Origin of the sequence: Paradesulfitobacterium ferrireducens, from assembly GCF_017310645.1 — a bacterium.
GTDB lineage: Bacteria > Bacillota > Desulfitobacteriia > Desulfitobacteriales > Desulfitobacteriaceae > Paradesulfitobacterium > Paradesulfitobacterium ferrireducens.
This window is the reverse complement of sequence record NZ_JAFLRH010000022.1, coordinates 1-57,671: the sequence shown is the minus strand read 5'-3', so window position 1 is coordinate 57,671 and position 57,671 is coordinate 1. Positions and strand designations below refer to the sequence as shown.

Sequence of the window (57,671 nt, the reverse complement as noted above, 5' to 3'; positions counted from 1 at the left end):
TAAAATCGGCGCCCGCTTTTTCACAATCTAGGACCAATGCTTCCGCTTCAGGCAAAGTATGACCGACACTGGCAATCACGACCGCACCAGCAGCCTTGGTCAGTGGAATTTCCCGGTTAAACCAAACTTCCGCCTCCGAATCAGCCCATTTTTCACAGTTGATCAGGGAATCGTTGTTAACCCTACTGATATGATAGACAGGATTAATGGCTGCACTGAGCCGGATAGTTTTGGTTACCACTGCTCCCGCACCGGCCTGGTGAGCCCTGATCATCCCTTCCGCCGCATAAGAAAGGGGACCGGAGGAAAGAATAAACGGACTCTGTAATTTTACACCGCACAATTCGGTGGCAAGATCCGCACCTTTGAGTTGTCTGAGATCAAACATTCTTTTACACCTCCGAAAATCGATTATGATGTATGTCTTCCGGATTATAGACGAAAAATCGCCACATGGCTTCTATTTCTATTTCACCCCCAGTAGCGTACCAGCCGGGATGATACGTAAAGTGCTTATTTAAACCGGTATAAGACCGGAACGTCAAATCATTTTCGTCAGTGTTTCCTGTACCCGCTGGTTTGGCACAGCTCTTACTTGTTGATAAACCGCTTGATTTGATGGCAAAAACCGGTTCCGTATACGCCTGAGAATCCTTTTCGGTCAGCCCGGCCCGGACGGGCTGACCGAAATTATTATCGATATGCTGTATACCTTCCCGCACGCCATCCTGTTAACGCACCACGTTTTACTCCCACTTGGCCGCATTTCCCCAAAACTCTGCACTTTTGGCCTGAAGCACCTGCCGGCACTCGTTTTCTTCACCATGGAGAATTTGACGATCCAACATCACCGGTTTGCCGCCGACATAAACGTCGCGCACATAGGCGGAACGACCAAATACTACCAACTGATCAAAGAAATTCTGAGCCGTGAGCTGAGTGGGAAAAAGGTTGTCCATCACGATAAAATCCGCACAGTAACCAGGTTGCAATTTTCCCAGATCGTTTCTGCCCAACACCTCCGCTCCAATAGCGGTCGCCATGGCAAACACCAGATGAGCCGGCATGATACTGGAATTCTTGGCCACTGACTTATGCATCAGAAACGCGCCCCGCATGACCTCGAAGAAATCGTTGATATAACCATCTGTTCCCAGACCCACTTTGACACCGGCGTCCAGCAACTTGGGCACCGGGGCAAATCCACCACCCACTTCACAGTTGCTCAACGGTATATGCACCAGACGGCAGTTATGGCGACGCAGGATTTCAATTTCCTGCTCCTGAAGTGAAACACCCTGCGAAGCCACAATGTGAGGTCCTAAAGCCCCCAGCTTGTCATACAGTTCGGTAGGACGCATACCGTGTTCTTCCTCGCAAAGTTCTGGTTCGTAATCGCTTTCCGATAAGTGCATGTGAAAGTCAATTTGATGGTCCTTGGCTAAAGCAACGGCTTTTTGAATATAAGATGGTCCACAGGTAAAGGTCGTATGAATACTAAGCATTCCCCAGATTTGAGGATCATGGCGGTGAGCCTGGGCAAACTCCACGTTTTCTGCCAATAATTCCATGGCTTTCACTTGCCCTAACCGTTCGGAAGCCTCGGTGGAAAACCCCCCCCTCAACCCCAAAGCCTTAACCAGAGAAGCTTCCCGTTCCAAAATACCCAGTCCGGCATTGGGCGCTTCCAGTACATCACAGATTGTGGTCACTCCACTCCTGATATGCTCGATACAGGACATTTTCGCCGCAGCTTCGATGGCCTCCGGATCGAGCCGGTTCTCTATATCCGGCCACCAGTAATCCCGCAGAAATTGATTGAAATCAGCCAGAGGTTTTTGAGGCAGCAAGCCATGGGCCAGCATTCCGTATAAATGGACATGACCGTCGATAAAGCCGGGAAGCAATATCCTGTCCCGGTGGTCAAGCACTTCATCCACACCGGGTCTTGCCAACAGTTCTTCATTGCCCGCCACCATTTCGATCGTATCATCGCTTAGATATAATCCTGACCCGGGCAATACGGTTTGGGAATCAACCACGGTATACCCGCCTAAGACCACCTTCTTCATCACTTACACCTCTTTACTTTTATGTTGTTATCTGGTAATTATAAAGTCGCTATAATTCTGACTAACTTGCCGGTATCAAGTCAGCCTGGGATATTATTTTGAAAAATATTTGGCTATTTCAATGACCCGACGGACAACACCATAAGCTGTCTCCAATCCGATCGTATCCTTCACTGCTCTGTCCGGAGAATCCTGAGACCAGATTTTACCGCCGTGATAATTTCCGATTTCCGACCCGACCACGATCAAACCCCGGGTCAGCAAATAATTGTTCAGGATGCTTACCGTCAGCTCCTGACCACCGTTTCTGGTCCCGCCGACGGCAATACTGCCGGAAATCTTATTGCGCAGCATACCCGGATAAACGTGATGTACCGGGCGCAAGCGGCTGAAAAAAGCACTGAGTTGTGGCGTCGGCCCCATCACATACACCGGAGAGGCCACAACGAAGGCATCAGCACTGACAAATTGAGGAAATAATTCTTCCATATCATCATGGACACAACAATTCGTCTTTTGGCGTTTACAATAATCACATGCATTGCAGGGCGCAACCTTTTTACCGGCCAGGGACATCAATTCGATCTCTACGCCGGGAGCAGTCAGCTTGGCCTGAATATCTGAAAGAATTTTATGGGTTGAACCTTGACGCGGACTACCATTTAAAAGGATTAATCTCACTTTCCTCCACTCCACGAAATTTATTTACGTCAATTACCTTAAAGGGAAGTTCAAGTTCGCGTGATAGAAAACACTTAATTAGCGCAAAGCATCAAGATTGACAGTGGCATAGCGTACCCGTTCAAAACCAAGATTCTCATCCATCTGGGTGGCATCAATCCCTACTTTACATAAAACGCCGCGATCATCCGAAGCCGGATCCAATTCATGCCCCTGCGCTCCGGGAACCAGAAAGACATCAAGATCCGGACGGACCCGGGTCGATAATGCCCATAAGACATCATTGGCATTGAAGATGTCAATATCCGGATCCACCACAATCGCTGCTTTAATATTGACATGGGACGTGAGCGCCGCCATGGCAACATTCTTGGGTTCACCGGGATTTTTCTTAGCAATGGCAACCAAGGCCAGAAATCCCGAACCATAAGGGGGAATGTGCACTGCCTTGACATTGCCGGAAGCAAACGTAACAAATTGTTTGAGGACCGGTTCCCGGGGCAGGACATTTCCCAAATTTATGTGTTCGAAGGACCCTCCCGCAATCGTCTGATAGATAGGGTCTCTCCGTGTTGTTATCGCTGTGACATGAAACACCGGACTCGGCCAGGGTTTGGAATAATGACCGGTAAATTCACCCAACGGTCCTTCTTCCTCCCTGGTGTAGGGTTCAATCCTGCCTTCAATAATTATTTCGGCGTCGGCAGGCACATAGATGTCATTGGTCAATGATTTGGCCACCGGTAACGATTCCTGAGCCAAGGCACCGGCAATTTCCATTTCATCGCCATCATAGCGGAATCCGGCAGCAATCATAATGCAGGGATTAACACCAATCGCAATACTGACAGGCAAAGTTTGTCCCAACGCTTCTGCTTTTTGGTAAGCAACCTGCAGATGACGCCATTCATTGATCATAATACCTAATTTGCTTTTGCCTTTCACTTGCATCCGTTGAAAGGAGAGATTCTGGCAGCCTGTTTCCGGATCTTTGGCTACGATCACCCCGCCTGTAATAAACGGGCCATTGTCCTTGCGGGCATGAGTGGGAATCGGCAGCATGGCCAAATCCGCTTCGTCACCTGTATAGGTTATTTCCTGACAAACCGGATTAGCAACGATAGCCGGTGGGCATGGATGCCCGAGAGCAGCCATGCACCGGTCAACTATCTTTTCCGGATCACAATTCAGCGCGAGGGCAATTCGGCGTGGTGAAGCCAATACCCCACCGGTCACCGGAATGGATTTACCAACATCCTGGAAAAGAGCAGCTCCCATACCTTTCTGTTCAAGTGTAAATAAGACATCGCCCAATTGATGAACAAGCGACACGGGCTTAGTGAACTTTTCGAGTTCACCATGAGTTTCCAGGCTACGTAAAAAGTTGCGCAAATCCATCCTTTTACCCCCAAAAATTGTTTAGCTTAAACCTTGATCATAAGATGAAAATTGTAAAATGTTTCCTATGGCCTATCTCATCATGGTTAATGCCATTAAAGCTTTCTGTATGTGCAGGCGGTTTTCAGCCTCGTCATAAATAACAGAGTGGGGTCCGTCCATGACTTCAGAAGTAACCTCCACATCACGGTCGGCAGGCATGCAATGCATATATATGGATTCTTCATTAGTCAGGGCCATCTTCTTGCTGTTCACAACCCACTCCGGATATTTCTCAATTATCGCCAGACCTTCTTTTTCGTCCTCAGTATGCATGATTGGGCCCCAGCTCTTCGGATAAACGATATGAGCGCCTTCGAAAGCAGCTTCCATGTCATCCATTACTTCAAATTTAACACCGGCACTCTTGGCATATTTTTCTGCTTGAGCCATCATTTCCGGATGAAGATTAAATTCTTTCGGATGTGCCAAGACTACGTCCATGCCAAAACGAGGCATCAGGGTAATCAGGGAGTTGGCCATTGATAAGGGACGGATATAACCGGGACCATAGGTCCAGGAGACAACGAATTTCAGGCCACGGGTATTTTGACCAAACTTACTGCGGATGGTATACAAATCAGCCAAAGCCTGGGTTGGATGATAAATATCGCATTGCATATTATAGACAGGGATTTTGGCATGTTCAGCAAGTCTTCTCATATAAGCATTGCCGCCAACCAGCGTGTTTCTGACACCGATACCATGACCATAACGGGCCAGAACCTCAATCGTATCTTTCGGACCTTCACCATGATCGATTTGCGTCGCTTTCGGGGTTAAGTAGTGAGCATGCCCTCCCAGTTGGGTAATACCTGCCTCAAAAGCGTTGCGTGTCCGGGTTGATTCTTCAAAAAAGAGCATAAAAAGTGTCTTGTTCTTCAGTATTTGCTCCACATCAATATGGAGTGCAGTATGAAGCTTGAGGTAATCGGCGACCTGCATCACGGTTTCCAATTCTTCCCGTGTCCACTCGTCCGTAGTAATGAAGTGTTTGCCCATCAGTCTTGTGTTCATCGCGAGTCCTTCCTTTCTGACGTCTTAATTTTGAAAATGATATTTACAGGCGCCTTCCATGCGGCAAAATTATTTTCCTAACACTTCCTGCGCCAGTAAAGCATAAATTTGAATTGCCAAGAGATATTCCTGGAGATCTATCTGATCTTGTACAGAGTGAGGATAACGTTCATCCCCAGGTCCAATGCCAATCGTCGGAATACCGAAAGTTCCCCGGGTCGCCGTCCCATCGGTACTAAATTGCCAAGTTCCCACGGTTGCCTGACCTGATGCAGCCTTCAAGGCTCGCACTCCAGCCTGCACTAATTCTTCTTCTTCTTCCATAAACCAGGGAGCAAAATACTCGAAACCTTTTTGACTGGCGCCGGTATAGGTGGGCTCATCGACAGCCATGAGTTCAACTTTGGCCTCAAAGGGCCGGCAGATTCCTGCCAGTTGCTCCAAAACCTGCTCCGCACTCTCACCATATGTTAATCTCCGGTCCACAAAAATCTTGCATGATTCAGCAATTGAATTCACGGAATTGGATTTTGTCGTCAACTGGGTGGCGGCTATCGTACCACTACCCAAGATTGGATGTTCGAACAGATTTTCATTCAGTTTCTGAATTTCCAAAACTATCTCGGCCGCTTTATACAGGGGATTATCGGCCAAATCGGGCCGGCTGGCATGTCCCCCCCGGCCAGGCACACTAATCTCGTACTGGGCCCGGCCTTTATGCCCGCGACATAAACGCAGGGAACTGGCTTCCCCGATTACAGCAAAGTCAAATTCCAAACCACTATCTTTAAGATATTCAGCAATGGACATCCCTTCGCCAATTTCCTCGCCAACAACACCCACAACATAGAGGGAGCCTTGTCCATGTTTGAGAAACTCTTTGGCTTTAGCCCCGGCAACCACCATCGCCGCCAAGGGGCCTTTGTCGTCACACGCTCCCCGGCCATAAAGCACACCATTCTCCAGTTTACCGGCATAAGGGTCAAACCCCCAATCCGACGGATCACCGGCCGGCACAATATCCATATGGGCATCCCATAGCATCGCAGGCCTGCCGTTGCCTACCCTCCCAATCACATTACCCATCCGGTCAATGGTTACCTCATCGTAACCAAGACGTACCATTTCCTTCTGAATCCGTTCTGCCACACCTTTTTCCTGACCCGACTCACTGGGTATCCGAACTATGTCGACCAAAAAGGAGATGAATTCCTCTTGGTTTTGCTCCACCCATTGCTTTAATTCAGTCAAAATTAACATCCCCTAACTTGCAGCTTCTGATTTTTGGGCACCGGCCATGAGTAACCCGATCTGAGTTACATTAATGTCTTCTCCTTCCAGCACTCCCACTATCTCACCCTCAAACATGACTGCAACGCGGTCACTGAGAGCAATAATTTCTTCTAATTCAGTCGATACCAGCAAAACTCCTGTTCCCTTTTCCCGCTGTTCCAGTAATTTATGATGGACATATTCTGTTGCCCCAATATCAAGCCCCCGCACAGGGTGGGCGGCTATCAAAAATTTAGGATTACGGGACACTTCCCTGGCTAAAACGACTTTTTGTTGATTTCCGCCAGAAAGACGGCCTACTGTCAATTCACAGGAAGTAGTACGGACATCGTATTCCTTGGTTAATTGTTCTGCCGTTTGCTTCGCTTTTTTCCACATTATCCCGCCCTTTTTACAGTAGGGCTCCTGGAAGTAGGTCTGTAAAATCATATTCTCGGTAACGGTCATATCCATGATCACACCGTGCTTATGACGGTCAGCCGGGATATGCCCCAAGCCCAGCATCAGGCGCCGGCGCGGGCTATAATGCGTAACATCCTCGGACAAAAGACGGACTTCCCCGCTGGCGACCGGCCGTAACCCTGTAATTGCCTCAACTAACTCTGTCTGTCCGTTACCATCCACACCGGCGATACCGAGAATTTCCCCCCCACAGACGTGAAGGTTGACTTTTTTCAGTGCTGGGAGTCCTTTGTCGTTCAGACATTCCAGATTTTTGATCGTCAGCACAGGCTCCGTTGTACAACCGTTAACCTTACAAAGATTCATATCCAGATCCCGGCCAACCATCAACTTGGCCAGTTGTACCTTATCGGTATCTTTGGTTTCAAGTGTAGCCACAGTCTTTCCCTGTCTGAGTACGGTAACTCGGTTGCAGATGGAAAACACTTCATGCAGTTTGTGACTAATGAATATTACCGTCATTCCTTCCTGAGTCAAACGCCGCAGAACCACAAACAAATCTTCAACTTCCTGCGGAGTCAAGACCGCTGTCGGTTCATCCAGGATCAACACTTTGGCCTTACGAAACAAAGCCTTGACAATTTCCACCCGCTGCTGCTGTCCGACCGTCAATTGCCAGACCTTAACCCGCGGTTCCACATCCAAACCGTAGTCCCGTGACAATTCTGCAATCTCTGTACAGGCCTGCTCCAGATTAAGGGCAAATCCCCGGTCCATACCGAGAATGATATTTTCGGCTACAGTCAGAGCCGGAATCAGCATAAAATGCTGGTGCACCATGCCAATCCCCAAACGGATGGCATCACTCGGGTTGTTGATACGGACCCGCTCTCCCCGCAGGAAAATTTCCCCTTCATCCGGCTGGTACAAACCATAAAGGATATTCATCAAAGTGGATTTCCCGGCGCCGTTTTCCCCCAGCAGAGCATGAATTTCCCCTTCGGCAACCTCGAAGCTGACCTGATCGTTGGCTGCAAAAGTACCGAACCGTTTGACAACCCCTAGCATCTTAATTGCACTGGCCATTGACGCCACCTCTTCTCAGCAAACTAGTGGTCCCTGACAGGCTCCAAACGGCTGGTATACTTTTCCTGAAAAGCAGCCCGGCCAATGCTGGTGATGATTGTCGCCTCAGCTACCGCCAGCCCCAGGGCACGCACTGTATTCATTCCTACTGTATCTTCCTGAGCTCCCTGTACTTTGGCATCTTTGCTCCAAATCTTACCACCGTTATAACAACCGCCTGGCCCACCCACTACATGCATTTCATTCATGATAAAAAAATTATTGATAGCTGCCAAAGTGAATTCCTGTCCGCCATGGCGAGTGCCACCGACAGCAATCGCCCCGCCAATCTTATGGCGTAACCCGGATGGTTGAACGATAAACATAGGGCGGAGCCGATTAAAGCAGGCTGCCAATTGAGCAGTAATGTTCATGTCATAAACCGGGGAACCAACGATAATCCCATCCGCTTTGACAATAAGGTTTTCTAATTCCCTGACACCGTCATCTTGATAACAAAAGGATTTTTCCCGGATACAACGGTCACAGTGAATACAAAAGCCAATTTTCTTTTGGTGCACACTCCAGTATTCCGTTTCGATTCCTTCTACCGTTTTAGCTGCTTCCAATGCAGTTTTCACGGCGTATTCCGTCGCCCCTTTCCTGGGACTGCCGGAGATTCCTAAGATTAACGGCACACCAATCCCTCCTCTGTGATATCCTATCGCTAGCCACAGTTTTGAGAGGAGGTGTATGTGACCGTCGGTGGGCACATTTTCTGTACCGTCCTTTCAGCACATACACCTGACAAATATTTATTGAGGCAGAGTATTCAAATCAATTTTACCGGCTTTGTAATCACTGACCACTTGATCAACAAGTTTCAAATCCTGCTCGGAAAGCTTGTTCTTTAACTGGTCATTCCACTCCAGGCGACAAGCGTTTTCATTGATTCCGACCGGATAGTACTTCGGTTCCCATTTTCCGTCCATGATTGTTTTAATCAAGAACTCGATAGCGACCGGCATGGAACGGATTGTGCTGACGACGACAGTATCGGGCGCCAAGTTGGTCTGGTTGCCGCCGACACCGATAGCCAACACTTTAGCTTGTTGAGCAGCCTGAATAATACCGGCAGAAGCTTGGTCGGCATCACCCAGGATGACATCAGCGCCTTGATTAATAAATGTTTTGGCCATCTCTTTATTCTTGGCTACATCATCAAAGCTGCCGGTCAGAGCACCCAGGGCCTGCACATTTTTGCCTGTTAATTGATTGGTATACTTAACACCTTGTTTAAAGCCTGTCAAGAAAGTCTGAATCGGAGGAATCTCCATACCGCCAACTTCCGCCACTTTACCTGACTTGCTGAGTAAAGCAGCAACCACGCCGCCCAGAAAACCGGCCTGTTGGCTGACCACGTTTAGAGAACCCAAATTGGGAGGCTGAGTGATATCCGAACTCGTGACAATAAATTTTACTTGAGGAAATTCTTTGGCAACCTGCTTGGCAGCTTCCCCAAATTCAAAACCATGTCCGATCACCACGTTATAGCCCTGTTGGGCATAAGCGCGGAATTTTGCCAGTTGATCCGATTGGGCCACATTTTCAACATAAGACCCTTCGACTCCAAATTGTGCTTCAGCTTCTTTTAAGCCTTGATAAGCAGATGCATTCCAGCCGTTATCGCTAATCGGCCCGGGCAGCAGCAGGGCCACTTTCAACTTGCTTGCCGCCGCTCCAGCTTTATCCGGAGAAGGCGGTTGAGCAGCAGGAGAACCACAACCCGTTAAAGAAACCACGAGTAAGAGGACTAATAGAATACCCATTATCTTTTTAGGTAAACTTTTCATAATATATCCCCTTTCAGAAAGTTGACAAGCTTTGTTGATCCGGGACGTCCTGAAAATTATTGAGGAATACCAACCGTCAATTTACCGCTCTTGAAATCATCAACCACTTGATTAATTTTCTCTTCAATCCCGGCAGGCAGTTTGGAAAGCAGCCCTTTGTTCAGGGCAATCCCGACTGCCCCTTCTTTGATACCCATGGGATAAAACTTAGGCTCAAATTTTCCGTCTTGAATGGTTTTTACCATGACCGTAATCGCTACTGGATAAATCTGCAAACCACTGGCAATGACCGTCTCAGGCGCGACATTGGATTGATCGTCACCGTACCCGATCGCATAAACACCGGCTCCCTTCGCAGCGTCAATAACCCCCAGACCGGCCTGGTTGGCATCCCCGAGTACGACGTCAGCTCCTTTGGCAATAAAAGCCTTGGCTGTTTCCTTGGCTTTAGCCACATCATCAAAACTTCCGGTATTGGCGCTCATCACCTCAACGGAGGGATCAACGGATTTTGCACCTTCGGCAAAACCCTTCGCTCCGTCAAGAATGGGCGGAATCTCCTGACCGCCAATAAAAGCAATTTTCTTGGTTTTCGTCGCCAATGCTGCATACACGCCGCCCAGATAACCCACCTGATGAGAAAGCACGTTCATGGAAGCCAGATTCGGTGCCTGCGAGATGTTACTGCTGGTAATGACAAACTTGGTATTGGGGAAATCCTTGGCCACTGCTTTTGCAGCATCACCAAACTGAAATCCGTGTCCGATGATGACATCATACTTTTGTTGGGCAAATGACCTGAAAGCTGTTTCCATATCTGATGCACTGACATTTTCCCGGTAAGCAGTTTCCACGCCTAACTCAGTTTCAGCCTGTTTCAGGCCTTTGTAGGCCACTGCATCCCATCCGTTGTCATTGATTGGGCCTGGAAGCAATAAAGCCACTTTTAATTTTTTAACCCCTGTGTCTTGTGATGTTCCTCCTGTTGAACTGGAGCCGCAGCCGACGGCAAGCAAAGCTACAATAAGAAGCAAGGCAACCATAGAAAACCATTTCTTTGCTCTTTTCATCCTTCATCTTCCTTTCCCCGGTGTTTTGAGGTTCATGCTAATCATGTGAAAGAGAATTGGTTACCGTGGCACGGATTCGGGCCGCTTTGGCTTGACATCGTTGTATCAGTTCCTGTTCATCCACCAAAGTGGAGTGTCCCCCTTGCACAACCACTTGCCCGTCTACAAGCACGGTATCCACGTCATTGCCATTGGCATTAAACGTCAGCATTGATACGGCATTATGCACCGGACCCAGATGGGGACGATCCATGCGCACAAGCACTACATCCGCCTTATACCCCGGGGCTAATACCCCGGTATTTCCGGCATTGACGGCCTGTGCCCCGCCTCGTGTCGCCATATCCAAGACATCCTGGGGTAAAAGGGAAGCGGGATCCAACGTTGAAACTCTTTGCAAACAGGCTGCAAATTTCAGCGTCTCCATCATGTCTTCACTATTGTTGCTACCCGGTCCGTCTGTCGCCAAGGCCACATTAATCCCTTTGTCCAACCAGCGTCGCACGGGAGCCGCTCCGGAAGCCAAATACATATTGGAAACCGGACAATGTACCAAATGGCTGCCTGTACGAACTACTAATTCCTCCTCTCTCTCGTTGAGCCAGACCCCATGAACCAACTGGGTGTGAGGGCTCAAAATACCATGTTGATGAAGAAAGGTCAGATTATCCAGCCCGTAACGGGATACGCTTGACTCCACGACTTTCGTCGTTTCTGCCACATGAATTTGAATATCCATATTGTTATCAGCAGAATACCTGCCTACCTCATCCAATAACTGCGGAGAACAGCCCCAGGGATTTAAAGGTCCCAGGGAAATTTTAAGTCTTTCCTTTTCACTGCCATGCCAGCGCGAACCCAGTTCATCCATCGCGGCCATGATGTGCGCCGACGTTTCCATAAACTCCGGCCGGTACTCTTGATCAACAAATCCCCGGCATAACGTTCCCCGTATCCCGCTTTCCCGCATAGCCCGCAACACGGCATCAGTGCTGCCCGGTACATAGTGTACATAATGCTGATCGACCACATGGGTCACACCGCTCAACAGGTTCTCCAAAGAACCCAGCAGACCAGCCAGGTAGAAATCTTCTTCCTCCATCAGGAGCGCCGAAGGCCAAATATCTTCTTTGAGCCATTGCCAAAGTGGTTTATTATCACCAAGTCCCCTCATATAAGTCTGAAACATATGAGTATGAGGATTGATTAAGCCCGGTATAACCACACAACCCGCAGCATCGATCAATTCCGCAGCCTGCGCCTTCAAGGCCGCCAGACGTTCAGAGTTATCGCCGATTTCCTCAATCAGATCTCGGTTGATATAGACATAACCGGGGTTATATTCCTTGCGTTCTTCATTCTGGGTAATAACCCAGCCATTATAAATCAGAGTTCCCATGGACACCCCTTCTCTCGATTGCCGCTTTTACCTGCTCCAGCCCGGCGGGCAGCTCGTACAGACGTATTCCCAAAGCCGAACTGATCGCATTGATAATGGCTGGAGCAACAATTTCCGTTGCCGGTTCCCCGATTCCTTTTGCGCCCAAAGGACCCCTGCGATCCCCGGTTTCCACCAACAGGGGGTGTAAGCGCCCCATATCCACGGCGCTAGGAATAATGTACCGGTCAAAATTCATACCTCGCTCAGGCTTGTCCACCTCTTCGCATAGAGCATACCCTACCCCCATACTGACTCCGCCCCCGATTTGCCCGTGCAGTTCGGCCGGATTCAAGGCATTTCCCACATCATGGGCCGCAAAATAGTCAAGGAGTTTTACTTCCCCAGTGATTAAATCCACATCCACTTCTGCCACAGCCGCAGCGTAAGTATAGGAAAAATAGGGTATACCGTGCCCGGTCTCCCGTTCCCAACTCAGATCAGGTGCCTTATACCAGCCAAAAGAACTCAGGTTAATCCCTGATTGATAACAGTAATCAACCAACTCTCTCCAGGACAGACTCTGATTCTGTCCTTCCACCCTACCGGCCTGAAATTTAATTTTCTCCCTTGTTAACCCCAGTTTACGGCCGGCAGCCTCTTGTAATACTTCCTCTAATTGTTTGATCGCATGAAGACAGGCATTGCCCCCAATCGAGGTGCCCCGGGAGGCGACGGTCGGCCCGCTGTCATAAGCGCTGCTTGTATCCACTGCGTTAACCTTGATCCAAGCCTGCGGGATAGCAAACGCATCTTGAACCAAGCGAGCAAAAACAGTATGACTCCCTTGGCCGACTTCACTGATACCGGTAGTTAAGTAAACACTGCCATCCCTGTTGATCATAATATTTACAGCCGCAGCATCAATGCCTTCTCCTCCGGCACCCAAGGCGGAGCCGCGAAAACAGCAGGCCATGCCCCGGCCCCGGACATGTCCGTCCGGAGCAGGATCCGCTTGAGCACTCCAGCGGGAAGCCTCGGCTACGGTATTTAAACACTGATGAATACCTACATCGACCATAACCTGGCCGTAGGGTGCTTTGTCCCCTTCCCGGAAAGCATTGAGCCGGCGGAGTTGCAAAGGATCCATTCCCAGCTTTTCCGCCGCTTCATCGAGCAAAAGTTCAACGGCAAAATTAACTTGTGGAGACCCAAAACCCCGAACCGCATCAGATACCGGATTATTGGTATATACTGCCATCAATTCCGTATCCACTGCGGGTACACGATAAGGTCCGGTGGCTTCCACAGTTGAGCGCCATAGGACCATACTCGTTTTGGACAGATAAGCTCCGGCGTCGGCAACTCCCCTGATCTGCATGCCATTAATCATTCCATCTTGCGTGAGTCCTATTTTGTAAGTAAAATGGTAAGGATGCCTTTTGGTTCCTTCCAGGGAGGATTCTTCCCGTTCCCATACGGAGCGGGCCGGGCGTTTCGTGACCAAGGCAGCAAGAGCAACCCTGGAGGCAAGAATACCGATATCCGAATCTTTTGCTCCAAACGATCCCCCAACCACAGTCTGAACGATCCGTATCTGGTTAAAGTCCCAGCCCAGCGTCTCGGCGACAACCCGACGTACATTAAACGGACTCTTGCACGGACAATAGACCACAATTTGATCAGGAGTTTCCAGATTGGCAACTACTGCTTCCGGTTCAATAGGAGCTGCCTGGACTCTTGAGGTCCTGAAGGTTCTTTCCAGAATCAAGTCAGAGGCCTGCCAGGCTTCTTCCAGACTTCCTTCCTTGACAACATAACGGGAGGCGATATTGGAATCGCCGTGGATCAGTGGCGCATTTTCAGCCAAGGCTTCCTGCACATCAAATACCGCCGGCACCTTTTCCCATTCCACTCGGATTTGACTTAATCCGTCCTGGGCAGCTTTTTCATTTTCGGCTATCACAAGGGCAATCCCGTCACCCATATAGCGTACCAGGTCTTGACACAGAACCGGACGCTCCAGCGGACGGGCAGGAATCCCCGGAATGTCAGCTGCAGTGAGTATCTCCAGTACCCCCTCCACTGCAACAGCCTTACTAAGGTCAAGCCGGCCTATTTTCCCAGCAGGAATACCTGCTCTTAATACCTTGACCGTCACCATTTGCGGCAAACGCAGATCGGCTGCATATAGCGCTTGGCCAGTAAGTTTTTTCAGCGCATCAATCCGAGTCACTGAATTGAGCATTTCGTCACCTACTACTCCTTAATATAGGGTTTACCGCTTGCCGCCGGACCCACCGCTCTCCCGACAAATCCGGCCAGAGCGGCAAGCGTCAGCACATAAGGCACCATCAGCACGAGTTGGCCCGGTATTTGACTGTTGGATGCCTGAATAAGATATGATACAGCATTGCCGGCACCAAAAAGCAGGGCAGCTCCGAGTACTCCCCAGGGAGACCACTTGCCGAAAATAACCGCAGCAAGAGCAATAAATCCCCTGCCTGCTGTCATGTTCTCCGTAAAAAAGTTCAACTGACTCATAGAGAGATATGCACCCCCGACAGCACCAAACATACAGCTCACCATACCGGCGATATAGCGTACTTTGATCACATTAATCCCAACCGTATCGGCAGCCCGGGGGTGTTCACCCACGGCTCTTAAATTCAAACCCGCATTGGTTTTGAAAACGATAAAACCGACAAGCGGGATCAGAACAAAGGCGATATAGGTTAGGCTGGAATGTTGAAAGAATGCCGTACCGATAAAAGGCAGATCGGAAAGTACCGGTATGTGAAGAGGAGTAAAACTCTCGATTTTAGGTGGGGCCGTATTCATCCCGAAGAGAGCCCGGTTCAACATGGTCGTCAACCCCAGTCCCAGAAGGTTAAACGCCATACCGATAACCACCTGATCGGCCCGTGCTGTTTCCACCAAAAATGTAAAAAACAATCCCAAAATCCCGCCAATGATGATTACCACAAGCAAGGAAAGCCAGGCACTGCCAAGCAGAAAGGAAGCAGCTACACCGGTAAAAGCCCCCATTAACATGACACCTTCAATACCGATGTTAACCAAGCCTGCTCTTTCGCTAAAAACCATTCCGGTTGCGGCCAGCATAATCGGCATAGCAGTCTGAATATCGGTATTAATAAAACTTGACAGCGTACTGGCCAGATTAGACAGACTCATGTTTTCCAGCTCCCTTCAGCAATTTTGCCGCCCGCTGTTTGAAGCCCCCAAAACGCCGGAAAAGATACTCAGCAGCAACAAACATGATGACCAGCGCCTGGATGACATAGATAATGGCTAACGGAACATGAGCGACCATTTGCATCATATCTCCGCCACTACGCAAGGCCCCGAACAGGATTGCTGCCAGCACCGTTCCGATGGGTGAATTTAGACCGAGCAAAGCAACTGCAATGCCATCATAACCATAACCAGGGGAAAAGGCCTGAAAGAGGCGATGTTGGATACCGAGAATTTCGCTGCTCCCAGCCAGTCCGCCCAAACCTCCGGCCAAAAACATAATTAAAAACACCAACCGGTTTTTATTCATCCCGGCATATGTAGCGGCTTCCGGGTTCAGACCAACTACACGGGCTTCATATCCTTTACGGGTATGCCAAAGAAAGATGTAGTAAAAAACGGCCATGAGAATAGCGATAGCAAACCCCAAATGTAATTGAGTATTAGGAATTAATGAAGGAAAGATTGCAGACGGCGGAATCGGTTTACTTTGCGGCAAGTTCCCAGGCGGTTCAATAATCGGACCGTTGACCATATACGCAATAAAAAACATCGCTGTGTAATTCAGCATCACCGTGGTGATAATTTCACTGGAGCCAAAACGGACCTTCAACCAGCCAGCCAGTAACCCCCACAGGCCACCTCCGGTAAATCCGGCCAGAATTTCCAGAGAAAGGTGGAGAATCATTGGCATAGGTGGCAAATAGGCTGCGACAAGAACACTACAGAGACCACCCATATAAAGTTGACCTTCTGCGCCAATGTTCAGCAATCCTGTTTTCTTGGCAAGGGCAAAGCTCAAACCGGTAAAGATTAGCGGAGTTGCTTTGGCTAATGTGGTGGTTACGCCATAAACACTGCCAAATGCTCCTTGCACCAAACTCTCATACGCCAACAGCGGATCCAGTCCCATCACGGCAATAATGATCGCCCCAAAGATCAAGGCAACGGCAATTGCGACAACCGGAATCACTATATTCTTGAACTTCATTACGTTCTCCCCTTCGTGATTGCATTTATCACCATGCCGGTTTAATGGTGATGCCGGCGCGCCGGCGCAAATCCTCCGCAACCCGACGTGTTGCTGAAACAGCCGTAGTTTCCGACATAAAAACAGATTGACCGTTCTCCATGACTATCTTCCCGTCCACCATGACCATCTCTATGTTTTGGGGAGATGAAGAATAAACAAGCGTCGAAACGGGATTATGCATTGGGACTGCTTTAAGAGAAAGTTCCGGGTTAAATACAAATAAATCTGCCTTCTTTCCCACTTCCAATGACCCAATTTCATGCTCAAGACCCACTGCCCGGGCCCCCTCAATGGTTGCCATTTCTAAAACTTGTCCAGCTGTAAGCGCAACAGGGTTGAGATGATGCACCTTGTGGAGTAAGGCAGCAAACTTCAAAACCTCCACCATGTCCTGGGAATTATTGCTGGCCGGTCCGTCTGTGGCCAAGCCGACCGGAATACCCCGCTGTCTTGCTTTGGGTATGGGTGCTACCCCTGATGAAAGGTACATATTGCTTACCGGGTTATGAGAGATCGCCGCACCGGCACTAGCAGCCAGTTCAATATCCTGATCGGTCAACCAGACCGAGTGCACCATCAACAATTTATTGTTTAACAGTCCAAAATCAGACAGAACCTTCAATTCGTTCCGTCCGTGCAGCATTTCTACCGACTGACGATCGAACGGAGTCTCAGATATATGAACAGAGAGCCTTGCACCATATCTCCGCTGCAACTCAGCCAAACCATTTAACATTCCTTCACTGTTAGACCACAAAGCCGCCGGCGCCAGCCAGATATTCACCTTCCCTCCTGTTGCACCGTATTTTTGCAAAAGTCTTTCGGCATCCACCAGGGCTTCATCAGTATCTTGCTGAATCCGGGAGTCACAACCAAATTGCTCCCCCGTATCCATCATACCCCTTCCGAAAAGACCTCTTACACCGGTGTCAAGAAAAGCCCGGATAACCGGTTCACTTAGCCCTGCTCTGGGATGGGGATACATATAATCCAAAACAGTGGTCGTCCCACTGTGAATTCCCTCTAAACAAGCCAAAACCGCTGCCCAGTAAACCGTTTCCTCATCCAGATATGACGCAGCCGGAAAGGTCATATCCCTGAGCCAATCGGCCAAAACCCGGTCATCACCCAGACCTTTGGTCAACGTTTGAAACATATGGTTGTGGGTATTGATCAATCCTGGAAATATTACTTTGCCATTTAAATCAACGCGATGTTCATCCGGCGACCCGCTCGCTGCCTTCACGCTGTGACTGGAAGCGACTTCCATAATTCTATCACCCAGAATGCGGATGGCACCGTCAGGAATAATTTCCCGCTGAGAGTTCATAGTCACGATAGTAGCATGGTCAAGTAAAAATCCGGTCACTTTATCCCTCCCTCCTTGAGATGACCACTTGTTATTATATTTACTTTCATATTTTCCCTATTTTACTCCGCCTCCTTTTGATCCGGTTTTAAATATGGATTAATGCCCGTTTACTTACTATCTGCATATCATTCATATACTCTGGACAAAGTTTTCTGAAAACGGTAAAGTTAATCTTACTAGGAAAGGTAAATGACTGGAGATGAAATCATTTGTGATTGGACTCTCAACTTTCGTAAGAAAAGGTTTATTAAATAAAAGGTGTTAAGTAATGTTTAATTATTTAAGTTACGTTTAATTATTCGTGATTCAATTTCTCAATTCCTTCTTTTTGTTGAATCTTTTTTCGGTCATTTTTCGACATTTTCTTCTACCTCCATTCGTGCGCAATACAATACAAAAATGCAATTATTTATGTGAGTCTCTTATTAGCAAAACAGCCGTACAAATATCCGTTCAGATCCGGATCATTGTACGGCTGCATTGCCTTTCTTAGATTGTACCAATTTTCAACCTGTTTGTCATCCTAAGTTAATCCCCACATTCCGCAAGTTAATTTCTGGTAACAGGTATTTTATTCCATTTAAAGGATTTTTCCTATCTCGTGTCGAATGTTATCTCTAACTTTTTTGTGGAGGTAACATGATGACAAACTCATTCGCAGATATCCGCACCATACGGGCAGCAAGTGTTCCGATCGCTGCAGCACTCTGTCGTATAGCCAAGATTGCTCAGACCGTCAATCAGATGGTTCACTGGAGAGAAGCGAATTCAAAAGTTTCTCCCGGCCTGCTCATCGAAACCTTAGTAATCTGTATTCTGTGTGGCCGCAAACCCCTGTGGAAGATTGAGCAATTCTGGGCCCAGCAAGACTTACGCAATTTATTTGCTGAGGTGGATCTCAGCGTGGAGCAGCTGAACGACGATGCTTACGGCCATGCCTTGGATAAGCTGGCCGAGATATCCATGGAACAATTGGTCAGTATGGTTTCCCTATCCCTACTCCAGGCCCATTCCCTTGGCATCAATATTGTTCACTTTGATACGACATCCAAGTCGGTTCAAGGGGCTTACACCGGTAAGGCTCATGCTGAATTTAAGATTAATCACGGGTTTAGCAAGGATCTGCGCCCCGATCTGAAGCAATTTAAGCTGGGGGCTGCAGTTCAGGAAGATGGTCTGGTCATTATGGGAGAGTTATTAGCCGGTAACATGACGGATGTCCAGTGGAATCCGGAAGCCGCGGTAGAGATGCAGAAGCTCTTTACCCGGCAAGGGTTAAAAGACGTTATTTTCGCAGCTGACTGTGCCTTGATTTCAACCAATGGCCTCAAGAGTCTGGCCGAACAAAATGTCCAGTTTATATCAAGATTTCCCGAAACCTTTGGCCTGGCCAAGGAATTAAAGGAGCTAGCCTGGGAACAAGATAAGTGGCAAGATATTGCGATCTTAGCAAGTAACGAGAACCACGCTGCTCGCTATCGGGTATTTCCAGCTCAAAGACAAATCGATGATCAGGAATACCGCTTCCTCGTCGTTCACTCCAGCATGCTCGAAGCCGGCAAGGAAAAAACTTTGACTAAGAGGATAAGCAAACAGAAAGAAGAATGGGCACGCAAGGCGAAAACCTTAACTGCCACTGCTTTTGCCTGTGAACCGGATGCCCGGAATGCGCTGCAAGCGTTTGCCCTGGAGGTAGCGAAGTACGGTTACTCATTTTCAGGAACCGTGGCGTGCGAGACGGTTACAACCTATGCCCATAAGGGGCGCCCGAAAAAGGGCGAGGAGCCGATTGAGACCATCAGTTACCGTATTCACTGCGAAATAGGGGACTTAGCTCCGGATCTCTTTGAACGGCTGCGCCAAATGGAATCAACCTTCGTGCTGATCTACTCCATCCGGGATCAAGAAAAATACACTCCGGCAGCTGTTTTTAACCGAATACAAACGGCAAATCTCGATCGAAACGAAGTTTCGGTTTCTGAAAAGTCCGGTATACCTAGGTCCAGTGTTTCTAAAGAGCCAGAAACGAATCCATGCGCTGGGGTATGTGTTTATTATGGTGCTCATGCTGGCGTCATACCTTGAGTATCGAGTGCGGAAAAGCCTGAAAGAGCGAAATGAATTTGTCCAGTTACCAGGAAACAAGAAGACGGATACTCCGTCGGTGATGACGATTCTGGAAGTGTTAGCGACCATCGAAGTGGTTGTAGTGCAAGGGCAACGTTATTTCCCGAGTAACACCAATCGCCAGGCTTTGGACATGGTACGGTGGGCTGGGTTTGATCCATCCATTTACCTAAAACCCGCAGATAGCATCCAATAGGTGACTGTAAGAGATTACCATGTCAAAAAATAAAGTGAGTGAATCTGTACTCGCGGAACAAGGGTTAATCAGTTTGAAGACCGTTTTTGTGCAATAGTCTGATCAAAACCGAGGTGGTGTAATACAAGATAATAGCACCAGTTCCTTATCTCCCACATTAACCATGCGATGAGGAACTTCACCTTGCAAATAAATACTGTCTCCCTCGTCCAAAAGATATGTGACATTGGCGATAGTTATCTCCAGAGTTCCCTCAAGCACCAGGGAGCATTCCTCTCCTATATGCGTCATAGTAGAACTGCTTCCTCCCGGTTCCAGCCGGCTGATGAGTACTTCCATGCTCCGGTTCAGGTCAGGAGTTAATAATTCGTAACTCATCTGGGATTTTGCGAAGCGCAGACTTTTTCGCTCATTTTTGCGAACTACAGGATTGGGTTCAACTTCGCTTACCAGCAGAGAAAATATTGGCACTTCAAGCGCATCGGCTACTTTTCGCAGAGAATTAATTGAAGGATCGGCGATATCTCTTTCCACTTGGCTGAGAAAACTGGAAGTTAACCCCGTCTTATCTGCCAAGGCCTTTAAACTGAGGTTTTTTTCCAACCGGAACTTACGAATTTTTTCCCCTATCATCTATTTCCGCCCCATTGCATTTAATGTCATTCATTAAGTAAAACTTGGCATACTGTCCAGTACTTATGGTATATAAAAAAGCAATGTATACTACTAAATTATGAACTAAAACTCAAAATTTTGTCAAGGCGGACTATTTGTTTCTTTTCCAAAGTTCCGATGTGTCCCGCCTGTTCGATACAATCAGCTTTCCCCGACGGAAAACCATAGATTTTACCGCCTGGTTAACAATAGCTTCCTCCGGTGAAAATGCATCCAATACAACCAAATCGGCAAAGCACCCTTCATTTAATCCATATCCTTCGAGGTTCATGGCTTGGGCGGGATTATAGGTTCCCATGGCCAGGATGGTATTCAGTTGGGCAGGAGTACCCATTTGCGTTACCTGAGCTGTTAGGAGCGCTTCTTCCAAAAGATCGGCATTACCAAAAGGCCGGAACGGATCGCGGATATTATCTGAAGCATAGGAAACATTAACCCCTGCATCCAATAATTCACGGACTCTGGTCACCCCGCGCCGGACCGGTTGATTATCTCCCCGTCCCATTAAGAACAAGTTGCATGAGGGAAGAGTCACTACAGACAGCCCGGCTTCCTTTACTTTAGCGATCACTCTATTAGACACATCATCCGTCACCGCTGATAGGGAACAACAATGACCGGCGGTAACCCGGCCCTGATAACCTCCCGCTATGATCTTTTCTGCCAAATATTCTAAAGCCTCGACATTGGGTTCATCAGATTCATCCACATGGAAATCAATATCTGTGTTTAGCTCCCTGGCCAAGTCAAACAACTGATCCGTAAATTGACGATAATCACTGTCAAGACTAGGACAACCGCCAACCAGATCCGCTCCTTCAAGCACCGCCTTTCGTAACAGCTCCACCTGTTCCGGTTTAATTCCAGCCGGATCGGGGGTAGGGAAAGCAACCACTTGCAAGCTAACGATATCTGCCAAATCACGCTTCACGGCCAGAATTGCCCGGATGATGTCCAATCCGGTCTGAGTATCCACAGTAATATGTGAGCGGATAGCAGTGGTTCCCTGGGCAACCGCCATTTCGACTGCCTGTCTGGCCCGCGCATAAACTTCCTTAGGGTCCGCTTGGGAAAAAAAATGGCTGAAATTCTCAATTGCTTCGCCTAATGTACCACTCCGATTGTTGATTAAATGAGACGTCATGGTTTTCTCCAGATGGGTATGCAAATCAACAAACCCGGGAATAACTAATCTTCCCTCAAGGTCTATCTCACGGGTGGCATGAATCTCCAGTTTTTTGTTTATAGCAGTGATTTTATCTCCGGTTATGCCTAGATCCATAGTTTCCAGCGACGGTCGAAAAAGTCTGGCCCTTTTGAATAGATAGTCGTACATCCCGCTGCTCCTTTAATTATTGTTAATTACAGTCAAATATATTAAGTATTATTTAATTTCATTCTATCATTTTTCTAAAATAATGCCAATGATAAAATAAGTTTACACATAGGTTCGCAGAGGAGGGAATGGTATGATTACGCTGTCTGAATTAGAGCAATTAGCGGCAAAAAGTGAAGCTATGATCGCAATTAACCTTGTGAACCAGATCGCAGAGGGAAACAAGACCCATAGCTGCCGAGACCTCAAAATCCCTGTGCGAACTTATTATTAAAACTTAAAAAACATGGAGCTGGCCTGAACCACCCCCAGTGATATTCTCAACTTAAAAAGAAGGGGGGCTGTTGCACAACGTTCGTGGTGTAACGGCCCCTTTTTCTTTACCGCGCTTTGGCCGGTTCCACATTGACCTTGCGCCCTTTGATCATATTCTGATGCATGCAGCTTAAGACACGGCTAGCATGCTCTGACGGCACTTCCACGAAAGTGAATTTATCGTAGATGTTAATCATCCCGATGATATTCCCGGGGATTCCGCTTTCTTCCGCAATCCAGCGCACAATGTCCTGGGGGCGGATCTGCTGCAGCCGTCCGATATTCATAAACAGGCGCACCATCCCGGGGGAGGCTCCGGTATTGGTGAATGAGACTTCATCATCCTCATCATTCCGGTCTGCGCTGTCCACTCCTTCGACTGCGTATTTCAGCGCCGCCGCAGCCACATCAGTCGAATCATAATCTTCAAGCAGGCTGGAAACAATCGAACGGTAAGTTGCAAGACGATTACTTTGAATCAACTTCACCAGTTGGTTCTTAAGGTTTTCGGCCTGGCGCTCACTGATATCCTCAAGTGAAGGCAGTTCCTGGCGCCGGATCCTGGCCTTGATCAGCTGCTCGATCTGTCTTAGTTGGCGATACTCACGAGGAGTAATGAGGGTAATGGCTATTCCTTTACGCCCGGCACGGCCGGTGCGTCCGATCCGGTGCACGTAGCTTTCAGGATCCTGGGGAATATCAAAGTTAATGACATGGGTCACATTGTCGATGTCCAGCCCGCGCGCCGCAACATCCGTGGCCACTAAAATCTCGGTTTTGCCGTCGCGGAAGCGTTTCATCACCCGGTCGCGCTGCTGCTGGCTTAAGTCGCCGTGGAGGGCATCGGCCAGATAGCCGCGGGCTTCAAGGGCTGCCACCAGCTCATCTACCCCACGTTTGGTACGGCAAAAGATTATGCCCTGGCCGATTTCTCCCATATCAATAATCCGGGCTAAGGCATCCACTTTAACCTTTTCCCTGGTCTCGTAGAAAACCTGCTCGATTAAAGGAACGGTCAGTTCATCCCGGCTGACCGCGATAGATTTCGGGTCTTTCATATAATTTTTAGCCAGCCGCCTGATTTCCGGGGGCATGGTGGCTGAGAACAGCATAACCTGCCGTTCCTCAGTCGGGACCCTTTTCAGGATATTCTCGATATCCTCAATAAAGCCCATGTCCAGCATCTCGTCCGCTTCATCGAGGACAACCATCTTAACATACTTCAAACTGAGGGTGCCCCGGTTCAGATGGTCCAGCAAGCGGCCGGGCGTGCCGACCACGATTTGGCAGCCGAAGCGGAGGGCCCGGATCTGCCGGTCGATCGACTGGCCGCCATAAATCGCCAAAGCCTTCACATGCCGGTATTTTCCGATCTTGCCGATCTCCTCAGATACTTGTACTGCCAATTCCCGGGTCGGGGTCACAATAATCGCCTGGACAGCCTGAAACTTGGCATTAACCCGCTCCACAATCGGAATTCCGAAAGCCGCGGTCTTTCCGGTTCCGGTCTGAGCCTGCCCGATTAAATCCAATCCTTCTAAGGCTAAGGGAATCGCTTCTTTCTGAATGGGTGAAGGTTCTTCAAACCCCATTTCTGCAATGGCTTGGATGACTTGCTTGCCTAACTTTAAATTACCAAATGCGTGTAAACGTTCTACCATCAATCAGTGAAAACTCCTTTCAAACTTGTCAAACTTGTAAATATAAGCGCAGCCAATTAAGGGCTGCCTGAACAGTGAGAGCGCGCACGGAATCCCGCCCTCCGTAAAACTGAAATTTCTTAGCTTCTGCTCCTTGCGCTGTGGCTAAGCCGATGTAAACCAAGCCCACCGGTTTGGCGTCAGTGCCGCCGTCCGGACCCGCGATTCCCGTCGTCGCCAAGGCCAAATCCGCGCCTAAGCGTGCACGGGCGCCGGCAGCCATCTCCTTAGCCACCTCCGGGCTGACTGCCCCCTGCTGTTCCAAGCTCTGCCGTCCGACCCCAAGCATACTTTCCTTGACCGCATTGGCATAGCTTACCACTCCACCCAGGTAAAATTCAGAACTTCCCGGTTGCTGGGTCAGAGCCGCTGCCACAAGCCCGCCGGTACAGGATTCGGCCGTAGCCACGGTCAGGCCGCGCTCCCGCAAAGCCTTGGCCACAATCCCAATCATGCTGTCCTGATCCCGTCCAAAAACCTTGTCACCCAGCCGGGAACGGATCTCGGCCTCAGCCTGGTCGAGAATCCGCCGGGCTTCCACCGCATCCGCGCTGCGGACCACCAGCCGGATATGCATCTCGGCCCGTTTCGCAAGCAAAGCCATGGTCGGGTTCGGCAGATTCAAAAGGTCCGCAATCACTTCCTCGATCGCAGACTCCCCCATCCCGAAGATTTTCAGCACCCGCACATTCATGCGCTCTGCGTCCGGACCCACGATTTCTTCCAGCTCCCGGTGGACGTAATTTTCATACATCAGCTGCATTTCAAAAGGCGGACCTGGCAGAATGACCACTGTTTTTCCCTCTTTGGTAATGATCGCCCCGGGCGCCGTCCCCACCGGGTTGGGTAAGATTTTCGCTCCTTTGGGGAAATAAGCTTGTTTGCGGTTACTTTCAGGCATCTTAGCTTTGCGCAGAGCAAAGAAATCCTCGATATGCTTGAGACTCGCCGGATCTAATTCCAGTTCCAGCCCCAGAACCTTGGCGACCAGTTCTTTGGTTAGGTCATCAACGGTAGGGCCCAGCCCCCCGGTCGTAACCACCAGTTCAGAACGTTCCAAGGCTTGGCGCAGCGAATCCTCGATCCGTTTAGGGTTATCACCGACCGTTATATGATAATCGACTTCTATGCCCAAACTGGACAATTTACCCGTCAAATAATGCGCACTGGTGTTTAAAGTCTGGCCCAACAAAAGCTCGGTACCCGTCGCTAAAATTTCAGCTTTCATAAGATTTTATCACTCTCCCATCCTCAATGCAAACTAAGAATTCTTACATCCCTATATACTCTGACATTATATCATTGCCCTAAAAGCTTACGGCCAAACTACCTAAATTATTTCTCATCTCTCCCCGGCTTATCCTGCTTAAGAAAAATAAATCAGATGTACTGTACTTCAGGAGTCAGAAGCCAGAAGCCAGGAATCAGACTTCCATGCTTCTACGCAGCACCACTGAATCAGCTTAACGAAGAAAAAAATAAGACTGCTTCGGTTCAATCAGAACCTACGCAGTCCATAATCTGCCCTAATGCAATTCTCCTTATTGGAGGTTACCCAGCTTAGCGAACTCCCAACCCTTAAGCTACCTTATGCAAAAACTCCCTTAACGCATCCCCGCTCACCGTTTCCTCTTCTTGTAGAATCTTGGCCACAGCGAGCAGGGTTTCTTTTTTCTCTTCCAATACAACCCGGGTTTTCTGTTCAAGCTCGGCTAAAATCTCTCTTGTGATTTTTTGCCTTTGTCCGTCATTTAAACGGGAGAGGTCAATAATTCCTAGCGTAGACATGCCGGATGCCAGGATGCGTTCCACCATACTGAGCGCGTGTTCATAATCCCCCGCATTGCCCGTGCTGCGCGTGCCGAGTATCATATGCTCAGCCACTGCGCCCGCGAGAGCCACCATAATCTGCTGTTCCAGCATTTCCTGAGTATAGAGGTAGAGGTCATCGTCCGGATAATGACGCACAAACCCCAGGGCATGGCCGCGCGAGCGAATCGAGATTTGGGCCACGGAATTTGGCTTGACCGTTTCAGCCAGGAGGGCATGCCCCCCTTCATGCACGGCCACCCGCCATAGTTCATCCGCTGTCGGCCGCCGATCGAGTTTTTCCCCAAGCATCACTTTTTCCACCGCTTCACGCAAATGCTTCTGTACAATCACCTTAGATTTTTCTCTCAGGGCAAAAATGGCCGCCTCATTGGTCAGACTTTCTAAATGCGCTCCGGAAAAGCCAAACGTTTCGTGGGCAATTTGCTCTAAGTCGACGTCCTCCGCCAAAGGCTTGTTCTTCGTATGAATCTGAAGGATGGCCAAACGTCCTTCCTTGTCCGGCAGATCCACATTCACCTGGCGGTCAAAGCGCCCCGGTCTGAGCAAGGCCGCATCGAGAGCTTCAGCCCGGTTGGTCGCCCCGATCACTAGAATCTGCGGGTTTTGATCCGAACCCAGCCCGTCCATCTCAACCAAGAGTTGGTTTAACGTCTGATCGTATTCATGATGGGAGATATTACTCCCTCTTTTACCGCCTAGAATATCCATCTCATCAATAAAGATAATCGCACTATGTTTTTTCTCCTTGCGCGCCACTTCCCGGGCCCGCTTAAACAAACTGCGAACTCTCTCCGCTCCAACCCCTGCGTACATTTGCACAAACTCACTTCCGGAAACTGCCAAAAAAGCCGAGTTGGTATAGCGGGCTGCCGCCTTGGCCAACAACGTTTTTCCTGTTCCCGGAGGGCCTAAAAGCAAAATTCCTTTTAAGGGCCGAATCCCAAGCTCTTTCATCCGGTCACTGTGGCGCAGGAAATCCAGCCCTTCCTGAAGCTCTTTCTTAGCCGTCGCCTGGCCGCCAATATCGTCAAAGGTAACTGGAGTCGAGGAAACGACTACTCCTTTCCCGGGAGACCGGACCATTCCGCGCTCGATCACCACTCTCCAGATGAAATATGCGCCTCCCACAATAAAAAGAAGTGGCACAATATTATAGCCCATGGCAAAAAGATAAATCAAAAAGCCTGCGGCCGCTCCCAGAGCGACATCCCTAATCATTTCTCTCTCCCCTCCTTACCTCAGTTTTTGGCACTGGGCAGAAAAAGTCCTTGACCGCGGCGCTCAAGTACCGTGACCAGCTGCCCGTCCTGATCGTTTAATTCCAAATAAATGTAGTCACTGTCCATGGTCAAATCAAACTTGACTCCCGCTTTCTCCGCCTGATCTTTAACGGACTGAGCCATTTCCGTAAAATTCCCGCGCACCACGCCCTCCTGGAGGGCAAACTGCATCTGATTCAAGAGTTGTTCAAGCTTAGGGGTACGTGTATCCAATAAACGGATAGGCCGTCCTCCGGCCAAATTAAGCAAATCTCTGGCTGCCTGATGTAAATCAGGAATCTGCTTAGTTGCTACATTCAAGACTTGCTGCCCGTTTTCCTGCACTACCGTGGCTGAAATAACTCCCGGAATTTGCCGGCTTTGCTCCTGGATTGATTTATCAACCCAGTTTTTCTTATACAAGAATTGCCCGCCAAACAACAACGAGAAAACAAGGAGTCCAACCACACTAATCAGCGTCAAGCGCTGTTTGGTCATGGTCTCTCCCCTCCTCTACTTCAACTTGTCCATATTGACATTATAACAAATCATAGATTAATATCTTAGATATAATTTTAGTAAAAACGTCCAGAATAAGGTATTTGGTTAGAGCTTGGTCAGGATGACAAAAGAAAAAGAGTTTGCCAAAATTAGCGAACTCTTTCCTGATTGTTTTCCAAAAAAAGTTTATAAAATAAGTTTAGAAATGAAACTACTACTTACGCAGTAGTTTCCATGTCTTGGCCAAATAATCAACACCTGACCAAATTGTAAAAAACAAGGCCAAATAAAGCACCGGCTGTCCAATTCGGATTCCAATTAAATAGAAAGGCCAATCCTTGAGTAAAATTGCCGAAATTGCTATAACCTGGGTTACAGTCTTAATCTTACCCAGTTTGCTGGCCGCGATCACTTGCCCGTCAGCCGCAGCAATGGCCCTTAATCCAGTAACGGCGAATTCACGCCCGATAATAACCCAGGCTACCCACGCCGGGACATCCCCCAGTTCCACTAGAGCGATTAAAGCCGCCGAGACCAGCAGTTTATCTGCAAGCGGATCCATAAATTTGCCCAGGACCGTAACTTGCCCCCGTTTACGGGCAATATACCCGTCCAGTCCGTCCGTCGTTGAAGCCAAAATAAATATCAAGGCAGCCACGACGTCCTGATGGGGGAAAATGGTATGCCCTTTAGGGACTTGCAGGAGTAAAAAAGCCATAAACACCGGAACTAAAATAATCCTAGCCAGTGTTAAACGATTCGGCAGATTCACAAAACAACCTCTCCTATTAAATCATAACTGTCTGCTTCCATGATCTTAACAGAAATAAACTCTCCCGGTTTTAATTTACGAGACGGTTTTGTAATATATACCACACCGTCAATCTCCGGCGCATCCCCCTGCGTCCGCCCGCTAAAGCGGCCATCGGGCAGCTCCTCTTCGACTAAAACCTTTAAAGTCTTTCCTATCCAGCGGGCTTGTCTTTCTAAGACAATCTCATACTGTAAGGCCATGACCTGTTCCCGCCGGGTTTCCCGGATCTCTATCGGAATCTGGTCTTCCCGACGAGCCGCAGCCGTTCCTTCCTCCTGGGAATAGGCAAAAACTCCTAATCGGTCAAATTGTACTCTTTTTACATAGGAAAGTAAACTTTGAAATTCTTGTTCACTCTCACCCGGGAATCCGGTAATCATCGTGGTCCGGATCACGATCTCAGGCATTGCCTGCCGCAGCTTGCGGATTAATTCTTCAGCCTCCGCGGCTGTCCCACGCCTGTTCATTTCCCGCAAGATTTTGTCGTCAGCATGCTGCAAAGGCAAATCCACGTAACGGCAGATCTTAGGCTCACTTTTCATGGTCTCAATCAGTTCATCCATAAACATTTCCGGATAGCAATACATCAACCGGATCCACTCAATACCCTCAATTCTCGCCAAGCTGCGCAGGAGCTTAGGCAAACGCAGTTCTCCATATAAATCCAAGCCATAGCGGGTCGTATCCTGCGCAATCAGGAGAATTTCCTTAACCCCATCAGCAGCCAAAGCTTCAACCTCAGCGACCACCGATTCTTCCCGACGGCTGCGAAAGCGCCCGCGTACCTGTGGTATGACACAGTAGGTACAGTAATTGTCACACCCTTCGGCAATTTTAACATATGCGTAATACCCGGGTGTTGACCTCCGGCGTAAAGATTTTTCAGAATAGAGATAATCCGGAACCTCGCCTCCTAAAAAGCAAGCCCGGCTATGTTCCGCCTCCGTGACAGCTTCCGCGATTTCCTCTATCTTATCCGTACCCACAACCCCGTCAAGTTCCGGAATTTCTTGCAACAGCTGCTCCCCATAGCGCTGGGCCATACAGCCCGCAGCTAAGAGAATTTTTCCCTTATCTTTAAGCTGGGCCAGTTCCAGAATGGTATTTACGGATTCTTCCTTGGCTTCATCGATAAAAGTACAGGTATTCACGATAATAATATCCGCATCTTCCGGAGCGGAAATATAATCAAACTTTTGTTCCAATAAACCGGTCATGACTTCGCTGTCCACCTGGTTTTTGGGGCAGCCCAGGGTAACTACGGCAAACTTTTTGGTCAACTTGCCACCTCGATTTAAGCTAACTCTAACGCCTAGTATAAACTACATTTTTGGCAAGTGTCAAACGATTGCTTCACGTGTGCCACTGTTTACGCATTGGAAAAGGGGTACCCCAGAAAAGATAGGTACCCCGAAACGACGAGATGACTTTCGCAAGAATCCTTATTTTTTTGAAATTAAGGTGTTAGACATCCCAGTCTGCCATACCAGCCCTTAGGTAAAAGATTTAAGGAATTGGGCCAGTCCGTGACTGTCCCCTAAAGGCATAAAGTGCAATCCATCACCGATTTCCTTGATAGCAACCACAATTTCCTCGGTAATGCGCCAACCTTCCAGTACAGGATCTTGTGCTGTCTCCAGCCGGTTAATAAAGGTGAGAGGAATGGAAATTCCAGGGACATTGTGATTCACCCAACGAGCCATTCGGGCAGAACGGAGCGGCAGAATGCCTGCCAGAACCTTAACCGGAATATCCTTTATACTCTCCATTAAGAGCCGGAACGCTTCAGGATCAAAAACTGCCTGAGTTTGAACAAAGGAGGTCCCGGACTCTACCTTGCGTCTCAACTTCCAAATTTGCGCTTCTAACCCGTCAAGCACAGGGTTCACCACTGCCCCATAACAGAATTCCGTCCTATCTGTCAAAGGCCGGTCATTCGCATCAAATCCCCGGTTAAGTTTATTCAACAAGGCAAGGAGCTGCACCGAATCTAAATCGTAAACTGGTTTGCTGGCTGGATGATCACCAAGTATGGTATGATCTCCGGTAACCACCAGCACATTGCGGATGCCAAGGATGTGGGCTGCAAGGAGGTCTGCTTGCAGAGCAATCCTGTTGCGATCCCGGCACGCAACCTGATAGATGCACTCAAAGCCGCGTGCTTGCAATCTGTGCGCCAACCCCAAAGGCGCGGCATGCAGACGAGCACCTGGATTGTCAGGAAGATTAAACGCATTCACAAAAGGCCAAAGCTCATCTGCCTGTAGTAAGAGATATTCGAAATCCGTACCGCGGGGCGGAATTAACTCTGCCGTAATCAGGAAATTTTCCTGTGCTAAGTCCTCCGCAAATGACATAATCAACCCTTCTATACTTATTTACACCAACTTATCTTTACCTATCTACTTCACTGATACGTCACCCTAACTGATACGTCATCTTAACTTGATTACCTGAGCTAGATTGACTTAACAGCACGCGCATAATCCTTAAAGAACCAGGGCCATGTGCCAGAACCTTCGTGTTTGGCCCAAATACTATAAATAACGCTCCATACACATGAAGCGAGCTGGTTCACCTCACACTTGCTGTCGTTGGATCCTCCACAGGGACCGGACACTAAACTTTTAGCACACAAACGGATGGGACAGATTCCTTCTGTGTGCTCAAGCATACACTCCTCACACTCCAAGCAAGCCAAGCGTACCGGCCAGGTCATTTGACATACCCCTTCAATCTCGCAATTTGCTCCGCTGCCTTACTAAAGGTTTTTTCCAGAATCAGCAGTACCTTTAAAATTTCTTCTTCATGCGGGGTAAGATCATATTCCCAAGGCATAAGATCATCCAAATCGGCCAATTCTACTTTTTTTTCTACATTAAAGCGAATTGAAAGCTGCTCTTGAGAAACTCCAGGATAAGGCGGCAAGTCGATGATCAGGCCATGGATATCGTCGGCTTGATTAAGGGAGTGAATCAAAGCTACGGCTTCCGCCAAGCCAGCTTTTTCCGTCAGAAAATATTCTGTGAAACGTACAGGAAGCGCTTCACAGGTTTGGCGCAGAAGAGCCCTCGGAAAACCGGAATTGAAACCTTCAACATATGCGGCGGCTAAGGAAACATGCACCTGAAGGCACCGGAATAAGAACTCAAAATCATCGGTAAGAGCCTCTAAACTTCTCTTTACGAACAAGTGAAAATCAATTTGTTCTTGAAATAGAGCAACCGCCACGGGAGACCCCTCCTTTTAATCATTTAATTGCAAATTGTAAATAAATTGTAGCGCTTACCTTAAAGATAAACAATAATTCTCCCTTGAAATAGCCGGATTCTCGCTCCAATTACCATATCTCAGGCTCTACTGGTATACCGTATACCATAATTAAATGACAGGAAGCTTTTTGAACACTTCGGAGCAATGTGTCTGCCGGTTAATAACAATTATCGTACATTCAACATCTTATTGATGCCACGTTTGCTTTCTAATACAGTTCCAATGCCACATAGAAGGCCGGTAGCTTCGTTTCAGATAGAAATCCCTTGGTTTAATTAGCCCGCCAATGTATCCTTCTTAGACCGTATTAACTTGAAACGGCCTCCAACCTCCCTTAGTTTTTCCATCGAATCCTGAAGACGCTTAAGATTATTTTCCAAGTGCAGAATCTTCTCCGCCTGAATCTGATTCAGTTTAAGTATCTGACCGAGCTGTTCTGTACTGGATCGGGCAAACTCCAAGGTATTATGAGCACCTGCCACTGCTTCTTCCCCGCCGGCAGCCATTTCTTGACTGGCCGCTGACACTGACTGAAGTTCCCCTGACAAATCACTTAACGTTTTAAGAATACCCGTAAAGGACTGACCTGCCTGAGTGACAATTGCTGTGCCCTCGTCCACTTCCTTAAGCCCGTTGTTCATCCTATTCACACTCGTTTGGATAACTATAGTAATTTCCTTAATCAGATCGCTAATTTCATGTGTAGCTTTGGTGGTTTGAGCTGCTAGACTTTTTACCTCTTGAGCTACGACCGCAAACCCTTTCCCTTGTTCACCAGCCCTGGCAGCCTCAATCGCGGCATTCAGGGCTAGGAGATTTGTTTGAGAGGAAATCCCTTGGATTGTTTGCACGATCGCACTTATACTTGTGGATTTGTGCTCAAGTTCAGACAACGAACGCGCAGTTTCATGTACTTTTTGCGAAATGCGCTCCATTTGACTCATCGCAATCATAGCTGAACCTTCCCCTGCACGGGCCTGATCAAGCATTGCCGAGGATGACTGGGCAACCTTTGTTGTTTTATCAGCCACGTGCTGCACCAAATGTCCCATTTCCTGCAGCACATCATCTGCGGCCTGCAGAGATTCAAGTCCTTGTTCAGTCCCATTTGCCACTTTCCTCGAAAACTCTGTTATCCCTATGTTGGCCTGATGCATGGCCAAGAAAGAATCATGAAACTCTGTCAACGTTTCCTTAATGGCCCGAATTTCCAACCAAATCTGATAGACGATGGTACGCAGGCTTTCTTCCATATCGCGCACCGACTTGGCCAGCTGCCCGATTTCATCTGTCCCTAAAGCCGGAATGTCTACAGATAAATCACCGGTAGCAACCATTTCGACCTTGTTTCTCAGGAACTTAAGCGGACGCAAATTATAACGCCACACCAAAAAGAAAAATAACCCTGAAAAAAGAACCGTAATCAAACTGGATAAAACCATGAAATATTGCAAATAACGGAGTTTTTCCCGGAAAAGGGTACTCAGCCAGTGTTTCTCGGCTTGATTTAGCCAATAGAAATTAACAATGGACACTAAGACATTGGTGACAGACAACGTTAGGGTTAAAAAGCCAAACTTCTGTTTTTGGCTTAATTGCCAATGCCGGCGGGCAAACGGTGTGTGGGTAAAAGATTTCAATCTAAGGAACTTCACATCCGGTCATCTCCTTCACTCAACTTTCCAGCACAAGATCTAATTTCAACATTCAGTTCAATCTGCCCTGCGCGTTTTGTTAAGTAAAGGTTAAATAAGCATTATGTTTATGTTAAATTTACATATACATAAATGCTTTATGAAAAATTTTTAATAATTTTTAGCTAAAACAACCTCTTTTAACACATTTTTTACACAAAGATAACACCAATTTAATAATCATTTTCTAAAATAGTAGTAAAAAAGGGTTGGAGGTGCTCTATGAACCCAGAGGTGCTGGAACAAACGATAGGTAAAGTAACAAAGATGATTCTTACCCCTGTAGGGCCATTACAGTTACTGTTGAATTCACCGGGTGTAACGCATGTCCGTTGTTTAGAACAAGCCTTAAAGGTTCTGCGGGCTGACGGCAAAGAGAACATAGCCGACTTATTTTTCGCTTACCGTCCTTGGATGAATAAAGGGCTTTTTTGGGCTGACCGGGGGTGGAAGAATGTTTGTCATTACTATCGGAATCCGGACAAGCCCGGCGTTTTGCGCTGGCCCGGAGCTGCTGCCGAATGCCAGTATTATTTTAATAAAGCCTTGCACGCCCTTGAGCAAGACGTAACCAAGGGCATGTTTTATTTTGGAGCGGCATTGCACTTAGTTCAGGACATGTGCGTTCCCCATCATGCTGTGGGCTCTGTCTTTGACGGCCATCATGAATTTGAGAAGTGGGTAGAGAAGAATTGGCATCAATTTTCTTTTGCGCCCGGCGGCAAGTATTTGCCCTTCGCCCATCCCAGCCAATGGATAGATTTTATCGCTAAAACTTCCGAGTCATATTACTCACTTGTATCACTTTCCCACAAATGCAGTGAGAGTTCGTATGAAAAAGCTGCCCGCGTCCTGCTCCCTTTTACTGTGCAAACCAGTGCGGGGTTTTTGGTTTTTATTAAACAAATCTTAGAATCTGATAATTTTCGTTCTGTAAACTTCTAGGCTAGCAAGCTTTTAAATTTGTAAATTTATTTTTTTCTTATTTAACGAATATGGGCAAAAGAGGTTCCGAAAATGTTTGCAAAGTTCTTCAAAAAACAAAAAAAACTTCATCACTTGGTAAGCGAAGGCTACCCTGTCTGGGTAGTGTACTTAGACTTATTCCAGTTTCATGAAGTGGAGTTCCGCTACGGCAATGAAGTTTGTCGCCGGATCTTGGACACCTTGGAACAAGAAATGGAAAATACCCTTAAAGAACACCGTACTTTCTTTCATTTTACAATGCTTGAGGCCAGGGGCGGAGATGACTTTGTCATATATTTAGTCCCACATGCCAAAACTCCCTGGCATATCGATGAACTCTCAACAAGATGGATCCAACCGTTGGAACTTCGTCTTAATAATAAGATCAGACACTGGGTTAACGAAAAAATATCCATGCGTTCCGGGGTAACGCAGTGTCGCAAAGAAAACGGCGGCACCTCAGATTATTTGCTTTATGCTGCGGTCAAGGAAGCATTTCTCTTAAATAAGTCTGATCCAGATCCGGATTATTTCGCCCGCCGCCAAGAGATCGCGCGTTTGCTGAAGGAACCGGACTGTTGCCTTAAAGCTGCCTTTCAACCGATCCTCAAAGTGCGCACCGGGGAAGTTTTAGGCTTTGAGGCTTTGTCCAGAATCACCGGCGCAACTTCCTTCAGCAACATCGCGGAACTGTTTCCGTTCGCGGAAAAGATCGGCCAGCTCTACCCAATCGAAACTTTATGCCGGCGCAAGGCTATCTCATCCGCTTCTAAAATCCTTCATCCTCAGGAGCTGCTTTTTCTGAACATAAATCCCCAGGTTCTAACTGATCCTGACTTTTCCTCCGGACAAACCCGCACCCTTCTGGAAGCGCAAAAGTTGAATCCGTCAGATGTTGTGTTAGAGATTACTGAACGCAGTGCAATCGAGGACTTTAAGCTGTTTCGCGAAGCTTTGGCGCACTATCGCAATCAAGGGTATTTCATCGCTCTCGATGATGTCGGTGCTGGGTATTCATCCTTACAATCCATTGCCGAACTTCATCCAGACTTCCTTAAGGTTGACCGCTCATTAATCATGAATGTGAATCAAGACCCGACAAAATGGGCCTTACTTGAGACTTTTGTAACTTTTTCCAAGCGCATCGGTTGCCAAGTTATTGCTGAGGGCGTGGAAACAGGTGAAGAGATGCGCACCGTGGTGCAGCTGGGGGTCGATTATATCCAAGGTTACTATATCGGAAGACCACATTTTGACAGACAACAAATTAATCCTGACGCTCTCGAAATTCTGAAATTCCAGCGCCGAGTCATTAGCAATGAGGAAAAGACGATTTTAGCAATCATAGAGCCCCTGCCCCTGTTTAACCCTAACACCCTCGTCTCAACCTTGCAGTCTTATTTTGAGAAGCAGTCCAATCAATTCCTGATCGGGGTAGTTGATAATGACAGGCTGATTGGGGTCGTACAGCGCGCCCGACTTTATGCCGCTCTCGGCACGCGCTACGGTGTACCACTATATTCCAACCGTACAATTTCCCTCATTATGGACAAAAGCCCTCTCATCGTTGAGGACAGCACCCCCATCGAGGTTATCTCTACGTTGGCTATGGAAAGACCGGATGCTCAACTCTACGACGGAATTGTGGTGGTCAACCAGCAAAAACCGGTGGGAATGGTGTCCGTTGCCTCAATGATGAAGGCTATTGCTGAGCGCCAAATACAAATAGCCCGGGGGGCCAATCCTCTAACCGGGCTCCCGGGCAACATTCAAATCGAGCGCGAAATCAAACGGCGCTTAGACGAACGACTGGCATTCGGCATTATTTATGCAGACCTCAATAACTTCAAGCACTATAATGACCTCTACGGCTTTGAGCAAGGGGACAACGCTATTAAGATGCTCGCCGAGGTTTTGCGCAAGGGAGCGCTGAAACAAGACGAAGATACGTTCATTGGCCACATCGGTGGGGATGACTTTATTGTTATTCTAGGTAAAGAGCACGTGGAAAATTGCTGTATTGAGATTCTGGACAGCTTCCGCCGGGAAAGACAAAACCTCCTGGGAGTGGTAAACCTTTCGGTAGCCTTAGCAGGCCTCCTGATAGAGGAACAATCCTTCACTCCGGTTACACTGGCCGAACAGGCAGCCCAAGTTAAACGTGAGGTCAAGCAAATCAGAGGCAATTCCTTTCTTATCCGCTAACTAGGAGTGCCATTTCGACGGTGCATTGCCAATGGAGGATCAAATCTACTTATTAAGGTCCTGCCGGTCGGCCGTAGCGATGTAGAGCACATTCTCCCCGATGTTGGTGGCATGATCGGCGATCCGTTCAATATATCTGCCCACAAATGACAAATATATCCCTTGATTAAGCGTTTCCGGCCTCGCTGTCATGATTTCGAATAAATCGCGCACGACTCTGTTATACAAATGATCCACTTGGTCATCTTGAGCCGCCAGCCCATGAGCCAGCTCCAAATCTCCTTTAACATAAGACTCTAAACCCTGCCTAATCATCTCCACCGTTAAATCCACCATGCGCGGAATGTCGATCAAAGGCTTCATGAGAGGACCGTCTATTCTCCTTACGACTTTGGCAATATCCACCGCCAAATCAGCCATCCGCTCAAGATCGGTCGAGATCTTCATCGCAGAAATGACTTTGCGCAAATCCCTGGCTACCGGCTGCTGGGTAGCTATTAAGCGTACACACACATCGTCCACCTGGCGTTCATAATCATTGACTTTTTTATCCTCTGCAATCCACATCTCCGCCTGGGCCCGGTCGAGCGCCCGGAGGCTTTCCATCGCTCCCAGCAAAATGCGCTCAACTTCTTGACCCATGTTCTTAAGGATTTCCATCAATTCTTGCAAGCCTTCATCCAATGAATGCCTTACCATCTGCCAGACCCTCCTTAGTTATCCGATGGCTAAGCGCCACTAAGACTCCCGCTTCTTAGTGAAGGATAAGTGGCGCTAAGCCCCTGGATAAGTTCCACTAAACTTCAGTTGGATTAAAACCCACCTGAAGTAAGTTTCCTTTATCCGAAACGTCCCGTAATGTAATCTTCAGTCCGTTTATCCTTGGGATTAGTGAAGATTTGCGATGTCGGTCCATGCTCCACCAGTTCCCCGCTCAGGAAAAAGGCTGTTGAATCAGCAATACGGGCAGCTTGTTGCATATTATGTGTGACTATAACAATAGTGTATTGATTTTTTAATTCTAATATGAGTTCTTCAATCCGTAAAGTTGCAATTGGATCCAAAGCGGAAGCAGGCTCGTCCATCAGCAGAACAGAAGGCTCCACCGCCAGCGCCCGCGCAATGCACAAGCGCTGCTGCTGACCGCCGGACAAACTCATGCCGGAATAATTAAGGCGGTCATACACTTCATCCCATAGCGCTGCCATACGCAAACTTTTCTCCGCAATCGCGCGCAGCTTTTCCCGATTGCGTACTCCATTCAGCCGCAAGCCGGCAACTACGTTTTCATAAATGCTCATGGAAGGAAAGGGATTGGGCTTTTGAAAGACCATGCCCACCGTTTTTCTTAATTCCACCGGATCTTCTTCATAGATATTCTTGCCGTCTAAGAGAATCTCTCCGTTTACCTTAGAGCCTGGCAGCGTCTCATGCATGCGATTAATACAACGCACAAACGTTGATTTCCCGCACCCGGACGGACCGATGATCGCGGTTACCTGATTAGCCGGAATCTCCATATTAATCCCTTTTAAGGTTTTATTAGAGCCATACCAGGCATCTAAATTACGAACACTTAAGCTTTGGCCCATTATCCTACCTCCTAACGCTCAGAACGCGAGCTAAATGCCAGACGTGCTACGATGTTTAGAATAAATACCAAAAATATCAGTACCAAAGACCCGGCCCAAGCTTGCCGATGCCAGTCTTTGTAGGGTGAAATCGCATAATGATAGATTTGCAAAGGCAAGGCAGCCATCGGTTCATTCAGGGAGCGCGCCCAATAATTATTTCCGAGAGCTGTAAATAACAGAGGCGCGGTCTCCCCTGAGACCCTGGCCACCCCCAGCATGGCTCCCGTGACAATGCCTTTAGCCGCAGTAGGCAGGACCACACGGAGAATTGTGCGCCATTTCGGGATTCCAAGGGCAAAGGATGCTTCGCGAATGGTGTGCGGAACAAGTTTGAGCATCTCTTCCGTAGACCGGATAACCAGTGGAATCATGATAATCGCCAATGAAATCCCACCAGCAAGCGCAGAAAAATGCTTCATTTTGAGCACAAGCGCTGTATAGACCACAATGCCAATAATGATCGAAGGGATTCCGGTAAGCACATCAGTCGTAAAACGTACAGCCGTACTCAACCAGCTTGTACGGTCATACTCTGTTAAATATATCGCACTTAAAATCCCGACCGGAATTCCAATCAAACTGCCAATTCCAACCATGATAAGGGTACCCACAATAGCATTGGCCATGCCTCCGCCGGGCATCCCCAGCGGTTTTGGCAAGTTAAGAAAAAAGTCAAGATTCAAAGCAGTAATACCATTCTTTATTACATAAGTTAGCACGCCAAAGAGAGGAATAAGCGCCAGCAGGGTTGCTAAGGCAAAAAGTCCGATCATCCAATAATTGCGGTACTTGCGCATGCGATAGCTCATACCAGGTGTCCTCCCTTCGGCCCCCGGGCCACCGACCACACCAAGAGGCGGGCCAGGGCATTAAGGATCAAAGTTATTACAAAAAGAATAAGTCCTATTTCAACCAAGGCACTCAAATATAAATCATACGTGGCTTCCGTAAACTCATTCGCAATCACACTGGCCATTGAATAGGCAGGCGCAAACAAAGATGCACTCACATCCGGACGGTTCCCGATCACCATGGTCACAGCCATGGTTTCCCCTAAAGCTCGTCCTAAGCCGAGCATTACTCCGCCTAAAATACCTGATTTGGCGTAACCCAGAACGGAAACCTTGATCATTTCCCATTTTGTCGCACCTAAGGCCAGGGCTGCCTCGCGCTGAGTATCCGGTACTGCAGCCATTACCTCCCGCGAAATAGCAGCGATTGTTGGCAAGATCATAACCGCGAGAATAAGACCTCCGGCTAACATACCAAGTCCGAGCGGAGAACCCTGAAAAAGCGGCAGGAATCCGAACCATTTTCCTAACCAAGGTTCGACATGATCTCTAAGTATGGGTGCGAGGACGAAAATTCCCCACAGACCATAAATAACACTGGGTATTGCCGCTAAGAGCTCGACCAAAAATGATACCACTACTCTGATTCGTGATGGGGCTACTTCGTTGAGAAAGATCGCTACTCCCAACCCAATTGGTCCGGCAATCAGCAATGCCAGCAGAGAAGTAACCATAGTGCCGTAAATAAAAGGCAAAGCGCCGAACTCTTCCTTAACCGGGTCCCAAACCTGGGCAGTTATGAAATTAAACCCGAATTTATCGATACTCAAGCGCGCTGACTGAAACATTTGCCACCCCATCAAGGCCATTAAGACTACAACACTTATTGCCATCACTAGAGTAAGGATTCTAAAAGCCCTGTCTCCGAACATGTTATTTAGTGTGCTTCGCTCGAATAATCCACTTTTATGAGTGTTCTTTTTCATGTAAGCGTTATCACCCTTCCCCTTCACACCCGGTGGCATCTTTTGTCAGGTATCACTTAGCTCTTCTATCGTCAAAACACAGCAAAGAGCCCAGCATCTGGCTGGGCTTCTTGCCGAGCTTCGTTAATATAATACTTGAATACAGTCATGGGGGCAACCCTTTTGCAATCATTTCTCTCCCTAGTATTACTTATTTCAGCAATGCTTCACCCTGATAGGTGATTGTTTTGAGTGTACCTTCAATCCGGGTGACGAGGTTCGGCGGAAGCTTCGCGTAGTCAAGCCCTTCAGACAGGCTTTGCCCATCGTGAATCATCCAGTTGATCAAGCGCACCACAGCTTCCCCTTTGACTTTATCAGTTTGGTTCTGATAAACCAAAAGCCAGGTGAAGGTTGAAATCGGATAGCTTTCATCTCCCGGAGCGTTTACAATAGAGACACGGTAGTCATCGGGAATCTTGGCTTCAGCCGCAGCTGCGGAAGCACCCTTTAAGGAAGGTCCAACCCATTTGCCTGCTTTGTTCTTCAGGAGCGCAACCGGAATATTGTTTTGCTTGGCGTAAGCCAGCTCGACATAACCGATAGACCCTACAGTCTGTTGGATCACTCCGGCTACCCCGGCATTCCCTTTGCCGCCAACGCCCACCGGCCAGTTAACAGATGTTCCTTTGCCGACTTTGGTTTTCCATTCAGGGCTTACTTCACTCAAATAGTCTACGAAATTATAGGTAGTGCCGCTGCCGTCCGAACGGTGAGCAACATTGATGTCCAAATCAGGTAGTGTGACTCCCGCATTGTCCGCTGCGATGCGCGGATCATTCCATTTCTTAATTTTGCCGAGGAAGATGTCAGCCAGTACATCCGGAGCAATTTTTAAGTCTTTGGGATTGTCAGGCAGGCTGTAAGCCACCGCAGTAGCACCCAAGGTAGCGGGAATATGCAAGAGCTTACCGCCTTTAGCTTTCTGAAGCTGGTCATCGGTCATCGGGCCGTCACTGCCGCCGAAATCCACCGTCTGTTCCTGGATTTGCTTAATCCCGGCCCCACTGCCTATGGCCTGATAGTTGATGGTAACTTTGGGATGCTCTTGCCTATACTTGTCAAACATTGCAGAATAGAGAGGATATGGGAATGTTGCTCCGGCACCTAAAAGTGTCACCGCCTGCTCTTCTTGGGCTGCACTACTGCCTTGGCCGCTGGGGGCTTGCTGGCCGCAGCCAACCAGAGAAACCGCTAAAACCCCGGCTAATATTCCGGTCAAGATCTTGCCTTTCTTTTCAAACACTTAAGTTTTCCTCCTTGTTTCAATATTCCTTTGTCCAGATGTAAATTTAGCACATTAAAGTTAAGCCTATATTATCTTTGTGTAAAGTTTGTGTTAAATGGCAAGATTTAATGTAATCAATTTTGAAATTAGAAAGGGTGTAGTTGATTTGTTCCCAAAGAATATTCTTCAACCTTTAGATACTTGCGGCTGTGGTGACGTTGGCTACCTTACCCTGCGCACGCTTCCAATTGACCTTGCTCAGGGAGTCGGCAAGATACATCGGGTACCCATATATCACTGCAAAGATGAGTTCTGCACGGAATATACCATTCCCTCTGCAGTAGCAATACGCTTGGAAGAACTGGCTGAAGGCATGGAAGCATCCGGCGTGCGCGAACTGGATTTTACCTGGAATCAAGGAAACTCATCCTCCAGCGGACAAACTCCTGCGGATCACAGCACCTTGCTCCAGGCATTCACTCTTCAGTTCGGAGGCCAGAAGTATGAAGATGCACGGGTCGTCCTAGTTGTACCCGGGGAATGTGTCTTTTTTCAAAGCAGAATTGATCCGAGTGAGTACTATCTTCTGCGCTATGAACCTCAAGAGAAAGCGAAAGAGATCTGGTTTTCTTTCTCAAAGTTTTATTGGGAGCATCCGGTTTTAGAGTATGAGGATTTTCTTGCTTGGTCGGAAGACGGTTACCTAAAAGAGCTGGGGTGCATCACAAAAGATGAGATAGAAGACTTACTCGAAGATGAATTCGGATCTACTATTTAATTGACCCCTAAGCCGCTGGCTAAGGCAAGGATAGTTTTCCCGGTGACTGCAGGACCCATCAGGTTGACCAACCTGATTTTTGGGTGTTATTTCCCAGGTTGCTTTTGCCGTCGGCTTGTTTTCCATGCCTATAAGTAACTCAAAAGGGCTCTCTCACTCCATAGGCTTCAATTTTACGATAGAGATTGCGCACACTGATGCCAAGCAGTTTCGCCGCTTGAGCCCGGTTGCCCTGAACTTTCCTTAACGTGGCTAAAACATAGCCGCGCTCAACCTCTTCCAAGGTAGGATAATGACCGTCATCCGGCCACCGTCCAGTACCTTCTCTGTCCCAGAAACTTTCAAAACCTGTGTGTGTCAATCCCTTTTTTTCTGCTGGAGTAAGTTGTTTCGTTTGCCCTGCTTCTTGCCGGAGATGACTGGTCGGCGGCCAGATATCGTATGGAAAAATCACCCCATCCGCCGCCAGCAGCCGGCCCCGCTCAATCAGGTGGGCCAATTCACGTACATTACCCGGAAAATCACACTTCAGCAATTCTTCTTTCGTTTCCTGCGCCAGGACATAGCTTTGTCCGGACATAGATGCCCTTTCCAGGCGCTGGAGAAAATATTCGGCAAGAGGGATCACGTCTTCCCGGCGTTCGCGCAAAGGAGGAACCACCAAGGTTAAACCGTTCAAACGGTAATACAGATCTTGGCGAAAGCGTCCTTCTTTAATCTCCTGTTGCAAATCCCGGTTCGTCGCTGTGACAATCCGCACGTCAACGCGCCTCAGCCTGGTATCCCCGACACGGCGGAATTCTCCGGTCTCCAAAAAGCGAAGAAGCTTTACTTGGAGCGGCAATGGCATTTCGCCAATTTCATCCAAGAAAAGCGTACCCCGGTCTGCCATTTCCACCAGTCCAATCTTTTGTCCTCCTGCCCCGGTAAAGGCTCCTTTTTCGTGGCCAAACAGTTCACTTTCCATCAGGGCTTCGGGAATCGCTCCGGCATTTACCGGAACATAAGCTTGAGCGGCTCTCGGGCTCCAGATATGGAGGGCGCGGGCAATCAGCTCCTTGCCAACTCCGCTTTCCCCTTGAATAAGCACTGCAGTATCACTTTGGGCAGCTTTCCTGGTAATTTCCAAAAGAGTTTTCAAAGGGGCACTTTCCCCAATAATTTTCAGTTCAGGCGTTTGGCGGTGTACTACCTGCCGCAGGCCGATATTTTCCACGAGCAATTGGCGTTGTTCCAACGCTTTCTCTAAAGTCAGTTCCAATTCGGACAAATTGCAAGGTTTGGTCAGATAATCGAAGGCCCCCGCCTTCATTGCTTCAATGGCCGACTCGATCGTTCCGTGCCCTGTCAGCATAAGCACTTGAATATCCGGTTGGAGTTGTTTCAGCTCATGCAATAAAGCAAGACCATCCCCGTCCGGCAAACGCAGGTCCAAGAGCACTGCATCGAAAAGGTTAACGCGCAGCAATTCCAGCCCATCTTGCGCCGTCCCGGCTTCCAACACATCATATTCTTTGCGCTGTAACCGCTTAGCAATAATTGAACGCAAAGCTTCCTCGTCATCAACAATCAGAACCCTTGGTCGGTGCTTCATCGTCTCCCTCCTCTTGGGAAGGCAAGGTTATCCTGACCTTTGTTCCTTGCCCTTCCACACTGTCTAGGTTTAACTCTCCCTTCATCTTCTGGACAATTCCGTAGCTCACAAACAGACCGAGTCCTGTTCCTTGGCCTACCGGTTTTGTGGTAAAGAAAGGGTCAAAAACCTTTTTTACCTGGCTGGGAGGAATCCCTTCGCCCTGATCTTCTACTTCTACTTGAATGGAGATCCCTTCCCGCCAAGCCCGCACTTTAATAACTCCTCCCTCGGGTGAAGCATCGAGGGCGTTAGTCATGACGTTTAAGATTACCTGCTGCCATTCATTCTCATTGCCTAAAACCAACAGCCCTTCCGGCAAGGTGCTCTCTAGTCCGACTCTCTTTTGTCTGGCCCGGTGCTTCAGCAAGGCTAGCGTCCGGGCAGTCGCTAAACCGATATCCACAAGATCCCATCCTTGCTTGCCCCTGCGGGCAAAATGCAAGAGTTGGTCGGTAATCTGTTTGCAGCGTAAAACTTGACCGTAAATAACGTTCAGCACCTCTCGCACCTCAACAGGAGTAAGGGATTTTTCACTCAAACGATCAATCAGTTCCTCGCTGTAGGCCGAGATAACAGCTAAAGGATTATTGATTTCATGGGCCACGCCGGAAGCCAGCAACCCCACCGCAGCCATTTTGTCCGTCTCGATCATGCGCGCTTCCATTTCCACGCGTTGGGTAACATCTTCCAGAAGCAGTAAATAGGCAGCGTTTTCTTGATTTTCCGGCGCCAGTCCATAGAACATTTGCCGAATGAAACGGTGGACCCCGTTGACTTCAAGCGAGACCACCCTGTCGTTTTCCGGTAAAAGGCAATCCATCCCTTCCCCGGCCACCACTCTCTCACAGGGGAGATTCTGCAAGCGGTCAGAGCCAAACCAATCAGCAAAAATAGAATTCCACCAAATAATGCGTTTCTCGGCGTCTAAGAGGGCCATCCCTGCCCCAATTCCGTTAACGACAGTCGTCAACAACTCTTTTTCAGCTTTAAGTTTCTTGCTGTTCTGGTCCAAGAGGTGCAAGAGCTGGTTGAACGATTGAACCAGGCGTCCGATTTCGTCCTGGGTTTGCTGGACAACGGTGGATTCCAGATCACCGGTGGAGATAATGCGCCTTACTTCCCCTTCCATGTTTTCAATCGGACGAGTGAGTTTTAAACCAAACACAACACTCACAAGGGTAACCAAAATCCCGGTAAATAGTACAATCCCCACCAGTTTGAAAGCAAATTGGGAAATAGGCTGATAAGCTTCGCGGATGGGCTGCTCAATGAACACAGCCCAATCCGGGTTGCCCACGGGAGCAAACAGGCCTATCACCCTGACACCGTCAGAATTATCGTATTCCCGCCCTCGATGGGACGGACTTTCCCCTGACAAAAAGCCACGCACGGACGGATTCTGGCGCACATTTTCCTGGCGTAGGACATAGCTAAAGTCTGTATGACTAATTAAATTGCCTTTTTCATCAGTCAGATAAACATAACCGGCCTGGCCGATGCGCAAATTGGCTACCCTGGTGACCATCCCCTTCAGATCGGTCTCAGCCTGTAAATAGCCGATAACCTGACGGGTATACGGGTCTTGAATTGGCACGGTCAGATAGAACTCCGGGCGGCCATCGCCCGTGAAAAACACATTGCTGATAGCAAAGGAACGCTCATCCGTAAACTCAACCTTCTCCAGCTTGGCAGGTACAGAATGGGGCAAAATCACTTCCCTTCTGGCAACTTGGCTTAGAACACGCCAATTCCGGTCCGCTGCCGTTACTTTTTCCAGATACGGTTCTTCCCGGAGGAGGGTGCCCAAAATCGAGTTGCGTGCCACCTGGTCTTGGCCCAAAAGTACGGAAGCATTGGTTGAAGCAACGTGAGTCAAGCTATCCGCCATATTTTGCACGAACTCTCGAATCTCAGCCGCCAGGGCGTTGGCCCGCTCCAGGTTTTGTTGCTGAATAGTCCCTTCCAGGTGAAGCCGGGCTGCTTTGAAACTGGCTAAACCGAGAAAAAGCGAAGGAACAATAGACATGGCAATGCCGAAAACCAAAACACGCCCTTTGATCCGCATCCACCAAGGAACCGGGCCGACTTTCAAACTTTCCATCCTCCCTACGGTTGGATTACCTGATCCGCCAGGCTGAGCACATCTGCTGCCGGATGAATTCCCAATTTGTTGGCTATGCGCAAGTTTACCGACAAGACAATTTTATCCGGCGTTTCCACCGGAATGTCTCCCGTGGCCTGCCCACGCAGGATTTTGTACACAAGATGTGCCGATTGCGCCCCCTGGTCTTCATAAGAAGTGCCATAAGAAGCCAAACAGCCGTACTTGATATCACCTGGATATACTCCAAAAACAGGAAGGTTTTGTTGCAGAGCCCGCCCCACAATTTGCTCCATGCTCGTCTCCAGAAAAAATCCGGGGAGAAGCATGATGGCCTCTACTTTAGCAGCCGTAATCTCCTGAAACACTCTTTCGATATCTTCCGGACTGGAGACTGTAAAAGAATTCAGAGTGAGGGAAAACTCCCTGGTCACCGACTGAATCCCTGCCTGGGTCCGTTCAAAAGAAGGCGCGCGGATATCCCCCAACACTGCCACGCGGCGCATGTTAGGGAGTAAACGGTGGAGCAGTTCCAGGCGTTTGGTGGTTAATTCAAGGTGATAATTGTTTAGTCCGGTTAAATTTCCTTCCGGATGAGCAGGATTCAGCACCAGGCCGATTGCGGCAGGAGAGAGAGTTCCCATGAAAACCACCGGAATCGGACTCTTTATAGCGGCTGTAATATCCTTTAAGGATTGCGCTTCAATATACCCTGCCGCAACCAGGACGTCCGGTTGCTCCTGAAGCAAACGCCGGGCCAGCACGGGCAACTTGGAGATATCGTTTTGAGCATTCAAGACCTGATAGGTTACATCCTGCCCGTCCAGGTAGCCCAGACGGCTTAAGGTCTGTTGCAAGCCTTCCACTTTGGCCAGGCGGGTATCATTGGCCAGCAGGATTCCTATATGCGCCATACGCGGCTTAGCCGCAGAAACAGTCAAAAGATAGGCTCCTCCCAGAAAAAGCACGAAAGCCGCAATCCCCAGAATCCACAGGCGTTTGTTCAATCCCTGTCACCCCCGATCCTTATTAATCTTAGTGTACCATGTGGACAATAAAAAACCAAAATACCTGAAAAAGACCAGAGAGAACTCCCCGACACCTGTCTGGTTGTTCTCCCTTCTCGCCTGGATCGATTCCAATATTCATACTGAAAACTCAGGAAAAATCTACTTGGCTCCAACCTGTCCCTGATAATTTACCGGAGCTGACGGAGTCTTGGGCAAGCCGAAGACAGGCAGGAAGCGAAAGGCAAAGTAGAGAACCGCCAATTCTAGCAGGGCAAACACAGCAATGAACATGAGGTGCCTGGGGTCAGCCGTGTAGGGATTTAGAGTGTTCCCGGTCAAGGGCAGCTGTTGCCCGCCGATGACAAAATTAACCCGCATGGCGATAACCCCGACCAATGTTAGGAACGAAGCTATTGAAATCCAGCCCAGGGAACCTTTGGTGCGCGGGATTAACAGGAGCAGAAAGGGAACAAACAGTCCCAGACCGGCTTCGACACCGAGGAACATGGTGCGGTGACTCCCGTACAGGAAGAGCTCGGCCGCCGCGCGCCCGGCTGCATTCGTATAATAAAGCACAATAAAGTCTATAACCATCAGGCTGGCATCCACCACAATAAACCAGAGCATAAGCTGCGCAATATCGAGAATCAGCTTCTTGCGTTCCGGAGTAATACTCCGCTCCGGAGAGAAGAAACGTTGGCTCAACAAAAGGACAAGGATCAGCAAACCGGTTCCGGAAACCATGGCCGACATCAAGAAGATCAAGGGCATAAGTCCTGTATGCCACAGGGCCCGGGCCTGAATATTCGCCAGGATAAATCCGGTATAGCCGTGTACCAGCAAAGCCAGGGGCACTCCTAAGGTTCCTAACAGCTTAGCCCGTTTGGCGTCTTTAGCCAAGGCCTCCGGAGAAAGATCCGTGTTGCCAAAACTTAAGAAGCGGTAAAGCTTCTGCCGGAAACCGGACAACTGATTTGCTCCGGCAGCAAAATCTTTGCGCATTAAAAACCACAGATAAATTACACTGTTAAGAGGATAAAGTGTGAGGAGAAAGGTCCCGTAGGAAATGGCTGAGGTCGGGTTCAGCCGGAAGAAGAGCGTGTAGAAGCGCCCGGGCTGTTCCAGGTCGGCAATGAGATGGAGGGGGGCGATTGCGAGCAAAGCTATAGCCATAGTGACGCCTGCTTTGGCAATCGGTTTGTATTTTTCAATCCCGAAAACTGTACCCAGACTGGACAAAACGAAAGAACCCGCACTTAGTCCGGTATAGAAAAAGTAGATTGCAATTAAAATGCCAAGTTGAACGGGATGGGTCACATTGGCAAGGTAGGTGACATTATCCATGCTTCCTCTCTCCCTTCTCCAGGTCGCCATAGCGCGCACCCATAATATCCTGGTCCGCTCCGATATAGAAAACCATCGGTTTGGTACTCATATCCGGTTTCAAAACCTGCACAGGATTATTGGCCACCAACTTGGCCACCAGGCTCTCAGGATCGTTTAAATCGCCAAATATGCGCGCCCCCCCGACACAGGTGGTGACACAGGCGGGCAGGAGCCCGGCCTTAACCCGGTGATAACAAAACGTACACTTTTCCGCGGTCTTTCTGATAGGATTAATAAAACGGGCATCGTATGGACAAGCTGCCATACAATATTTACAGCCAATGCAATGGTCATAGTCGATCATAATGGTTCCATCCTCAGCCCGGTAAGTCGCCTGAACCGGACAGGCTGCCAAACAAGGCGCATTGTCGCAATGGTTGCACAGCCGCGGCAGACGGAACCTGGTAATTTGCGGATAGTTTCCTTTTTCTATCTCTTTGACCCAAGTGCGGAATACCCCTTCCGGCACCTGGTTTTCAATCTTGCAGGATACCGTGCAGGCATTGCATCCTACACATTTGCGCAGGTCGATGACCATGGCATAGCGTTTAGTTTGTGCGGCCACTTTTCCCACTCCTTTCGCTGAAATGCTTGAAATCACTGTTTAGGCATGTTTAAGCAATGTTTGAGCTTCTTCCTGACACAAGTCGCGGGCCTGCCTGGCAAAATATAGATAATATCCGGACTGCTGCACCCTCTCTAAGTCATTTACCCAAAGCCCCAACCATCCTCGTAAATGTTCTTGCAAAAAATTGGTTTGGATTTTCCGAATCAGCTTCGCGGACAGACCGCGCTCAAGCTGCTTCGCCTCCAGACGGCAAAGATAGGCCATAAAGGAGAGTTCCAGGCCCACATGATCAGGCAGATTTAATTGCCGTAAAGGCTCGAACACCGCCAGGCGTTCAGGATGAAACCGAGTTCGTTCATAAAGGTCAGCCAACTTAACGGTGGTATCCCCCCAGTAGGAGCCAAACTTCGTTGGTCCGCCATCCTGACGCACCGCCCCCCGGATAGCCGACTCAAAGGGCGGCACAAAGCGGCCCGATACCGGGACAAAGAAGAGATCATAATATTCTTGTGTTAATCCCGTCAAATCCGGATCTTCTTGGACAACATTCTCCAGAAGGGAAAGCATTTTGGCATCTTCCCCCTCTTTAGCCCAGACCTTTAGCTCATTTACAATCGAAACGCTCGGTTCTTTTAAAAAGATTCCGGCCAAAAACTCAAATGCTCCTGCCCGTTCTAATGCAATCCCTTCTTTTCCAGACATAAAACTACACCTCTCTTTCTTATTTGCTCGATTCAACCGGCTTATTTGCTCACTTTTACCAGCCTTGCCTTCGTTGTATTGCGGTCAGTCGATCCTCCCACCAGGTCGTACAGGGGATGCTTGGCTTTCAAACTGGGATCGCGCAGGGTGATAAAGTTCAAAAGCACTCCTGACCCAAGTTCAGGATCAGCGGGAATGTTTTTGTCACCCACCTGATAACTCCGGGCTCCGGCACTCCAGTGCCCAAATCCGTACTCGATGGCAATCGTCCCCTGGCGTACCCCGCGCCGCACTTTGACTGCACCTGTGGCTTCCCCGGTTGGCGTAACCAGTTTGACTTGCTCACCCTCGCTAAGCCCCAGTTTTTCGGCATCCGAGATACTGATCTCGATAAAGTTGGTTTTAGCCATATCCTGCAGGAGCGGAACATTGGCTAAATAACTCCCGGTGCGGTAGCGGGGCTTATAGGAAACAATCTGAAAGGGCCATTGGCTGTCCGGGTATACTTGGTCAATGGTCCGCCCGTCAGACAGGGCTGGGGGCAGCCAGGTTGCGCTGCCGGTCAAATATTCTCCGTTCACGCTGCTCCGTGTGGTACCCAGCTTCTCGTTATAAATATTGATGACTTTCGGGAACTTATTGTGCAAAACCTCGCCATCGTAGTTTTTCTCATACTCTTCAAACCGGCCGCCTCTGGCCAAAACATAGAAGACTTTGTTCCACTCTTCCGGAGTCAGGCTCGCAGCGGCATACTTAAGCTCCTGGTCTAAACCGCTCAGTTGAAGTTCCTGTTGGGAAATATCCGGGACAGGCTTCTCGTCAAAGGAAATGTTGGCCAATGCTTTAAGGAAGAAGTCTTCGCGGGAATTAAGCGGAGTGAGTTCCCCTTGGGCATTGGGAATCGCTTGATCTCCCACTCCCGGCAGGTTCAGACGCTTGCCGACTTCAATCAGGTAAGCTTCGAACGACATCGGCTGCCCGCTCTTGGTCTTGGGCACAAGCGGATCGATCACCGGGTGGCGGGCACCGCTCACCTTGGTCAGAATCAGGTTCCAAACGGTGGGCACACCCCAGCTTTCATAGAACGTGGTATCCGGGATAATATAATCTGCATACATGCTCGAATCTCCCATCAGAACATCAACAGCGATAATAAGCGGAATGTTTTTGGGGTCTTTGACATAGTCCTCGACATCTTTTTGGAAAAGCCCGGGAGTGGTATAGAAAGGATTGGTCATCCACATCATGAGAATTTTCGCCGGGTACGGATACCCCGCCATCATCGAAGGCAGGACATTCCCCACCATAGAATCGGCCAGCGGGCTCCAGGGAAGAGTGGCCGGGTAAGGATTCTCCCCTTTGGCTTTTCTCATTTTATACTCCGGGGTATCTTCGTACTTGCGGCCCTCCCGGCTGATCTTAAAACCTTGAGGTTTGACCAAGCCGGGAAATGTCAGCAAATCATAACGAGGCCCTTTGTCCACTGCCCGGTATCCTCCCCCGCTCTTGGTTGAACCCCCTTTACGGTTGATGTTTCCAGCCAAGGCATTCAAAGTGATGACCGCCAGCGAACTGTAAAAACCATTGCTATGCATGGCCACGCCCCCATGATGATCGGTGGCAGCTTTGCTCCCATGACGGAAAAATTCTTTAGCTAAGGCAAAGATGCGTTCTTTGGGAATCCCTGTCGCTTCGCTGTATTGTTCAAAGGTATAGCGCTGGGCTTCTTCGGCCAGAATCTGCAGAGATGTTTTGACCAGTACTTCGGTGCCATTGATGCTAACTTTCCCGGTGTAAAGGATGACTCCCTCTTCACTGTCAGTATAAACTGCCGGCTTGCCGCTGGCTTTGTCAATAACTACATAGTTCGGCTCCGGTGGAGCAGCGGGAGCAGAGCCTGCCGGTGCGGGCGCAGGATTAACCGGTGCTGCCGCCGTCTTCAGCCCTATTTGTTCAGCGCGCAGGAATTTTCCGAAATCCGGATGCCCGGGCTCTTGAATTACGAGATAAGCGGCATTACTCCAGGAAGGAGTTTTCTTTTTCCCTGCCACTGCTTTGTTCGGAATAGACAGATATCCTTCATTAATTTTCTTTTGTTCAAAAGCCCAACGAATCATAGCCATGGCCAAAGCCCCGTCCGATCCCGGCCGGATCGGAACCCAGGCCGACTCCTCGGCCACCGGAGAGTTATATACTCCGTTCTGTAAAACCGGATCGACCAAAATCGCTTTCATCCCGTTATTAGCCTGAGCCAGGGCCGATTTGCGGGCCATGGGCTGAAAGGGGGCTCCGGCTTGTCCAGGCGCATTCCCGAAAAACATCACCAGTTCTGCTCCCATGTAATCCGCTTTCATGTGGGGCTTTTTGTCCCAGGTGTCCAGAAAGGCCAGAAAGGCGATGCGGCGGCTTCCGCCGCAGGTTCCGCCGTGGCCGTAAAAATTCGGCGAGCCAAAAGACTTGGTAATGAAACGATTGGCAAATTCAGTTCGCCCGTCATCCCGTCCCCCGATAAAGACCAACTGGTTGGCCTTCGGCCCCCACTCCGGCTGGTCCGGATTCAAAGGAGTTTTGAGATCGCGCACTTGGCGCAGACCCTCAATGACCGTATTTTCCCCAATCTCCTTGAACAGTTGTCCGCCTTCGACAGTTTCTTGCACAGCCTGCTCCCAAGTGATTGGTTTCCACTTTCCTTCCCCGCGTTTGCCGGCCCTTTTCAGCGGGGTCAGAATCCGGTTGGGATCGTAAACGATTTGGAAGGCGGCATTGCCACGCTGGCAAACCGTGGCCCGTCCGGTGTGTCCGATTTCCTGATACTGCCCGAGAGATTTGTACGATTCCATTAAAGGTGTAGTATAAGGCAGATGCGGTTCAGCGTTGCTGGGATGATAAGGATTTCCTAAAACCCTCAGGATTTTGCCGGTCTTTTTGTCGACCTTGACCCGGTTGCCGCAATTGCTCCAGCATCCCAAGCATACACTGTTGCGCAAGGCAATATCTGGATTTAATTCGACCTTGCCGCTTTGAGGATCAATCTGCATTTCCACGGGCAGAGCCTCGTGATCGTAGGGTGTGGGGTTCGCGGTCGCCTCGTCCGCCAAAACTTCCGGAACCAGCTTCTCAACCCCTAAACCAAGCGCCGTAACTGTCCCCACAGCGGTGACTGACTTAATAAAATCGCGCCTGTTCATGCTAAGAACTCCTTTCTTTTTTTGTGAAAGCGTTCTTTTGTATTTATAAACGCTTGTTAGTTTTTGATCATGCAAGATGAATGCCAAAGCTCTGATCCCTTATGAACGGCAAAAAAAGTGCTTTTCAGGCACATTCCCTGTCAAAATGTCACTTTATCTAGCATGACAAAAAGGCATACAGTGACTTTTTGTCACCGTATGCCTTTCCGGCTGAATCGATCTTTCCCTTAGGCTTTTTCGACCTCAACTTTTGTATCCAGGGAAGCAACGCCGCCCGCTATTTGGTCCAGCAATGAGGTATTTTTTAGCACCGGATCCAGCACCAATAAATTATTTACGGAAAATCCGGTGTTTCTGCCTTTGGCATAACCGGTTTTTTCTTTCATCGGTTCACTGACACCAAACGGGGTATGACCGTACCCGGTTACGGCTGTGGTCCAAACTTGATCGATCTGCACCGTTTTACTCCCATAGGCATAATGGCCAAAGTTATAGGAGCTTCCCACGCATCCCGGACGAATACCCTCCGTAACCATAACCCGCCCGAACACTTCAAAATTGTTCGATTTAATCTTTACCCTATCACCGTCATTGAGCCCGCGCTTTTGAGCGTCAAGCGGATTGATCCAAAGATAGTTTTCTCCCTTAATTTCCCGCAGCCAGGCATTGCTGATACCCCTGTGGGTTCCGATGTTGCGGGCTTTCCAACTAATCAAAGCCAGAGGCTGGGGCTGTTCAATTTCCTTGCTGTCATAAGAGCGGATCAGTTCCAGCTTGGGCAGTCCGTCAAAATAGTTCCCGCTATAGGAGTGCTTAACTGAAGCTACTTTCTCGTCATAAAAGAGTGCCTGGCCGTCAAGGCGATACTTCAAGTGCTCTCCCACATATTCCTGTCCGGGAGCTTCAAATCTCCCCCCCCCGGTTGAGCACATACACCACTTTTGGCCATTCCTCCGTCTTGACCGCTTTTTTCCACTGCTCTTCATTGAAGAAGCTGCCCAAGGCCTGGCGCCGGGCCTGAGCAAACAGCTGCAGTTCTTCATTGCCGGCATCCGGTACAGGTTTTTCGGCGAAAGCAATATTAGCCACCATTTTTAAATAGAAATCCTCAACCCGGTGGAGCGGACTCCCGTCAACAAAAGCTTTCTCTCCGACTCCCGGCAGGTTCATTTTTTTCAGGATCTCGATGAACACATCCTGGATATCGCGCGCTTCGGGATAAACCCTCGTAACCGGCTGGATAAAATTGCTCACCTTTAAGGGGAAACTGGGTGTGATGCTCTTTCTTCCCCACCGCTCCAAATACGCCAGGTCAGGTAAAATATAATCGGCATACATCGAGCTTTCCCCAATCACGATATCGGAAGCAACCACCAGCGGGATTTTCTTTTGGTCTTTAAGAATTTCCCGAATCTTATCTCCCGCCGGAAAAGTTAACACAGGGGAGATGCGGTAGAAAAATAAAGCCTTTAAAGGATACGGGTAACCATCCGCCGCGCTGGGAATAACTTCGCTCGAAGCATTCCCCCCCACCGGAAACCAGGGTCGCTGTGCCGGATAACCGTTATCCCTCTGGAAAAGACTGCTCTTCTCGTACTCAGATTGCCGGCGGCTGATCGGAATGCCCCACGCCTTGTTGGCTCCCGGGACCACAGTCAAATCATAGCGTCCTTTCAGGTCAGAGTAGATGGCCCCGGTTGTCATGCTGCCGCCCTTCCAATCATGGTTGCCAATCAGGTGATTTAACATATTAATGGCCCGGGCCGTATAATACCCGTTGGCGTGCATACCCACACCCCGGTAAGCCATAATGGCTGAGCGTTTGCCATGGGATGTAAACTCCCGGGCCAGTTCCACGATCTGCTGCTCAGTGATACCGGCAGTCTCCGCATACTCTTTTAAGGTGTGTTCCATGACCCTCTCTTTATATAGGGTAAACACCGACTTGAGGCGCACTCCGTTAATCTCCGTATCAACCTCCAAATCTCCCTCCACCGCCTGGTCATGCGCCACAGGCTTGCCGTTTTCCATTACTACAAACTGTTCTTTGCTCCCAATCCCAAGCTGTTCCGCCCTCAGCTTGGGTAGTTTGGGATCAGACACCACCACCAGATAAGAGGCATCACTCCAGGTCGGTTCTCCGTCAGCCTCAGCGGCCTTTTTATTGGGATTTTTCAAGTATCTCTCATCGTAGCGCTTATTTTCTACAATCCAGCGTCCCATACCCAGGGCTAAAGCCGCATCCGTTCCAGGCTTGACCGATACCCAGAGAGCTGCTTTTTCTGCGGTCTTACTCATTCTGGTGTCGATGACCGCCATTTTCATCCCCCTGGCCAGAGCGTTGCTCAACATTGGGGCCAGCCAGGTCGGCCCGCGGTTTGCCACCAGAGGATTCGTACCCCAAACAATGACAAATTCGGCGTAAGTTAAATCAGCGTAAAGACGCTTTTTGGGCTTCTTCGCTTGAAAGGAACGGACATTCCCGATGACTCCGCTCGCGCCGCACGCGCCTCCGTGATCATCGAAATTAATGCTTCCCAACCCCTGGAACCAAATGCGGTCGCGCATAAAATCCCGGCGGTTCCCGCCCAGGCAGGCAATCTGATTGGCTTTTGGGCCGAAATCAGGGTGCTCGGTGTCTATTAGCACGTCTTTATACTTCTTGTCAAACTCTTCAAAAGGGGTTTCCCCTTTCTTCACTCTCTCCCAGTCAGCCATCACTTTTTCCTTGGGAGCAAAGGCCCAGGTGGATTGCAGGCCGGGAGTGCCTAAGTCCGGACTGCCGTTCACAATTTCGTTAATAGCCTGTTCCCATGAAATACTCTGCCACTTCTCACTCCCGCGCGGCCCTACGCGCTTAAGCGGAGTCCGTACACGCAAGGCATCATAAACGGTTTGAATTCCGGCCTGACCTTTCAAACAGGTTCTGCCCCCGCGGTACCCCCGTCCTTCCAAAGCCAGGGTGTCTTTTCCCTGGGCGGCCTTAGTAATGGGAGTCGTATAATCAAGCCCGCCAAAAGGCTGGGTAGTCAAAGGACTGTAAGGATTGCCCGCAATTTTGCGCACCAGGCTGGTATAGGACTTTCCTTTTTCAGCAGGCGTCAGGACGGTCTTGATAGTGCAATGGGTGTTGCATTGTTCACAGGTGCTGTATATTACATTGCTTGCATCATAATTCTCAGAAAAAAATCCGGTGCCATGGGGGTCATCTTCCCAGACATTCCCTGTTATCTGTTGCAGCGGATCTGTAAACAAGGGAGCTGCAAATGCAGACGCCCCGATAACACCCACACCTTTTAAGAAATTGCGGCGACTGATTTTTACTTTAATTCCTTGGCTTTTATCCATGTGTGCTCACCCCTTTATGAACTTCCTCCAGCGGCAGTAGCTTCATTCCCAAAGTGTAGAGAAAGAGTCCCAGCGCAATGACCCCTAAACTGCTCCCAATCTCGACCAGGGTCGGGTAATAGTTTCCTGTGGGAAGTCCTTCCAACACCGGGACGATTAGAGGCGGTACCACAATGTTAAACCGCACACCGATAATTCCCAGCACGACCAGCACACAGGCGGCGGTCAGACCCAACCGGGAATCGCCCGTTCGCTTATTCAGCACAAGAAAAATGGGAACAATCGCTCCTAAAAATATCTGCACTCCCCAGAAAGACCAGGAAAAATTACTGGTAAACATGGTGGACAACGTATGCATCTCTTCCGGCTCCAGACTGTACGCGGCAATCAGAAACTCATATACTTGCAGTCCGAGATCAATAAAGAGAAAGAGTATCATCATACGCGCCAAAGCTTTCAGAGTATCTTTGTCCACTGACATGTTTCTTGCCCGGTTTTGAATGGCATAGACGGCGGCTAATAGCGCTGTGCCGGAAACCAAAGCGGAAACCACAAAAACAACCGGAAAGAGCGCGCTGTTCCACATGGGTCTGGCCTTAACCACGGCGAAAAGCGTTCCCGTGCCGCCATGCACACCGAAGATCGCCAAAGGAATCCCGATCATGCCCAGAATCTTCATCCAGCGGTGGTCATTTACCTTACTTTCTGGCGACAGGTCCGTGCTGCCCAAGGTCAGCACTTTCGCCAGTTTCTGCTTAAAAGAGCTCCCTCTTTGGGACAGGCGAATCAGATCCTGGCGCAGGGCAAAATAAAGTTCTACCCCTAACAAGGTAATATACAGAATATAGAAGTGCACTTCCCAGGCCAGGACACTGGTAAGATTCCAATAAACCAAAGGATGCCAGAAACGGTCCATCCTGCCCAGATCCAGCAGGACAAAGTTTAAAGCCACGACCATACAAATAATGGCAGTAAAGAGCGCTATTTTCCCCACTCGTTCAAACTGCTCCATCCCAAACACATAGATTAAAGTGGACAAAAGAAAAGCCCCCGCACTCAACCCGACAAAAAATATATAAAAAGCCACCCACATACCCCAGGGCGTGGTGCTGGTCAGATTGGAACTTGCCAACCCCTCACTGATGCGGATAAATATGGCAATCCCGCCCACCAGCATTAAACTAATCAGGAATCCGAGCCATATAGTCTGGCGCCTCGCCAGCATAGGCTGAATGTCCGGTTCACGGTACTCCTCCGCTATCTTCGCCACAGACATGGACTTTTCCACCTTTCTTTATCAACGTAAATAAATAACCCTCGGTTCCGTCCCCATTTCCTCCTCGTACTATAATGATTTTAGATTAAAAACAGGGCGTGAGCCCTTGGTACATTTAGGTTTTTGGCTCTTTGAAAACTAAATAAGATATTGCGGGATTCATGGAATTCCTGAATAA

At 48.8% G+C, this 57,671-nt stretch carries 49 protein-coding genes (1 of these 49 running past the window's edge); 6 read left to right on the top strand and 43 right to left on the bottom strand.

Annotated features, from left to right (window positions below; all coding sequences use genetic code 11):
* From J0X21_RS08975 to J0X21_RS08900, 16 genes are all read right to left on the bottom strand, one after another.
* Positions 1 to 388: the start of a dihydroorotate dehydrogenase gene (locus J0X21_RS08975; protein WP_206811862.1), read on the bottom strand. Its footprint begins 731 nt before the window's first position; only the first 388 of its 1,119 coding nucleotides appear in the window; the start codon lies at positions 386 to 388; its stop codon lies beyond the left edge, outside the window.
* 4 nt (positions 389 to 392) lie between these two features.
* On the bottom strand, positions 393 to 722 hold the full coding sequence (locus J0X21_RS08970) for a hypothetical protein (protein ID WP_206811861.1): 330 nt from the start codon (positions 720 to 722) through the stop codon (positions 393 to 395).
* 24 nt (positions 723 to 746) lie between these two features.
* Positions 747 to 2,072 carry an amidohydrolase family protein gene (locus J0X21_RS08965; RefSeq protein ID WP_206811860.1) on the bottom strand — a complete coding sequence of 442 codons (1,326 nt, stop codon included), beginning with the start codon at positions 2,070 to 2,072 and terminating at the stop codon, positions 747 to 749.
* Between the two features lie 93 nt (positions 2,073 to 2,165).
* A complete protein-coding gene (locus J0X21_RS08960; protein WP_206811859.1) occupies positions 2,166 to 2,753 on the bottom strand; it encodes a flavodoxin family protein in 588 nt (195 codons plus the stop codon).
* A gap of 78 nt (positions 2,754 to 2,831) precedes the next feature.
* Entirely contained in the window at positions 2,832 to 4,151 is a 1,320-nt protein-coding gene (locus tag J0X21_RS08955; protein ID WP_206811858.1) for a UbiD family decarboxylase, read from the bottom strand.
* Positions 4,152 to 4,223: 72 nt separating this feature from the next.
* Complete coding sequence (locus J0X21_RS08950; protein ID WP_206811857.1) at positions 4,224 to 5,207, bottom strand: ornithine carbamoyltransferase; 984 nt, start codon at positions 5,205 to 5,207, stop codon at positions 4,224 to 4,226.
* A gap of 69 nt (positions 5,208 to 5,276) precedes the next feature.
* Positions 5,277 to 6,458, bottom strand: a complete 1,182-nt coding sequence (locus J0X21_RS08945) for a YgeY family selenium metabolism-linked hydrolase (RefSeq protein ID WP_206811856.1) — start codon at positions 6,456 to 6,458, stop codon at positions 5,277 to 5,279.
* A 12-nt stretch (positions 6,459 to 6,470) separates the two neighbouring features.
* Positions 6,471 to 7,988: an ABC transporter ATP-binding protein gene (locus J0X21_RS08940; protein WP_206811855.1), complete on the bottom strand. Its 1,518-nt coding sequence runs from the start codon at positions 7,986 to 7,988 to the stop codon at positions 6,471 to 6,473.
* Between the two features lie 23 nt (positions 7,989 to 8,011).
* On the bottom strand, positions 8,012 to 8,665 hold the full coding sequence (locus J0X21_RS08935) for a flavodoxin family protein (RefSeq protein WP_206811854.1): 654 nt from the start codon (positions 8,663 to 8,665) through the stop codon (positions 8,012 to 8,014).
* 117 nt (positions 8,666 to 8,782) lie between these two features.
* Positions 8,783 to 9,820: a BMP family protein gene (locus J0X21_RS08930; protein ID WP_206811853.1), complete on the bottom strand. Its 1,038-nt coding sequence runs from the start codon at positions 9,818 to 9,820 to the stop codon at positions 8,783 to 8,785.
* A 56-nt stretch (positions 9,821 to 9,876) separates the two neighbouring features.
* Positions 9,877 to 10,890, bottom strand: coding sequence for a BMP family protein (locus tag J0X21_RS08925; RefSeq protein ID WP_206811852.1), 1,014 nt, complete (start codon positions 10,888 to 10,890; stop codon positions 9,877 to 9,879).
* Between the two features lie 37 nt (positions 10,891 to 10,927).
* A complete protein-coding gene (locus J0X21_RS08920) occupies positions 10,928 to 12,289 on the bottom strand; it encodes an amidohydrolase family protein (protein WP_206811851.1) in 1,362 nt (453 codons plus the stop codon).
* Positions 12,270 to 14,516, bottom strand: coding sequence for a xanthine dehydrogenase family protein molybdopterin-binding subunit (locus J0X21_RS08915; protein ID WP_206811850.1), 2,247 nt, complete (start codon positions 14,514 to 14,516; stop codon positions 12,270 to 12,272). The genes J0X21_RS08920 and J0X21_RS08915 overlap by 20 nt, the downstream gene beginning before the upstream one ends.
* Positions 14,517 to 14,527: 11 nt before the next feature.
* A complete protein-coding gene (locus tag J0X21_RS08910) occupies positions 14,528 to 15,463 on the bottom strand; it encodes an ABC transporter permease (RefSeq protein WP_206811849.1) in 936 nt (311 codons plus the stop codon).
* On the bottom strand, positions 15,450 to 16,514 hold the full coding sequence (locus tag J0X21_RS08905) for an ABC transporter permease (protein WP_209011360.1): 1,065 nt from the start codon (positions 16,512 to 16,514) through the stop codon (positions 15,450 to 15,452). Before J0X21_RS08905 ends, J0X21_RS08910 begins: the two co-directional genes overlap by 14 nt.
* A gap of 28 nt (positions 16,515 to 16,542) precedes the next feature.
* Positions 16,543 to 17,925, bottom strand: a complete 1,383-nt coding sequence (locus J0X21_RS08900) for an amidohydrolase family protein (protein ID WP_206811848.1) — start codon at positions 17,923 to 17,925, stop codon at positions 16,543 to 16,545.
* A gap of 645 nt (positions 17,926 to 18,570) precedes the next feature.
* On the opposite strand from J0X21_RS08900, the gene J0X21_RS08895 reads away from it, so the two are divergent.
* A complete protein-coding gene (locus tag J0X21_RS08895; RefSeq protein ID WP_206811847.1) occupies positions 18,571 to 20,013 on the top strand; it encodes an IS1634 family transposase in 1,443 nt (480 codons plus the stop codon).
* A 79-nt stretch (positions 20,014 to 20,092) separates the two neighbouring features.
* On the top strand, positions 20,093 to 20,251 hold the full coding sequence (locus tag J0X21_RS08890) for a hypothetical protein (protein ID WP_206811846.1): 159 nt from the start codon (positions 20,093 to 20,095) through the stop codon (positions 20,249 to 20,251).
* 102 nt (positions 20,252 to 20,353) lie between these two features.
* Here J0X21_RS08890 and J0X21_RS08885 read toward each other — a convergent pair whose 3' ends face one another.
* Positions 20,354 to 20,884, bottom strand: coding sequence for a cupin domain-containing protein (locus tag J0X21_RS08885; protein ID WP_206811845.1), 531 nt, complete (start codon positions 20,882 to 20,884; stop codon positions 20,354 to 20,356).
* Positions 20,885 to 21,017: 133 nt separating this feature from the next.
* Positions 21,018 to 22,262, bottom strand: coding sequence for an amidohydrolase family protein (locus tag J0X21_RS08880; RefSeq protein WP_206811844.1), 1,245 nt, complete (start codon positions 22,260 to 22,262; stop codon positions 21,018 to 21,020).
* Positions 22,263 to 22,395: 133 nt separating this feature from the next.
* On the opposite strand from J0X21_RS08880, the gene J0X21_RS08875 reads away from it, so the two are divergent.
* Positions 22,396 to 22,536: a hypothetical protein gene (locus tag J0X21_RS08875; RefSeq protein ID WP_206811843.1), complete on the top strand. Its 141-nt coding sequence runs from the start codon at positions 22,396 to 22,398 to the stop codon at positions 22,534 to 22,536.
* Positions 22,537 to 22,642: 106 nt separating this feature from the next.
* On the opposite strand, the gene J0X21_RS08870 is transcribed toward J0X21_RS08875, so the two are convergent.
* The 10 genes from J0X21_RS08870 to J0X21_RS08825 form a co-directional block, all read right to left on the bottom strand.
* The gene (locus J0X21_RS08870) at positions 22,643 to 24,241 is read right to left on the bottom strand and encodes a DEAD/DEAH box helicase (RefSeq protein WP_206811842.1); all 1,599 of its coding nucleotides are present in this window, start codon (positions 24,239 to 24,241) and stop codon (positions 22,643 to 22,645) included.
* Between the two features lie 25 nt (positions 24,242 to 24,266).
* Positions 24,267 to 25,505: a competence/damage-inducible protein A gene (locus J0X21_RS08865; RefSeq protein WP_206811841.1), complete on the bottom strand. Its 1,239-nt coding sequence runs from the start codon at positions 25,503 to 25,505 to the stop codon at positions 24,267 to 24,269.
* Between the two features lie 350 nt (positions 25,506 to 25,855).
* Complete coding sequence (locus J0X21_RS08860; protein ID WP_206811840.1) at positions 25,856 to 27,328, bottom strand: AAA family ATPase; 1,473 nt, start codon at positions 27,326 to 27,328, stop codon at positions 25,856 to 25,858.
* A 20-nt stretch (positions 27,329 to 27,348) separates the two neighbouring features.
* Positions 27,349 to 27,867, bottom strand: coding sequence for a hypothetical protein (locus tag J0X21_RS08855; protein ID WP_206811839.1), 519 nt, complete (start codon positions 27,865 to 27,867; stop codon positions 27,349 to 27,351).
* A 217-nt stretch (positions 27,868 to 28,084) separates the two neighbouring features.
* Positions 28,085 to 28,642: a CDP-diacylglycerol--glycerol-3-phosphate 3-phosphatidyltransferase gene (pgsA, locus tag J0X21_RS08850; protein ID WP_206811838.1), complete on the bottom strand. Its 558-nt coding sequence runs from the start codon at positions 28,640 to 28,642 to the stop codon at positions 28,085 to 28,087.
* Entirely contained in the window at positions 28,639 to 29,964 is a 1,326-nt protein-coding gene (gene rimO, locus J0X21_RS08845) for a 30S ribosomal protein S12 methylthiotransferase RimO (protein ID WP_206811837.1), read from the bottom strand. Before rimO ends, pgsA begins: the two co-directional genes overlap by 4 nt.
* 213 nt (positions 29,965 to 30,177) lie before the next feature.
* On the bottom strand, positions 30,178 to 31,041 hold the full coding sequence (locus J0X21_RS08840) for a methylenetetrahydrofolate reductase (RefSeq protein WP_206811836.1): 864 nt from the start codon (positions 31,039 to 31,041) through the stop codon (positions 30,178 to 30,180).
* Positions 31,042 to 31,142: 101 nt separating this feature from the next.
* Positions 31,143 to 31,403 (bottom strand): methylenetetrahydrofolate reductase C-terminal domain-containing protein, encoded by a 261-nt coding sequence (locus tag J0X21_RS08835; RefSeq protein ID WP_206811835.1) that lies wholly within the window; start codon positions 31,401 to 31,403, stop codon positions 31,143 to 31,145.
* A complete protein-coding gene (locus tag J0X21_RS08830) occupies positions 31,400 to 31,915 on the bottom strand; it encodes a hypothetical protein (RefSeq protein ID WP_206811834.1) in 516 nt (171 codons plus the stop codon). The genes J0X21_RS08835 and J0X21_RS08830 overlap by 4 nt, the downstream gene beginning before the upstream one ends.
* Before the next feature lie 317 nt (positions 31,916 to 32,232).
* Positions 32,233 to 33,612: a methyl-accepting chemotaxis protein gene (locus J0X21_RS08825; RefSeq protein WP_206811833.1), complete on the bottom strand. Its 1,380-nt coding sequence runs from the start codon at positions 33,610 to 33,612 to the stop codon at positions 32,233 to 32,235.
* Between the two features lie 261 nt (positions 33,613 to 33,873).
* On the opposite strand from J0X21_RS08825, the gene J0X21_RS08820 reads away from it, so the two are divergent.
* Positions 33,874 to 34,596, top strand: coding sequence for a zinc dependent phospholipase C family protein (locus tag J0X21_RS08820; RefSeq protein WP_206811832.1), 723 nt, complete (start codon positions 33,874 to 33,876; stop codon positions 34,594 to 34,596).
* Positions 34,597 to 34,668: 72 nt separating this feature from the next.
* Complete coding sequence (locus J0X21_RS08815) at positions 34,669 to 36,822, top strand: GGDEF domain-containing protein (RefSeq protein WP_206811831.1); 2,154 nt, start codon at positions 34,669 to 34,671, stop codon at positions 36,820 to 36,822.
* 45 nt (positions 36,823 to 36,867) lie between these two features.
* On the opposite strand, the gene phoU is transcribed toward J0X21_RS08815, so the two are convergent.
* From phoU to pstS, 5 genes are all read right to left on the bottom strand, one after another.
* Positions 36,868 to 37,521 carry a phosphate signaling complex protein PhoU gene (gene phoU, locus J0X21_RS08810; protein ID WP_206811830.1) on the bottom strand — a complete coding sequence of 218 codons (654 nt, stop codon included), beginning with the start codon at positions 37,519 to 37,521 and terminating at the stop codon, positions 36,868 to 36,870.
* Between the two features lie 140 nt (positions 37,522 to 37,661).
* On the bottom strand, positions 37,662 to 38,414 hold the full coding sequence (pstB, locus tag J0X21_RS08805) for a phosphate ABC transporter ATP-binding protein PstB (RefSeq protein ID WP_206811829.1): 753 nt from the start codon (positions 38,412 to 38,414) through the stop codon (positions 37,662 to 37,664).
* Between the two features lie 11 nt (positions 38,415 to 38,425).
* The gene (gene pstA, locus J0X21_RS08800; protein WP_206811828.1) at positions 38,426 to 39,265 is read right to left on the bottom strand and encodes a phosphate ABC transporter permease PstA; all 840 of its coding nucleotides are present in this window, start codon (positions 39,263 to 39,265) and stop codon (positions 38,426 to 38,428) included.
* Complete coding sequence (gene pstC, locus J0X21_RS08795; RefSeq protein ID WP_236006167.1) at positions 39,262 to 40,233, bottom strand: phosphate ABC transporter permease subunit PstC; 972 nt, start codon at positions 40,231 to 40,233, stop codon at positions 39,262 to 39,264. Before pstC ends, pstA begins: the two co-directional genes overlap by 4 nt.
* A 190-nt stretch (positions 40,234 to 40,423) precedes the next feature.
* On the bottom strand, positions 40,424 to 41,518 hold the full coding sequence (gene pstS, locus J0X21_RS08790; RefSeq protein WP_206811827.1) for a phosphate ABC transporter substrate-binding protein PstS: 1,095 nt from the start codon (positions 41,516 to 41,518) through the stop codon (positions 40,424 to 40,426).
* Between the two features lie 148 nt (positions 41,519 to 41,666).
* Here pstS and J0X21_RS08785 point away from each other — a divergent pair, with 148 nt between their 5' ends.
* The gene (locus J0X21_RS08785) at positions 41,667 to 42,278 is read left to right on the top strand and encodes a hypothetical protein (protein ID WP_206811826.1); all 612 of its coding nucleotides are present in this window, start codon (positions 41,667 to 41,669) and stop codon (positions 42,276 to 42,278) included.
* Positions 42,279 to 42,417: 139 nt separating this feature from the next.
* Here the strand turns inward: J0X21_RS08785 and J0X21_RS08780 are convergent, their stop codons facing one another.
* The 10 genes from J0X21_RS08780 to nrfD (J0X21_RS08735) all read right to left on the bottom strand — a co-directional run bounded on the left by J0X21_RS08780 (position 42,418) and on the right by nrfD (J0X21_RS08735) (position 57,493).
* Positions 42,418 to 43,872, bottom strand: coding sequence for a sigma-54-dependent transcriptional regulator (locus J0X21_RS08780; RefSeq protein ID WP_206811825.1), 1,455 nt, complete (start codon positions 43,870 to 43,872; stop codon positions 42,418 to 42,420).
* Complete coding sequence (locus J0X21_RS08775; RefSeq protein WP_206811824.1) at positions 43,841 to 46,015, bottom strand: PAS domain-containing sensor histidine kinase; 2,175 nt, start codon at positions 46,013 to 46,015, stop codon at positions 43,841 to 43,843. The genes J0X21_RS08780 and J0X21_RS08775 overlap by 32 nt, the downstream gene beginning before the upstream one ends.
* 5 nt (positions 46,016 to 46,020) lie before the next feature.
* Entirely contained in the window at positions 46,021 to 47,022 is a 1,002-nt protein-coding gene (locus J0X21_RS08770; RefSeq protein ID WP_206811823.1) for an ABC transporter substrate-binding protein, read from the bottom strand.
* 162 nt (positions 47,023 to 47,184) lie between these two features.
* Entirely contained in the window at positions 47,185 to 48,369 is a 1,185-nt protein-coding gene (nrfD, locus tag J0X21_RS08765; protein WP_206811822.1) for an NrfD/PsrC family molybdoenzyme membrane anchor subunit, read from the bottom strand.
* A complete protein-coding gene (dsrO, locus tag J0X21_RS08760) occupies positions 48,362 to 48,976 on the bottom strand; it encodes a sulfate reduction electron transfer complex DsrMKJOP subunit DsrO (protein WP_407947640.1) in 615 nt (204 codons plus the stop codon). Before dsrO ends, nrfD (J0X21_RS08765) begins: the two co-directional genes overlap by 8 nt.
* 39 nt (positions 48,977 to 49,015) lie before the next feature.
* A complete protein-coding gene (locus J0X21_RS08755) occupies positions 49,016 to 49,681 on the bottom strand; it encodes a TorD/DmsD family molecular chaperone (RefSeq protein WP_206811821.1) in 666 nt (221 codons plus the stop codon).
* A 41-nt stretch (positions 49,682 to 49,722) separates the two neighbouring features.
* The gene (locus tag J0X21_RS08750; protein ID WP_206811820.1) at positions 49,723 to 52,869 is read right to left on the bottom strand and encodes a molybdopterin dinucleotide binding domain-containing protein; all 3,147 of its coding nucleotides are present in this window, start codon (positions 52,867 to 52,869) and stop codon (positions 49,723 to 49,725) included.
* Positions 52,870 to 53,096: 227 nt separating this feature from the next.
* Entirely contained in the window at positions 53,097 to 53,741 is a 645-nt protein-coding gene (locus tag J0X21_RS08745; protein WP_206811819.1) for a molybdopterin dinucleotide binding domain-containing protein, read from the bottom strand.
* Between the two features lie 31 nt (positions 53,742 to 53,772).
* Positions 53,773 to 56,217: a molybdopterin-dependent oxidoreductase gene (locus tag J0X21_RS08740; RefSeq protein WP_206811818.1), complete on the bottom strand. Its 2,445-nt coding sequence runs from the start codon at positions 56,215 to 56,217 to the stop codon at positions 53,773 to 53,775.
* Positions 56,210 to 57,493, bottom strand: coding sequence for an NrfD/PsrC family molybdoenzyme membrane anchor subunit (gene nrfD, locus J0X21_RS08735; protein WP_206811817.1), 1,284 nt, complete (start codon positions 57,491 to 57,493; stop codon positions 56,210 to 56,212). Before nrfD (J0X21_RS08735) ends, J0X21_RS08740 begins: the two co-directional genes overlap by 8 nt.
* Positions 57,494 to 57,671: the final 178 nt, after the last annotated feature.

Bases quoted from the DNA above. Each gene is read 5' to 3' on its own strand.
- J0X21_RS08965 (WP_206811860.1), bottom strand. From the start codon at position 2,072: ATGAAGAAGGTGGTCTTAGGCGGGTATACCGTGGTTGATTCCCAAACC.
- J0X21_RS08955 (WP_206811858.1), bottom strand. From the start codon at position 4,151: ATGGATTTGCGCAACTTTTTACGTAGCCTGGAAACTCATGGTGAACTC.
- J0X21_RS08950 (WP_206811857.1), bottom strand. From the start codon at position 5,207: ATGAACACAAGACTGATGGGCAAACACTTCATTACTACGGACGAGTGG.
- J0X21_RS08940 (WP_206811855.1), bottom strand. From the start codon at position 7,988: ATGGCCAGTGCAATTAAGATGCTAGGGGTTGTCAAACGGTTCGGTACT.
- J0X21_RS08930 (WP_206811853.1), bottom strand. From the start codon at position 9,820: ATGAAAAGTTTACCTAAAAAGATAATGGGTATTCTATTAGTCCTCTTA.
- J0X21_RS08925 (WP_206811852.1), bottom strand. From the start codon at position 10,890: ATGAAAAGAGCAAAGAAATGGTTTTCTATGGTTGCCTTGCTTCTTATT.
- J0X21_RS08920 (WP_206811851.1), bottom strand. From the start codon at position 12,289: ATGGGAACTCTGATTTATAATGGCTGGGTTATTACCCAGAATGAAGAA.
- J0X21_RS08915 (WP_206811850.1), bottom strand. From the start codon at position 14,516: ATGCTCAATTCAGTGACTCGGATTGATGCGCTGAAAAAACTTACTGGC.
- J0X21_RS08910 (WP_206811849.1), bottom strand. From the start codon at position 15,463: ATGAGTCTGTCTAATCTGGCCAGTACGCTGTCAAGTTTTATTAATACC.
- J0X21_RS08905 (WP_209011360.1), bottom strand. From the start codon at position 16,514: ATGAAGTTCAAGAATATAGTGATTCCGGTTGTCGCAATTGCCGTTGCC.
- J0X21_RS08895 (WP_206811847.1), top strand. From the start codon at position 18,571: ATGACAAACTCATTCGCAGATATCCGCACCATACGGGCAGCAAGTGTT.
- J0X21_RS08885 (WP_206811845.1), bottom strand. From the start codon at position 20,884: ATGATAGGGGAAAAAATTCGTAAGTTCCGGTTGGAAAAAAACCTCAGT.
- J0X21_RS08880 (WP_206811844.1), bottom strand. From the start codon at position 22,262: ATGTACGACTATCTATTCAAAAGGGCCAGACTTTTTCGACCGTCGCTG.
- J0X21_RS08875 (WP_206811843.1), top strand. From the start codon at position 22,396: ATGATTACGCTGTCTGAATTAGAGCAATTAGCGGCAAAAAGTGAAGCT.
- J0X21_RS08865 (WP_206811841.1), bottom strand. From the start codon at position 25,505: ATGAAAGCTGAAATTTTAGCGACGGGTACCGAGCTTTTGTTGGGCCAG.
- J0X21_RS08860 (WP_206811840.1), bottom strand. From the start codon at position 27,328: ATGATTAGGGATGTCGCTCTGGGAGCGGCCGCAGGCTTTTTGATTTAT.
- J0X21_RS08855 (WP_206811839.1), bottom strand. From the start codon at position 27,867: ATGACCAAACAGCGCTTGACGCTGATTAGTGTGGTTGGACTCCTTGTT.
- J0X21_RS08840 (WP_206811836.1), bottom strand. From the start codon at position 31,041: ATGTCATTTGCGGAGGACTTAGCACAGGAAAATTTCCTGATTACGGCA.
- J0X21_RS08835 (WP_206811835.1), bottom strand. From the start codon at position 31,403: ATGACCTGGCCGGTACGCTTGGCTTGCTTGGAGTGTGAGGAGTGTATG.
- J0X21_RS08820 (WP_206811832.1), top strand. From the start codon at position 33,874: ATGAACCCAGAGGTGCTGGAACAAACGATAGGTAAAGTAACAAAGATG.
- J0X21_RS08815 (WP_206811831.1), top strand. From the start codon at position 34,669: ATGTTTGCAAAGTTCTTCAAAAAACAAAAAAAACTTCATCACTTGGTA.
- phoU (WP_206811830.1), bottom strand. From the start codon at position 37,521: ATGGTAAGGCATTCATTGGATGAAGGCTTGCAAGAATTGATGGAAATC.
- pstB (WP_206811829.1), bottom strand. From the start codon at position 38,414: ATGGGCCAAAGCTTAAGTGTTCGTAATTTAGATGCCTGGTATGGCTCT.
- pstA (WP_206811828.1), bottom strand. From the start codon at position 39,265: ATGAGCTATCGCATGCGCAAGTACCGCAATTATTGGATGATCGGACTT.
- pstC (WP_236006167.1), bottom strand. From the start codon at position 40,233: ATGAAAAAGAACACTCATAAAAGTGGATTATTCGAGCGAAGCACACTA.
- J0X21_RS08780 (WP_206811825.1), bottom strand. From the start codon at position 43,872: ATGAAGCACCGACCAAGGGTTCTGATTGTTGATGACGAGGAAGCTTTG.
- J0X21_RS08775 (WP_206811824.1), bottom strand. From the start codon at position 46,015: ATGGAAAGTTTGAAAGTCGGCCCGGTTCCTTGGTGGATGCGGATCAAA.
- nrfD (WP_206811822.1), bottom strand. From the start codon at position 48,369: ATGGATAATGTCACCTACCTTGCCAATGTGACCCATCCCGTTCAACTT.
- J0X21_RS08755 (WP_206811821.1), bottom strand. From the start codon at position 49,681: ATGTCTGGAAAAGAAGGGATTGCATTAGAACGGGCAGGAGCATTTGAG.
- J0X21_RS08750 (WP_206811820.1), bottom strand. From the start codon at position 52,869: ATGAACAGGCGCGATTTTATTAAGTCAGTCACCGCTGTGGGGACAGTT.
- J0X21_RS08740 (WP_206811818.1), bottom strand. From the start codon at position 56,217: ATGGATAAAAGCCAAGGAATTAAAGTAAAAATCAGTCGCCGCAATTTC.
- nrfD (WP_206811817.1), bottom strand. From the start codon at position 57,493: ATGTCTGTGGCGAAGATAGCGGAGGAGTACCGTGAACCGGACATTCAG.